The sequence below is a fragment of the Streptomyces sp. NPDC091279 genome (assembly GCF_044757465.1).
In the GTDB taxonomy this organism is placed as follows: Bacteria; Actinomycetota; Actinomycetes; order Streptomycetales; family Streptomycetaceae; genus Streptomyces.
This window is the reverse complement of record NZ_JBIVVA010000009.1, coordinates 113,286-170,167: the sequence shown is the minus strand read 5'-3', so window position 1 is coordinate 170,167 and position 56,882 is coordinate 113,286. Positions and strand designations below refer to the sequence as shown.

51 protein-coding genes and 7 tRNA genes (2 of these 58 cut by a window edge) are annotated in these 56,882 nt (G+C 71.9%); 40 read left to right on the top strand and 18 right to left on the bottom strand.

What is annotated here, in order from left to right:
* Positions 1–665, bottom strand: the 5' portion of a protein-coding gene (locus ACIQOU_RS23425) for a lysophospholipid acyltransferase family protein (protein ID WP_401538747.1). The gene continues 7 nt to the left of window position 1, outside the view; 665 of the gene's 672 nt are visible here — the first part of the coding sequence; the start codon lies at positions 663–665; its stop codon lies beyond the left edge, outside the window.
* Positions 666–1,075: 410 nt separating this feature from the next.
* Here ACIQOU_RS23425 and ACIQOU_RS23420 point away from each other — a divergent pair, with 410 nt between their 5' ends.
* The 3 genes from ACIQOU_RS23420 to ACIQOU_RS23410 all read left to right on the top strand — a co-directional run bounded on the left by ACIQOU_RS23420 (position 1,076) and on the right by ACIQOU_RS23410 (position 3,367).
* Positions 1,076–2,242: a glycerophosphodiester phosphodiesterase gene (locus ACIQOU_RS23420; protein ID WP_401538746.1), complete on the top strand. Its 1,167-nt coding sequence runs from the start codon at positions 1,076–1,078 to the stop codon at positions 2,240–2,242.
* 82 nt (positions 2,243–2,324) lie between these two features.
* A complete protein-coding gene (locus tag ACIQOU_RS23415; protein ID WP_401539016.1) occupies positions 2,325–2,831 on the top strand; it encodes an RNA polymerase sigma factor in 507 nt (168 codons plus the stop codon).
* A 44-nt stretch (positions 2,832–2,875) separates the two neighbouring features.
* Complete coding sequence (locus ACIQOU_RS23410; protein WP_401538745.1) at positions 2,876–3,367, top strand: GNAT family N-acetyltransferase; 492 nt, start codon at positions 2,876–2,878, stop codon at positions 3,365–3,367.
* Positions 3,368–3,389: 22 nt separating this feature from the next.
* Here the strand turns inward: ACIQOU_RS23410 and ACIQOU_RS23405 are convergent, their stop codons facing one another.
* Together ACIQOU_RS23405 and ACIQOU_RS23400 are read right to left on the bottom strand one after the other, a co-directional pair.
* Complete coding sequence (locus ACIQOU_RS23405; RefSeq protein ID WP_401538744.1) at positions 3,390–3,821, bottom strand: hypothetical protein; 432 nt, start codon at positions 3,819–3,821, stop codon at positions 3,390–3,392.
* 1 nt (position 3,822) lies between these two features.
* Positions 3,823–4,182 (bottom strand): hypothetical protein, encoded by a 360-nt coding sequence (locus ACIQOU_RS23400; RefSeq protein ID WP_401538743.1) that lies wholly within the window; start codon positions 4,180–4,182, stop codon positions 3,823–3,825.
* Positions 4,183–4,322: 140 nt separating this feature from the next.
* Here ACIQOU_RS23400 and ACIQOU_RS23395 point away from each other — a divergent pair, with 140 nt between their 5' ends.
* From ACIQOU_RS23395 to ACIQOU_RS23355, 9 genes are all read left to right on the top strand, one after another.
* Positions 4,323–4,973, top strand: coding sequence for an HAD family hydrolase (locus tag ACIQOU_RS23395; RefSeq protein ID WP_401538742.1), 651 nt, complete (start codon positions 4,323–4,325; stop codon positions 4,971–4,973).
* 393 nt (positions 4,974–5,366) lie between these two features.
* Entirely contained in the window at positions 5,367–6,401 is a 1,035-nt protein-coding gene (locus ACIQOU_RS23390; RefSeq protein WP_401538741.1) for a methionine ABC transporter ATP-binding protein, read from the top strand.
* The gene (locus ACIQOU_RS23385; RefSeq protein ID WP_401538740.1) at positions 6,398–7,165 is read left to right on the top strand and encodes a methionine ABC transporter permease; all 768 of its coding nucleotides are present in this window, start codon (positions 6,398–6,400) and stop codon (positions 7,163–7,165) included. The genes ACIQOU_RS23390 and ACIQOU_RS23385 overlap by 4 nt, the downstream gene beginning before the upstream one ends.
* A 105-nt stretch (positions 7,166–7,270) precedes the next feature.
* Positions 7,271–8,098, top strand: coding sequence for a MetQ/NlpA family ABC transporter substrate-binding protein (locus ACIQOU_RS23380; protein WP_401538739.1), 828 nt, complete (start codon positions 7,271–7,273; stop codon positions 8,096–8,098).
* 160 nt (positions 8,099–8,258) lie between these two features.
* Positions 8,259–8,900: a GNAT family N-acetyltransferase gene (locus ACIQOU_RS23375; RefSeq protein WP_401538738.1), complete on the top strand. Its 642-nt coding sequence runs from the start codon at positions 8,259–8,261 to the stop codon at positions 8,898–8,900.
* Between the two features lie 112 nt (positions 8,901–9,012).
* Positions 9,013–10,224: a precorrin-6y C5,15-methyltransferase (decarboxylating) subunit CbiE gene (gene cbiE / locus ACIQOU_RS23370; protein WP_401538737.1), complete on the top strand. Its 1,212-nt coding sequence runs from the start codon at positions 9,013–9,015 to the stop codon at positions 10,222–10,224.
* Between the two features lie 388 nt (positions 10,225–10,612).
* The gene (gene cobT, locus ACIQOU_RS23365) at positions 10,613–14,518 is read left to right on the top strand and encodes a nicotinate-nucleotide--dimethylbenzimidazole phosphoribosyltransferase (RefSeq protein WP_401538736.1); all 3,906 of its coding nucleotides are present in this window, start codon (positions 10,613–10,615) and stop codon (positions 14,516–14,518) included.
* 766 nt (positions 14,519–15,284) lie between these two features.
* Positions 15,285–16,517 (top strand): uroporphyrinogen-III C-methyltransferase, encoded by a 1,233-nt coding sequence (cobA, locus tag ACIQOU_RS23360; protein WP_401538735.1) that lies wholly within the window; start codon positions 15,285–15,287, stop codon positions 16,515–16,517.
* A gap of 82 nt (positions 16,518–16,599) precedes the next feature.
* A complete protein-coding gene (locus ACIQOU_RS23355; RefSeq protein ID WP_401538734.1) occupies positions 16,600–17,418 on the top strand; it encodes a TrmH family RNA methyltransferase in 819 nt (272 codons plus the stop codon).
* Positions 17,419–17,719: 301 nt separating this feature from the next.
* On the opposite strand, the gene ACIQOU_RS23350 is transcribed toward ACIQOU_RS23355, so the two are convergent.
* Positions 17,720–18,088 (bottom strand): MerR family transcriptional regulator, encoded by a 369-nt coding sequence (locus ACIQOU_RS23350; protein WP_401538733.1) that lies wholly within the window; start codon positions 18,086–18,088, stop codon positions 17,720–17,722.
* 219 nt (positions 18,089–18,307) lie between these two features.
* Between ACIQOU_RS23350 and ACIQOU_RS23345 the strand changes: the two genes are divergently transcribed.
* A complete protein-coding gene (locus tag ACIQOU_RS23345) occupies positions 18,308–19,243 on the top strand; it encodes an alpha/beta hydrolase family protein (protein WP_401539014.1) in 936 nt (311 codons plus the stop codon).
* A gap of 280 nt (positions 19,244–19,523) precedes the next feature.
* Here the strand turns inward: ACIQOU_RS23345 and ACIQOU_RS23340 are convergent, their stop codons facing one another.
* Positions 19,524–20,927, bottom strand: coding sequence for a serine/threonine-protein kinase (locus ACIQOU_RS23340; protein ID WP_401539013.1), 1,404 nt, complete (start codon positions 20,925–20,927; stop codon positions 19,524–19,526).
* Between the two features lie 605 nt (positions 20,928–21,532).
* Between ACIQOU_RS23340 and ACIQOU_RS23335 the strand changes: the two genes are divergently transcribed.
* The 3 genes from ACIQOU_RS23335 (at position 21,533) to ACIQOU_RS23325 (ending at position 23,480) form a co-directional block, all read left to right on the top strand.
* Positions 21,533–21,739, top strand: coding sequence for a hypothetical protein (locus ACIQOU_RS23335; RefSeq protein ID WP_401538732.1), 207 nt, complete (start codon positions 21,533–21,535; stop codon positions 21,737–21,739).
* A gap of 421 nt (positions 21,740–22,160) precedes the next feature.
* A complete protein-coding gene (locus ACIQOU_RS23330; RefSeq protein WP_401538731.1) occupies positions 22,161–23,093 on the top strand; it encodes a phosphotransferase enzyme family protein in 933 nt (310 codons plus the stop codon).
* A gap of 81 nt (positions 23,094–23,174) precedes the next feature.
* The gene (locus tag ACIQOU_RS23325; protein ID WP_401538730.1) at positions 23,175–23,480 is read left to right on the top strand and encodes a zf-TFIIB domain-containing protein; all 306 of its coding nucleotides are present in this window, start codon (positions 23,175–23,177) and stop codon (positions 23,478–23,480) included.
* 49 nt (positions 23,481–23,529) lie between these two features.
* Here ACIQOU_RS23325 and ACIQOU_RS23320 read toward each other — a convergent pair.
* The 5 genes from ACIQOU_RS23320 to ACIQOU_RS23300 all read right to left on the bottom strand — a co-directional run bounded on the left by ACIQOU_RS23320 (position 23,530) and on the right by ACIQOU_RS23300 (position 23,989).
* Positions 23,530–23,601 (bottom strand) — tRNA-Val (locus ACIQOU_RS23320).
* A 34-nt stretch (positions 23,602–23,635) separates the two neighbouring features.
* Positions 23,636–23,707, bottom strand: a tRNA-Val gene (locus ACIQOU_RS23315).
* Positions 23,708–23,730: 23 nt separating this feature from the next.
* Positions 23,731–23,802, bottom strand: a tRNA-Val gene (locus ACIQOU_RS23310).
* Between the two features lies 1 nt (position 23,803).
* Positions 23,804–23,877 (bottom strand) — tRNA-Cys (locus ACIQOU_RS23305).
* Positions 23,878–23,916: 39 nt separating this feature from the next.
* Positions 23,917–23,989, bottom strand: a tRNA-Gly gene (locus ACIQOU_RS23300).
* Between the two features lie 179 nt (positions 23,990–24,168).
* Here ACIQOU_RS23300 and ACIQOU_RS23295 point away from each other — a divergent pair.
* Genes ACIQOU_RS23295 through ACIQOU_RS23285 form a run of 3 tightly spaced genes read left to right on the top strand, consistent with a single transcriptional unit; the run spans position 24,169 to position 26,907 of the window.
* Positions 24,169–25,215, top strand: coding sequence for a chorismate-binding protein (locus tag ACIQOU_RS23295; RefSeq protein WP_401538729.1), 1,047 nt, complete (start codon positions 24,169–24,171; stop codon positions 25,213–25,215).
* A complete protein-coding gene (locus ACIQOU_RS23290; RefSeq protein ID WP_401538728.1) occupies positions 25,212–26,033 on the top strand; it encodes an aminotransferase class IV in 822 nt (273 codons plus the stop codon). The genes ACIQOU_RS23295 and ACIQOU_RS23290 overlap by 4 nt, the downstream gene beginning before the upstream one ends.
* Positions 26,034–26,085: 52 nt before the next feature.
* Positions 26,086–26,907 (top strand): GNAT family N-acetyltransferase, encoded by an 822-nt coding sequence (locus tag ACIQOU_RS23285; protein ID WP_401538727.1) that lies wholly within the window; start codon positions 26,086–26,088, stop codon positions 26,905–26,907.
* A gap of 8 nt (positions 26,908–26,915) precedes the next feature.
* On the opposite strand, the gene ACIQOU_RS23280 is transcribed toward ACIQOU_RS23285, so the two are convergent.
* Positions 26,916–27,446, bottom strand: a complete 531-nt coding sequence (locus tag ACIQOU_RS23280; protein WP_401538726.1) for a DsbA family protein — start codon at positions 27,444–27,446, stop codon at positions 26,916–26,918.
* 181 nt (positions 27,447–27,627) lie between these two features.
* Here ACIQOU_RS23280 and ACIQOU_RS23275 point away from each other — a divergent pair, with 181 nt between their 5' ends.
* A complete protein-coding gene (locus ACIQOU_RS23275; protein ID WP_401538725.1) occupies positions 27,628–28,068 on the top strand; it encodes a hypothetical protein in 441 nt (146 codons plus the stop codon).
* Between the two features lie 242 nt (positions 28,069–28,310).
* A complete protein-coding gene (locus ACIQOU_RS23270; RefSeq protein WP_401538724.1) occupies positions 28,311–28,463 on the top strand; it encodes a hypothetical protein in 153 nt (50 codons plus the stop codon).
* A 238-nt stretch (positions 28,464–28,701) separates the two neighbouring features.
* Here ACIQOU_RS23270 and ACIQOU_RS23265 read toward each other — a convergent pair whose 3' ends face one another.
* Together ACIQOU_RS23265 and ACIQOU_RS23260 are read right to left on the bottom strand one after the other, a co-directional pair.
* Positions 28,702–29,262 (bottom strand): CGNR zinc finger domain-containing protein, encoded by a 561-nt coding sequence (locus tag ACIQOU_RS23265; RefSeq protein ID WP_401538723.1) that lies wholly within the window; start codon positions 29,260–29,262, stop codon positions 28,702–28,704.
* A 277-nt stretch (positions 29,263–29,539) separates the two neighbouring features.
* Positions 29,540–29,953 (bottom strand): SsgA family sporulation/cell division regulator, encoded by a 414-nt coding sequence (locus tag ACIQOU_RS23260; RefSeq protein ID WP_004002642.1) that lies wholly within the window; start codon positions 29,951–29,953, stop codon positions 29,540–29,542.
* A gap of 190 nt (positions 29,954–30,143) precedes the next feature.
* On the opposite strand from ACIQOU_RS23260, the gene ACIQOU_RS23255 reads away from it, so the two are divergent.
* The 7 genes from ACIQOU_RS23255 to ACIQOU_RS23225 all read left to right on the top strand — a co-directional run bounded on the left by ACIQOU_RS23255 (position 30,144) and on the right by ACIQOU_RS23225 (position 37,971).
* Positions 30,144–30,614 carry a TIGR02611 family protein gene (locus ACIQOU_RS23255; RefSeq protein ID WP_401538722.1) on the top strand — a complete coding sequence of 157 codons (471 nt, stop codon included), beginning with the start codon at positions 30,144–30,146 and terminating at the stop codon, positions 30,612–30,614.
* A gap of 77 nt (positions 30,615–30,691) precedes the next feature.
* Positions 30,692–30,763: transfer RNA gene (locus ACIQOU_RS23250), tRNA-Val, on the top strand.
* 599 nt (positions 30,764–31,362) lie between these two features.
* Entirely contained in the window at positions 31,363–32,652 is a 1,290-nt protein-coding gene (locus tag ACIQOU_RS23245; RefSeq protein ID WP_401539012.1) for an ABC transporter substrate-binding protein, read from the top strand.
* Positions 32,653–32,663: 11 nt separating this feature from the next.
* Positions 32,664–33,620 carry a carbohydrate ABC transporter permease gene (locus ACIQOU_RS23240; protein ID WP_401538721.1) on the top strand — a complete coding sequence of 319 codons (957 nt, stop codon included), beginning with the start codon at positions 32,664–32,666 and terminating at the stop codon, positions 33,618–33,620.
* Positions 33,617–34,495 (top strand): carbohydrate ABC transporter permease, encoded by an 879-nt coding sequence (locus ACIQOU_RS23235; protein WP_401538720.1) that lies wholly within the window; start codon positions 33,617–33,619, stop codon positions 34,493–34,495. Before ACIQOU_RS23240 ends, ACIQOU_RS23235 begins: the two co-directional genes overlap by 4 nt.
* A 10-nt stretch (positions 34,496–34,505) precedes the next feature.
* The gene (locus tag ACIQOU_RS23230) at positions 34,506–35,096 is read left to right on the top strand and encodes a hypothetical protein (RefSeq protein ID WP_401538719.1); all 591 of its coding nucleotides are present in this window, start codon (positions 34,506–34,508) and stop codon (positions 35,094–35,096) included.
* A gap of 136 nt (positions 35,097–35,232) precedes the next feature.
* Positions 35,233–37,971, top strand: a complete 2,739-nt coding sequence (locus ACIQOU_RS23225; RefSeq protein ID WP_401538718.1) for a Tat pathway signal sequence domain protein — start codon at positions 35,233–35,235, stop codon at positions 37,969–37,971.
* Between the two features lie 22 nt (positions 37,972–37,993).
* On the opposite strand, the gene ACIQOU_RS23220 is transcribed toward ACIQOU_RS23225, so the two are convergent.
* A complete protein-coding gene (locus tag ACIQOU_RS23220) occupies positions 37,994–40,342 on the bottom strand; it encodes an SCO7613 C-terminal domain-containing membrane protein (RefSeq protein WP_401538717.1) in 2,349 nt (782 codons plus the stop codon).
* A 128-nt stretch (positions 40,343–40,470) separates the two neighbouring features.
* Here ACIQOU_RS23220 and ACIQOU_RS23215 point away from each other — a divergent pair, with 128 nt between their 5' ends.
* On the top strand, positions 40,471–40,917 hold the full coding sequence (locus ACIQOU_RS23215; RefSeq protein WP_401538716.1) for an SRPBCC family protein: 447 nt from the start codon (positions 40,471–40,473) through the stop codon (positions 40,915–40,917).
* Between the two features lie 39 nt (positions 40,918–40,956).
* Positions 40,957–41,028, top strand: a tRNA-Val gene (locus ACIQOU_RS23210).
* A 45-nt stretch (positions 41,029–41,073) separates the two neighbouring features.
* Here the strand turns inward: ACIQOU_RS23210 and ACIQOU_RS23205 are convergent.
* Entirely contained in the window at positions 41,074–41,799 is a 726-nt protein-coding gene (locus ACIQOU_RS23205) for a 3'-5' exonuclease (RefSeq protein WP_401538715.1), read from the bottom strand.
* Between the two features lie 387 nt (positions 41,800–42,186).
* Between ACIQOU_RS23205 and thrS the strand changes: the two genes are divergently transcribed.
* On the top strand, positions 42,187–44,163 hold the full coding sequence (gene thrS, locus ACIQOU_RS23200) for a threonine--tRNA ligase (protein ID WP_401538714.1): 1,977 nt from the start codon (positions 42,187–42,189) through the stop codon (positions 44,161–44,163).
* A 99-nt stretch (positions 44,164–44,262) separates the two neighbouring features.
* Here the strand turns inward: thrS and ACIQOU_RS23195 are convergent, their stop codons facing one another.
* On the bottom strand, positions 44,263–44,919 hold the full coding sequence (locus tag ACIQOU_RS23195) for a potassium channel family protein (protein ID WP_401538713.1): 657 nt from the start codon (positions 44,917–44,919) through the stop codon (positions 44,263–44,265).
* Between the two features lie 67 nt (positions 44,920–44,986).
* On the opposite strand from ACIQOU_RS23195, the gene ACIQOU_RS23190 reads away from it, so the two are divergent.
* Positions 44,987–45,550 carry an HIT family protein gene (locus ACIQOU_RS23190; protein WP_401538712.1) on the top strand — a complete coding sequence of 188 codons (564 nt, stop codon included), beginning with the start codon at positions 44,987–44,989 and terminating at the stop codon, positions 45,548–45,550.
* Between the two features lie 301 nt (positions 45,551–45,851).
* Here ACIQOU_RS23190 and ACIQOU_RS23185 read toward each other — a convergent pair whose 3' ends face one another.
* On the bottom strand, positions 45,852–47,513 hold the full coding sequence (locus ACIQOU_RS23185) for a hypothetical protein (protein WP_401538711.1): 1,662 nt from the start codon (positions 47,511–47,513) through the stop codon (positions 45,852–45,854).
* 182 nt (positions 47,514–47,695) lie between these two features.
* Positions 47,696–49,915: an elongation factor G-like protein EF-G2 gene (locus ACIQOU_RS23180; RefSeq protein ID WP_401538710.1), complete on the bottom strand. Its 2,220-nt coding sequence runs from the start codon at positions 49,913–49,915 to the stop codon at positions 47,696–47,698.
* Positions 49,916–50,196: 281 nt separating this feature from the next.
* On the opposite strand from ACIQOU_RS23180, the gene pgsA reads away from it, so the two are divergent.
* The 8 genes from pgsA to ruvC form a co-directional block, all read left to right on the top strand.
* The gene (gene pgsA / locus ACIQOU_RS23175; RefSeq protein ID WP_401538709.1) at positions 50,197–50,859 is read left to right on the top strand and encodes a phosphatidylinositol phosphate synthase; all 663 of its coding nucleotides are present in this window, start codon (positions 50,197–50,199) and stop codon (positions 50,857–50,859) included.
* Complete coding sequence (locus ACIQOU_RS23170) at positions 50,856–51,773, top strand: phosphatidylinositol mannoside acyltransferase (protein WP_401538708.1); 918 nt, start codon at positions 50,856–50,858, stop codon at positions 51,771–51,773. The genes pgsA and ACIQOU_RS23170 overlap by 4 nt, the downstream gene beginning before the upstream one ends.
* Positions 51,770–52,939 (top strand): glycosyltransferase family 4 protein, encoded by a 1,170-nt coding sequence (locus tag ACIQOU_RS23165; RefSeq protein WP_401538707.1) that lies wholly within the window; start codon positions 51,770–51,772, stop codon positions 52,937–52,939. Before ACIQOU_RS23170 ends, ACIQOU_RS23165 begins: the two co-directional genes overlap by 4 nt.
* A 216-nt stretch (positions 52,940–53,155) precedes the next feature.
* Positions 53,156–53,698, top strand: coding sequence for a hypothetical protein (locus ACIQOU_RS23160; RefSeq protein WP_401538706.1), 543 nt, complete (start codon positions 53,156–53,158; stop codon positions 53,696–53,698).
* Positions 53,699–53,846: 148 nt separating this feature from the next.
* Positions 53,847–54,752 carry a pyridoxal 5'-phosphate synthase lyase subunit PdxS gene (pdxS, locus tag ACIQOU_RS23155; RefSeq protein WP_401539010.1) on the top strand — a complete coding sequence of 302 codons (906 nt, stop codon included), beginning with the start codon at positions 53,847–53,849 and terminating at the stop codon, positions 54,750–54,752.
* A 5-nt stretch (positions 54,753–54,757) separates the two neighbouring features.
* Positions 54,758–55,363 (top strand): pyridoxal 5'-phosphate synthase glutaminase subunit PdxT, encoded by a 606-nt coding sequence (pdxT, locus tag ACIQOU_RS23150; RefSeq protein WP_401538705.1) that lies wholly within the window; start codon positions 54,758–54,760, stop codon positions 55,361–55,363.
* 48 nt (positions 55,364–55,411) lie between these two features.
* Positions 55,412–56,164 (top strand): YebC/PmpR family DNA-binding transcriptional regulator, encoded by a 753-nt coding sequence (locus ACIQOU_RS23145; protein ID WP_401538704.1) that lies wholly within the window; start codon positions 55,412–55,414, stop codon positions 56,162–56,164.
* A 201-nt stretch (positions 56,165–56,365) separates the two neighbouring features.
* Positions 56,366–56,882, top strand: the 5' portion of a protein-coding gene (gene ruvC, locus ACIQOU_RS23140) for a crossover junction endodeoxyribonuclease RuvC (protein ID WP_401538703.1). The gene runs 26 nt beyond the window's last position; only the first 517 of its 543 coding nucleotides appear in the window; it begins with the start codon at positions 56,366–56,368; the stop codon falls past the right edge of the window.

Below are 56,882 nucleotides of genomic sequence, written 5' to 3'. Positions count from 1 at the left end.
GCCTTGGCCTTGGTCGCGTACATGTCCACATACTCCTGCCCGGACAGCCGCATGACCTCGGTCATCACCGAGTCCGTCACCGCCCGCAGCACATACCGATCCCGGTCCATCCCCTCGTACCGCGAGAACTCCATCGCCTCACCGAACCGCACAGTGACCCGCCCCGGCCGAGGCCACCCCGCACCCCCCGGCTGCAACTTGTCCGTACCGATCATCGCGAACGGCACGACCGGCGCCCCGGTCATCAGCGTGAGCCGCGCGATCCCCGTCCGCCCCCGGTACAACCGCCCGTCGGGCGAGCGCGTCCCCTCGGGATAGATCCCGAACATCCGCCCCTCCTCCAGGACCCGCCGACCGGTCATCAGCGCGGCGACACCGCCACTGGCCCCGTCCCGGTCGACCGGGATCATGCCGACGCCGGTGAAGAACCAGGCCATCAGGCGGCCCTTGAGCCCCTTGCCGGTGACGTACTCGTCCTTGCCGATGAAGAAGACCTGCCGGTCGCAGACGAGCGGCAGAATCATCGAGTCGATGAACGTGAGGTGGTTGCCGGCGAGGATGACGGGACCGTCCCCCGGGATGCGCTCGGCGCCCTCCACTCGGGTGCGGAACATCAGGCGCATGATCGGTCCGAGCACTGCCTTGATGAGCGCGAAGCGGGACAACGGGACCCTCCGTGGACGGGGAAGTCGAGGACAGTCGAGCAAAGCGGTATGAGTCTGTGCAGGTGAGGACGATACTCGCGGTTCCGGGGGCCGCGCACCTCGGGTTCACCCAGCTCTTACGCGATATTGACGTGGATTTACCTGCGGGAAAGCCGCGCCGCACCCCCGGCGAGGGCGAACGACACCGCCGTTGCCCGGAGTTCCCCGGCGCACGGGTGCCCGTCCTCAGCCGACATCACACATCACCCGGGTGTTCCGGCCGAGGCCTCCCCGGCGTCATGTCCACGACCCTACGATCGGGCGTCATCGTCGAATGCGTCAACGAATACATCGATGAACGCGACGAAGACGAAGAAGACGAAAACGACGAAGACGACGACGGCACAGGCGATGGACACAGGAGGCGCGGGATGGCGACGCAGGGGTCGGACGAGCGGGCGGCGGGCGCGACGGGGCGACGGGCGCTGCTGGGCGCCGGACTGCTGGGCGCGGGCGGAGCCGTCCTGGGCTTCGGCGGCAGCGCGCGGGCGGCCGAGGCACACACCGGCGGCGGCCTGAAGAGCCTGCCCAAGCCGACGATCATCGGCCACCGGGGCGCCAGCGGCTACCGCCCGGAGCACACCTTCGGCTCCTACCAGCTGGCCCTGGACATGGGCGCCGACATCGTCGAGGCGGGCGATTTGGTGCCGACCAAGGACGGCCATCTGGTCTGCCGGCACGAGCCGGAGATCGGGTCCACCACGGACGTCGCCGACCACCCCGAGTTCGCGGGCCGCAAGACCACCAAGTCGCTGGACGGCGTGGCCACCACCGGCTGGTTCACCGAGGACTTCACGCTCGCCGAGCTGAAGACCCTGCGCGCCATCGAGCGCATCCCGGCCAACCGCCCGCACAACACGCTCTACAACGGCCGTTGGGAGATCCCCACCTTCGAAGAGGTCCTGACGTGGCAGGACGAGCAGACCCGCAAGCGCGGCAAGCAGGTGTGGATCTACCCCGAGACCAAGCACCCCACCTACTTCCGCAAGCTCGGCCTCGGCGTCGAGGAGCGGGTCGCCAAGGTGCTCCACAAGCACGGCAAGGACCGACGGGACTCGCCGGTGATCCTCCAGTCGTTCGAGCCGACCGGCGTGCAGCGCCTCAACACCCTCGTCGACAACCCGCTGGTCGTGCTGCTCTCCTCGGCCGACAGCCGCCCCTGGGACTTCGTCGAGTCGGGCGACCCCCGCACCACCGCCGACCTCATCACCCCCAAGGGCCTGCGGGAGATCGCCGGTTACGCCCAGGGCATCGGCCCCACCCTCGACCTCGTCGTTCCGCGCACGGCCGACGGCAGCCTCGACGCGCCGAGCACCCTGGTCAGGGACGCCCACAAGGTCGGCCTGATCCTGCACCCGTACTCGATGCGCAACGAGAACCCGTTCCTGCCCACCGAGTACCGCAAGGGCAGTGCTCCGGACGCCTACGGTGACGCGTTCGGCGCGTTCCAGACCTACTTCGCCACCGGCATCGACGGCCTCTTCACCGACAACACCGACACCGCCCTGCTGGCCCGCGCCGCCTTCGTCAACGGCTGACCCCGCACCCCCGGTGGGGGTGACAACCGTCCGCCCGGGCAACCTCCCGCCCGGGCCGACGGTTGCCCGGGTCATGCCGCGACTGACCCCTGAACTGGTGACCGCCCTGCGCCCGCTGCTCGCCGCCGAGGCCCACGCCGAGGCCGCCGCCACCGGCACCGACCCCGGCGACCTCGAACAGACCGTCTGGCTGCGCCTGGTGGAACACCTCGACGCCGCCGGGTTACCCCGCGACCCGCCCCGCTGGCTGCGCGACACCGCCCACACGGAGGCCCGCCGCACCCGGCACACCACACTCATCGAACGGCCGTACGCCACCGAACCCGTCGCCGACCCCGCCGACGGCCCCGAGCGCCTCGCCCTGGCCGCCGACCACCGGGCCGCCGTCCGGGAGACGGTCCGCCTGCTGCCCGCCCGGTGCGCCCGGCTGCTGGGCGCGCTGCTCTCCCCGGACGACCTCACCTACCGCCAGATCGCGGGCGAGTTGGGTATCTCACAGGGCGCTGTCGGTCCGGAACGTTCCCGATGCCTGGCTTGTCTGCGGCGAATGCTGACGCCGGAGGTTGCGGCGCGGCTGGCGCGGGGATAGGAGTGGGAAGAACCGGCGATCAGGTGAGCGGGAGGCGTGCGCACATGGGCATGAGCGTGATCATCTCGGTGGCGACCGAGCAGGACACCGAGCAGATCTTCAGGCTCCAGTACCTGTGTTTCCAGAGCGAGGCGGCGCTGTACGGCAACTACCGCATCGATCCCCTCGTCCAGAGCCTGGACTCGGTCCGCCAGGAAGTGGCCGCCGACTGCGTCTTCGTCGCCCGGCTCGGCGACGAGGTCGTCGGCTCGGTCCGCGGCCACCTCGACGAGGACGGCTCCGCGGCCATCGGCAAGCTCTGCGTCCACCCCCGGCTGCAAGGCCACGGCATCGGCGCCCGGCTGCTGAGGGTGGCCGAGTCCGCGCTCGCCGAGGAGCGCGGCGCCACCCGCTTCCGCCTCCACACCGGCCACCGCAGCGAGGGCCGCCTCTACCGCCGCGTCGGATACGAGACCGTCGGCACCTCGCTGGGCGCCGACGGCGTTCCGATGATCGTCCTGGAGAAGACCGCGGCCGCGTACGCCACCACGGCCTGACGCCGGGCCCGACCGCAGGGGGTCAGCCCGCGTCCCCCTGCGGCTGCGGTGCGCGCGCGGCGCGCAGCCAGTACAGCGCGGTCAGCGGCAGCAGCACCGGGATGAAGACGTACCCCATGCCGTAGTCCGACCACACCGTCGTGTCCGGGAACGCCGACGGCTCCACGAGCGTCCACGTGCCGACGATCAGCACGCCCGCCAACTCGGCGGCGCAGCAGGCCAGCGCCGCCCTGCGCGCCGTTTCCCCGCCGCGCACCAGCGAGTACGTGATGAACCCGTACACCACACCCGCCACCGCCGACAGCGTGTAGGCGAGCGGTGCCCGGTCGAACTCGGTGGCGATCTGGTACGCCGAACGCGACACCGCGCCGACCACCATCACGCCGTAGAACCACACGAGCAGGATGCCCGGCCCGCCGACCAGGCTCCTCGGCCGTTCCTTCACCGTGCTCACCTCAGCCTCCCCAGATGTCGTAGAGCCGTACTTCCAGCACCGCCAGGACCACGCCGCCCGCCGCCACGGTCGCCGAACCCCATCGGGTGCGCTCCGCCAGCGACATGAGACCGGCCGCCGGGACGCACGCGAAGGCGCCCAGCAGATACGCGACGAAGATCGTCGTGCCCTGCGCCGGTTTCTCGCCCCGGGCCAACTGCACGATCCCGACCACCAGTTGGACGACCGCCAGCAGCGAGACCAGCGCCATCGCGGCGAAATGCCAGTCCTTGGTCGACTGGTCACGGGAGGCGGCCCAACCGCACCAGGCGGCGAGCAGCAGCGCGGCGACGGCGGTCACCACCGTCAGGGCATCAAGCATGCCGCGACCCTATTACGGCCCAAAAGGCCCGCTGTCCCGGGGCCGGTCGCTCAGCCCAGGGTGCCCACCGGTTCTCTGGGGGTTCTCTCGGGGTCTCTCGGGTTCCCTCGGGAAAATCGCGCGCCCGTAGGGTCGAGGGCATGAAGATCCGCGCACACGCCCTCCTGTTCGACAACGACGGCACCCTCGTCTCCTCCCTCGCCTCCGTGGACCGCTGCTGGACCCGCTGGGCGGGGGAGTACGGCATCACCGCCGAGGAGTTCGCCCGGGTCGCGCTGCACGGCCGCCCCGCCGCCGAGATAGCCGCCGACCTGCTGCCCGCCGACGTCGTCCCCGAGGCCGTCGCCCGCATCGAGCAGCTGGAGGTGGCCGACGTGCCCGACGGGGGAGTGGAGCTGCTGCCCGGCACCACCGACCTCCTCGCCGCGCTGCCCGCCGACCGCTGGGCCGTCGTCACCTCGGCCACCCGGCGCCTGGCCGAGGCCCGCCTCGGCGCCGTCGGCATCGTGCCCAAGACGCTCGTCGCCGCCGACGACATCACCCGCGGCAAGCCCGACCCCGAGCCCTACCTGCTCGCGGCCCGGATGCTCGGTGTCGAACCGGCCGACTGCGTCGTCTTCGAGGACGCCCCCGCCGGGCTCCAGGCCGGTCGCGCGGCCGGAATGACCACCGTGGCGTTGGCCACAACCCACCGGCCCGACGAGCTGGACGCCGACCTCGTCGTCACCGATCTGTCGGCCTTGTCCGCCCTGCTCGTCGACGGGTCGGTGGAGATCTCGACGCGCGCCTGACCCCTGTCCGCCGCTGTCCGCGATGTGGACAGCGGCGGTGCTGTCAGGAGCGTCGGTCTGGTTTACTGATCGCATGACCACGACGAGCAGCCGCACCCTTGCGACCGAGGCGACCCTGACGCCCGGTGCTCGTTGTACGGGTCGAATGCGCGCCTTCTAGAGGGCCACACCCCGAGTCTCGTGCCCCGAAACGAGACGCCGTGGCGCGTCCACGCGGCCTCCGCCGGACGCCTGCCGTCCGCGCGCACCCGTTCTCCCCCGGTTCCACCGCCACAGCGAGAACCGTGTCGCGTCCCTGACCGAAACCCCCGCCCCGAGACCCCGGTCCCGTGCGCACGGGGGACCCGCATCGGGCACACCCACGCCCACCCCTCGACAGTGACGGAAACCCCAGTGATCACCACAATGGGCCTGACCAAGGTCTACCGCTCACGCGGCCGAGATGTCACCGCCCTGGACGGCGTCGACCTCCACGTCCGCGAGGGCGAGGTGTTCGGCGTGATCGGCCAGTCCGGCGCCGGCAAGTCCTCGCTCATCCGCTGCGTCAACCTGCTGGAGCGCCCCACCGCCGGCACCGTGACCGTCGACGGCCTCGACCTCACCGCCCTCGCCGGGCGCGGGCCGCGCGCCGGACGCGAACTGCGGCAGGCCCGCAGCTCGATCGGCATGGTCTTCCAGCACTTCAACCTGCTGTCCACCCGGACCGTCCAGGACAACGTCGAACTGCCCCTGGAGATCCTCGGCCGCACCGGCAAGGACCGCTCCCGCAAGGCGCTGGAACTCCTCGACCTGGTCGGCCTCGCCGACAAGGCCGCCGCCTACCCGGCCCAGCTCTCCGGCGGCCAGAAGCAGCGCGTCGGCATCGCCCGCGCCCTGGCCGGCGACCCCAAGGTGCTGCTCTCCGACGAGGCGACCAGCGCCCTCGACCCCGAGACCACCCGCGCCATCCTCCAGCTGCTGCGCGACCTCAACCGCCGGCTGGGCCTGACCGTCCTGCTCATCACCCACGAGATGGACGTCGTCAAGTCGGTCTGCGACTCGGCCGCGCTGATGGAGAACGGGCGGATCGTCGAGTCCGGCACGGTCGGCGAGCTGCTCGCCACCCCGGGCTCCGAACTGGCCGCCGCGCTGTTCCCGGTCGGCGGCGAGGCCACCGGCGACGACCGCACGATCCTCGACGTCACCTTCCAGGGCGAGGCCGCCACCCAGCCGGTCATCTCCCAGCTCTCCCGCACCTACAACATCGACATCTCGATCCTCGGCGCCGCCATCGACACCGTCGGCGGCCTCCAGATCGGCCGGATGCGCATCGAACTCCCCGGCCGCTACGAGGACAACGTGGTGCCGGTCGGCTTCCTGCGCGAACAGGGCCTGCACATCGAGGTCGTGGGCCAGGAGCCCGCACTCCTGAAGGAAGGTGCCAAGTGAGCTGGACTGAGATGCAGCCCCTGCTGTCCCAGGCCTGTTGGGACACCCTCTACATGGTGGGCTGGTCGACCGTCATCGCCGTCGTCGGCGGCCTGCCGCTCGGCGTCCTGCTGGTCCTCACCGACCGGGGCGGACTGCTCCAGAACGTCGTCGCCAACAAGGTCATCGGCCAGATCGTGAACGTCGCCCGGTCGATGCCGTTCATCATCCTGATGGTCGCCCTGATGGGCTTCACCCGGTCCCTCACCGGCACCACCATCGGCCGGGAGGCCGCCATCGTGCCGCTGGCGATCGGCGCCATCCCGTTCTTCGCCCGCCTCGTGGAGACCGCGGTGCGCGAGGTCGACGGCGGACTCGTCGAGGCCGTGCAGTCGATGGGCGGCAACACCTGGACCGTCGTGCGCAAGGTCCTCGTCCCCGAGTCGCTGCCCTCCCTCATCTCCAGCACCACGACCACCATCGTCGCGCTCATCGGCTACTCCGCCATGGCCGGCACGGTCGGCGCCGGAGGCCTCGGCGACATCGCCATCCGCTACGGCTACCAGCGCTTCGAGACCGAGTTGATGTGGATCACCGTCGGCGTGCTGGCCGTCGTCATCTCGCTCATCCAGTTCGCCGGCGACTTCGCGGCCCGCTCCCTGTACCGCCGGGCCGGACAGGCCGGGCCCGCCCCCAGGCTGCGGCTGCTCAAGGCCAAGGCCAGGAGCGAGGGGCCGACGGCGCCGGGCGAGCCCGCTGCCCGGACGTCGAGCGAGACCGTCTGACCGCCCCCACCCGCTTGCCGCAACCCCGGTCGGCCGCGCGCCGACCGCCCGCACTCCCGCACCACCCATCGCGGGGCGCTCCACCTTTAAGGAAAGGCACTTTTCGTGCGTAACACCGTAAAGATCACCACCGCCGTCCTCGCCGCCGGAACCCTCACCTTCGGGCTCTCCGCCTGCGGCTCGGACAAGGACTCCGCCGCCGACTACAGCGGACCGCTGATCGTCGCCGCGAGCCCCACCCCGCACGCCGAGATCCTCGACTACGTCAAGGACCACCTCGCCAAGAAGGCCGGACTCGACCTCCAGGTCAAGGAGTTCACCGACTACATCACGCCCAACACCGCGACCGAGGACGGCTCGGTGGGCGCCAACTACTTCCAGAACAAGCCCTACCTGGACGACTTCAACAAGAAGCGCGGCACCGACATCGTGCCCGTCGTCACCGTCCACCTGGAGCCCCTCGGCCTCTACTCCCACAAGGTGAAGAGCGTCGACGCCCTGAAGAGCGGCGCCACCGTCGCCATCCCCAACGACACCGTCAACGAGGCGCGTTCCCTCAAGCTCCTCGCCGCCAACGGCCTGATCACCCTCAAGGACGGCGTCGGCACCGAGGCGACCCCGCAGGACATCGTGAAGAACCCCAAGAAGCTGACGTTCAAGGAGGTCGAGGCGGCCCAGACCGCACGCTCCCTGGACGACGTGGACGCCGCCGTGATCAACGGCAACTACGCCATCTCCTCCGGCATCAAGCCCGCCAAGGACGCCCTCGTCCTGGAGTCCGCGAAGAACAGCCCCTACGGCAACTTCCTCGCCGTCAAGAAGGGCAACGAGAAGGACCCGCGCGTGAAGAAGCTCGCCAAGCTCCTCACCTCGCCCGAGGTCAAGAAGTTCATCGAGGACAAGTACCAGGGCTCCGTCGTCGCGTCCTTCTGAGCGCCGGACCCGCCCGCACCGCGCGTACACCGCGTATCGCCACGCACGGGGTTCGCTCCCTCACCGGGGGTGGACCCCGTCGTGCGTTTCCCGGCTTTCATGCTGCATGCTGGGCAGTTGCCACACCCCGAAGGTTTTCCCGAAGGTTACGGAGCGGCGTATGACGAACACCTTCCCCACCATCTCCCTCAGCACGGAGCGGTTGGTGCTCCGTCCCCTCGACCTGGGCGACGTCCCCGCCCTCACCGCCATGATGAACGACGAGCAGGTCGCCGCCTGGACCGACGTCCCGCGCCCCTTCACCGAGGACGTCGCCCGGCGCTGGATCATCGAGGACGCGCCCGCCGAACGGAACACCGGACGCGGCCTCGACCTCGCCGTCACCGAGTTCCTCACCGGACGCCTGGTCGGCATCGTGCAGTTGACCAAGACCAGCTGGCGCATCCGCTCCACCGAGATGGCGTACATCATCGCCCACTGGGCACGCGGCGAGGGCTACGCCTTCGAGGCCGCGCTCACCACCGCCCAATGGCTGTTCCGGGAGCAGCGGTTCGAGCGCGTGGAACTGCGCACCGCCGCCGGCAACACCGCCTCCCAGCAGGTCGCCCAGAAGATCGGCTGCATCAGCGAGGGCGTCCTGCGCAACGCCTGCATAGCCCATGTCCGCGCCGACGACGGCACCTGGAGCGACCTGCGCACCGACTACATCGTGTGGAGCCTGCTGCCCGAGGACCTCGCGGGCGTCGGCGAGGAACTGACCGACTCCGGCGGCTACCGCCCCTACTCCTCCGGCTGGAACTGACCATCCCGGCACCTCCCGCACCCCGCACCACCACCGCACCGGGTACCCTCACCAGACCCCTTCGCGGGCCCCCGACCCTGACGACCAGCACCAACCCTGGAGACTGACGACGATGGCCGACCGGGTCACGGTGATCGGCTGGGACGGCTCGCCCCTGACCGCGGCGGCCCGTGCCGCCCTCGGCGCCGCCACGCTCGTCGCCGGTGCCGCCCACCACCTCGCCCTGCCCGAGGTGCCCCCGGCCGCCGAACGCATCCGCCTCGGCAGCGTCGCCCTCGCCGCCCGCCGGATCGCCGGGCACCGCGGCTCCGCCGTCGTCCTCGCCGACGGCGACCCCGGCTTCTTCGGCGTCGTACGCACCCTGCGCGCCCCCGAGTTCGGCCTGGAGATCGAGGTCGTCCCGGCCGTCTCCGCCGTCGCCGCCGCCTTCGCCCGGGCCGGCATGGCCTGGGACGACGCCCAGGTCGTCGTCGCCCACCCGCGCACCCTGCGCCGCGCCGTCAACGTCTGCCGGGCCCACACCAAGGTCGCCGTCCTCACCGCGCCGGGCGCCGGACCCGCCGAACTCGGCCTGCTCCTCGAAGGCGTCCACCGCACCTTCGTCATCTGCGAGGAACTCGGCACCGACCGCGAACGCGTCACCGTCGTCACCTCCGACAAGGCCGCCGACCACACCTGGCGCGATCCCAACGTCGTCATCGCCATCGGCGGACCCGCCACCACCGGCGCCGACGGCGGCTGGTTCGCCGGGCGCGACCCGGCCGCAGGGCCGCGCGGCTGGACCCTGCCCGCCGACGCCCACGACGGCCCCCTCGGCGAGGGCGAGACGGATCTGCTCCGCGCCGCCCAGCTGGCCCGGCTCGGCCCCCGCGTCGGCGACCTGGTGTGGGACATCGGCTGCGGCAGCGGCGCCTTCGCCGTCGACGCCGCCCGCTCCGGCGCCGCCGTCCTCGCCGTCGACCGGCTGCGGGCCGCCTGCGCCCGCACGGACGCCGCCGCACGCCGGCAGGGGGTGCAGCTCCAGATCGTCCAGGGTCTCGCCCCGCACGTCCTGGAGAACCTCCCGGAACCCGACGTCGTCCGGGTCGGCGGCGGGGGAGCGGCCGTCGTCTCCGCCGTCACCGACCGGCGCCCCCGGCGGATCGTCACCCACGCCGCCACCCGGGACGCCGCCGAACTCGTCGGCCGCGATCTCACCGAGCACGGCTACCGCGTCGAATGCGCCCTGATCCAGTCCGTCCAACTCGACACCCGGGCCTGGACGGAGACCGAACGCAGCGTCGCGTTCCTGCTCAGCGGCGTCCTCGCCGAGCGCGAACGCTGACCCCCGTCATGCCCGGCTGATCCTGTTTTCTTCCCTCCCGGTGATCCTGTTGTCGTACCGCTCGCGGTAGGCTGGCGGACTGTCGTACCGCTCTCGGATGCCCGGCACTTCGTCGGACAATGTCCCCAAAGGACGCCCGTTTTGGGGTGAGTGTGGTACGGCAGGACCGGAGGACGCGCAACGTGGCGCAGTCCACAACGGACCGCGGCCGATGAAGCTGACGCGACGGGGAACGACCGGGACAATGCCAGTTAATGGCTTTGTCGTCTTTCCCGGCGAGTCGTTCGTGCCGCCGGGCACGCGCGCTCGTTCTTCAACGGGGGCGATCGGTGCGCCGTCCCCGGTGAGCTGGTCGCAGAAGCACTAACCGATGGGCGAGGGGTTACGCATGACCGACACCGGCCAGGTCCCGGGCGAGGGACTGCCGGAGAACGCAGGCACGGCACCGCAGCCGGGCGTCCCCGCCCATGCCGCGTACGCCTACCTCTCCGAGACCACCGCCGAGGACGAAGACCTGCTGCTCCTGCCGGGCGCGCAGAGCCCGTGGGGCAACGAGGTCGCGCCGCCCGCGCCCGAGCCGGTCGTCGAGGCCGTCCACGAGCCGGGCCCGCACGAGACGGACGGCCGGGACAGCGGCTCCGTCGACCTCGGCGGCGTCCGGCTGCCCGAGCCGCCGCCCGCGTCCCCGAGCCTGGCCGCGGCCCCCACCCGCCGCCCGCTGCACCTCGGCCCGCCGACCCCGGACGCCTCCGCGAGCCCGGTCCGCTCGCTGGCCGACCGCGGCCCCGCCGGAGCACCGGTCCGCCAGCCGCTCACCCCGCCGCCCGCGGGCCCGGAGTACCTCGACACCACCGCCCAGTTGCGCGGCCTGCCCCCGCAGAGCGGCGCCCCCTGGGGTGCCCCGGCGCCGATCCCGGTCATGGTCCCGACCCAGACGGCCACGGCGACCTGGCCGGCCGAAACGGCTGCCCCGGCCCCCGAGCCCGCAGTCCCGGCCCAGGTCGCGCAGCCCACCGGGGCCCACGCGGGCCCACCAGCCCCCGAACACGAGTACGCCCCCGCAACGGCACCGGCTGCCGAGGCCGAGCCCGGGTTCGCCCCGGAGGCCGGTGTGGACGACGAGCAGATCACCCCGGCCGCCCCGGAGGCCGCAGCTCCACCCGAGGCCGCGCAGGCCGAGGTGGCCGACGCCACGCAGGCCGAGGCAACGGAGACTGTCGCGGCGCCGGTCGCGGTGGCGCCGGTGGCTGAGGCCGAGGTCGAGGCGCCGGAGATGGCAGCGCCGGTGACCGAGGTGCCGGAGGCTGAGGTGCCGGTGCCGGTGCCGGTGCCGGTGCCGGTGCCGGTGCCGGACGCGGTCGTGCCGGTACCCGTGCCGGAGGCCGAGGTGCCGGGCACGGTTGCTCAGGCGCCGGTCGCGGTGGCACCGGTGGCTGAGGCTGAGGTGCCGGACGCGGAGGCCGAGGCGCCGGACGCGGTCGTGCCGGTGCTGGCGGCCGAGGTGCCGGGTGTGGCCGAGCCGGTGCCCGGTGCTGAGGTGCCGGATGCCGTTGTGGCGGCGCCTGTTGAGGTGCCGGTGGTGGCCGAGGGTGAGCCCGTGGCCGAGGCCGGGGTGGCTGTGGCGGAGACGCCGGTGGCCGAGGCCGGGGTGCCCGAGGCTCAGGTGCCGGTGGCCGAGGTTGTCGTTGACGCCGGGCCGGTCGCTGGTGACGCCGAGGGTGTTCCGGTGGCCGTCGCGGAGGCGGGACCGGTGCCGGTGGCCGAGCCTGAGCCGCTTGCCGACGTTCAGCCCGTTGCCGAGGCCGAGGCCGAGGGTGTGGCGGTGGCTCCGGTGCCGGACGCCGTCGAGCCGGTGGCCGAGCCCGAGGCGGTCATGGACGTGACGCCCGAGCCCGAGCAGGTCGCTGACGTCGTTGCCCCCGAGGCGGTGGCTCCCGAGGCCGCTCCGCCGGTGCAGCCGGTCGCCGAAGCCGTGGTGCCGGAGGCGCCGGAGCCTGCTGAGCAGGTCACCGAAGCTGCCGTTCCCGAACCGGTGGCTCCCGAACCGGTGGCTCCCGAGCCCGTGGCTCCCGAGGCCGCTGAACTCCCCGAGCTGGAGCCGGAGTTGGAGGCGGAGCCGGAGGTCGTGCCGGTGCTGGAACCGGCCGCCGAACTCGCCGCCCCGGAGGCAGCGCAGGTCCCGGTGCCGACCGCCCCCGAGGCCGAGCCCGTCGTTGATCAGCCGACCGAGCCTGTCGCCGGTGAGCCTGCCGACGTCGCGGCCGAGGCTCTCGTGGCTGAGGCCGCCGTTCCGGCTCCGGTGCCGGAGGCCCAGCCGGAGCCCGTTGCCGCCCCGGCGCCGGTCGCGCCCCAGGGCCCGGTGTCCGTCGCGGCCGTCCCGCTCGCGGAGTTGCCGCAGCCGGTGACTCCGGCCGCCGTCACGGACGTTGCGGCCCAGCCGGAGAGCCACGAGCCCCAGCCGGAAGCCGTGCTGCCCCCGGCGGCAGACGTACCGGACGCGGAGGTTCAGGACCCCGACCCGGCCCCGGAGCCGGAGGCGCAGGTGCGTCGGGTGTCCGCCGGGCCCGCCGCGCCCGCGTACGACGACGCCGAGCGCGCGGCCGTGCTGAAGGTGATGCGGGAGCGGCGGGACATCCGCAACGGCTTCCGGGACGACCCGATCCCGCACGACGTGCTGCTCCGCGTCCTGGAGGCCGCGCACACCGCGCCGTCCGTGGGCCACTCGCAGCCGTGGGACTTCGTCGTCATCCGGTCCGCCGAGACCCGGCGCGGCATGCACGACCTGGCCATGCGCCAGCGCGACGCGTACGCGAAGTCGCTGCCGAAGGGGCGCGCGAAGCAGTTCAAGGAACTGAAGATCGAGGCGATCCTCGACACCCCGGTGAACATCGTCGTCACCGCCGACCCGACCCGGGGCGGCCGGCACACGCTGGGCCGGCACACCCAGCCGCAGATGGCGCCCTACTCCTCCGCGCTCGCCGTCGAGAACCTCTGGCTCGCCGCCCGCGCCGAGGGCCTCGGGGTCGGCTGGGTCAGCTTCTTCGACGAGCGGGAGATGGTCCGCGCGCTGGGCCTGCCCGAACACCTCGACGTCGTCGCGTACTTGTGCGTCGGATACGTCGACGAGTTCCCGGACGAACCCGAGTTGATGCAGGCCGGGTGGGCCAAACGGCGGCCGCTGTCGTGGGTCGTCCACGAGGAGACGTACGGGCGGCGCGCGCTGCCCGGCGAGGACCCCCACGACCTGCTCGCGGAGACCGTCGCCAGCGTCCGCCCGCTGGACGCCAAGGCGCTCGGCGAGGCGTGGGAGCGGCAGAAGCGGATGACGAAGCCGGCCGGCGCGCTCGGCATGCTGGAGATCATCTCCGCGCAGTTGTCGGGACTTTCCCGGCAGTGCCCGCCGCCGATCCCGGAGCCCGCGGCCGTCGCCATCTTCGCCGGTGACCATGGTGTGCACGCCCAGGGCGTCACCCCGTGGCCGCAGGAGGTCACCGGTCAGATGGTGGCCAACTTCCTCGGCGGCGGCGCCGTCTGCAACGCCTTCGCCAGCCAGGTCGGCGCCGAGGTGTGCGTCGTCGACGTCGGTGTCGCGAGCGAACTGCCCGCGACGCCGGGGCTGTTGCCGCGCAAGGTGCGGGCGGGCACGTCCGACATGACGACCGGGCCCGCGATGACCCGCGAGGAGGCCAAGCAGGCCATCGAGGTCGGCATCGAGACCGCCCGCGACCTGGTGGCGGCCGGCAACAAGGCGCTGCTCACCGGTGAGATGGGCATCGCCAACACCACGGCGTCGGCCGCGCTGATCGCCGTCTTCACGGGCGCCGACCCGGCCGAGGTGACCGGGCGCGGCACCGGCGTCAACGACGAGACGCTGGCCCGCAAGACCGAGGTCGTGCGCCGCGCCATCGAACTGCACCAGCCGGACCCCGCCGACCCCATCGGCGTCCTGGCGGCGGTCGGCGGCTTCGAACACGCCGCGATCGTGGGCCTGTTGCTCGGCGGTGCGTCGTTGCGGACCCCGGTGATCCTGGACGGCGTCAGCGCCGGCGCCGCCGCGCTGGTGGCCCGCGCGATCGCCCCCGAGGTCCTCGCGGCCTGCATCGCCGGGCACCGCAGCGCGGAGCCCGGCCATGTCGCCGCCCTCAACAAGCTCGGCCTGCGCCCCCTGGTCGACCTCGACCTCCGCCTCGGCGAAGGCACCGGCGCCCTCCTGGCCCTCCCCCTGGTCCAGAGCACAGCACGGGCCATGCACGAGGTAGCCACCTTCGACTCAGCAGGCGTAACGGAAAAATAACCCCGCCAGGCAAGGGGCCCGCCGACCACATCGCCGGGCCCTCCGCCGTCCCCACGTTCAGGCAACCCCGAGAACGAAGTCCGCCTGACTGGTGGGCAGTTGCTCCAGGGTCGAGGAGAGGCCAGCCGCGTTCGGACGAACCCAAGAGGCAAGCCCGAGCGCCCGGCGGCCAGTCACCCCACAGCCCGACGGCACCCCATCCCCCTGGGGCCCAGGCCGGGTCCCCCTCCCACCACCCCGCCCCCCCACCCACCCAGGGGCGCGGGGAACTGCGCGCCAAGCCACAACAAACCCGCACCCACCCCCCACCGGTACCCCCACCCCCTGGGGTCCAGGCCGGGGGTCCCCCTCCCACCAACCCGCCCCTCACCCACCCAGGGGCGCGGGGAACTGCGCGCCAAGCCACAACAAACCCACACCCACCGTCCACCCGCACCCCCACCCCCCTGGGGCCCAGGCCGGGTCCCCCTCCCACCACCCCGCCCCTCACCCACCCAGGGGCGCGGGGAACTGCGCGCCAAGCCACAACAAACCCGCACCCACCCCACACCCACACCCCCCACCCCCTGATTCCACCCTCCCAGCGCCCCCACCCGCCGTAGGCGACACCGCCCCGGCCGCCCAGGCCCAGCCCACCCGCCGTAGGCGACACCGCCCCGTCGGGCAAGAGACCACGCCCCGCCACCCAAGCGGCACCCCCCACCCCCCTGCCCGTAAAATCTGCACGTCAGGGCCACCGTCCGCCGCACCAGGGAGCCGCACCCTCATGGCCGAACACCCCGCCTACCCCGTAGGCCTCCGCCTCACCGGCCGCAGGGTCGTCGTCCTCGGCGCAGGACAGGTAGCCCAGCGCCGCCTCCCCGCACTCATCGCCGCGGGCGCGGACATCGTCGTCGTCTCCCCGCAGGCGACCCCGTCGGTCGAGGCGATGGCGGACACCGGCGAGATCACCTGGCACCGCCGCCCCTACGCCGACGGCGACCTCGCGGACGCCTGGTACGCGTTGATCGCCACCAGCGACCCCGCCGCCAACACCGAGGCCTCCGCGGAAGCGGACCGGCACCGGGTGTGGTGCGTACGCTCCGACGACGCCGACGCGGCGACCGCGTGGACACCGGCCACCGGACACAGCGCGGGCGTCACCGTCGCCGTTCTCACCAGCGACGCGCGCGGCCGGGACCCCCGGCACACCGCGGCGATCCGGGACGCGGTCGTCGAGGGCCTGCGCGACGGCACCCTGGTCGCCCCGCACCACCGCACCCGCGCCCCCGGCGTCGCCCTGGTCGGCGGCGGCCCCGGCGACCCGGACCTGATCACCGTGCGCGGCCGGCGCCTGCTCGCCGAGGCCGATGTCGTCATCGCCGACCGGCTCGGCCCGCGCGACCTCCTCGCCGAACTCCCGCCGCACGTCGAGGTGATCGACGCGGCGAAGATCCCGTACGGCCGCTTCATGGCGCAGGAGGCCATCAACAACGCCCTGATCGAGCACGCGAAACAGGGCAAGTCGGTCGTACGGCTCAAGGGCGGCGACCCCTACGTGTTCGGCCGGGGCATGGAGGAGGTGCGGGCGCTGGCCGAGGCGGGCATCCCGTGCACGGTGGTCCCCGGCATCTCCAGTTCGATCTCGGTGCCGGGCGCGGCCGGTATCCCCGTCACGCATCGGGGCGTCGCCCATGAGTTCACGGTGGTGAGCGGGCATGTCGCCCCGGACGACGCGCGTTCGCTGGTGGACTGGCCGGCGCTGGCGCGGCTGACCGGCACGCTCGTGATCCTGATGGGCGTCGACAAGATCGGCCAGATCGCCGAGACCCTCGTCGCGCACGGCAAGTCGCCGGACACGCCGGTGGCGTTGGTGCAGGAGGGCACCACGGCGGCCCAGCGCCGGGTGAACGCGACGCTGGCGACGGTCGCCGAGACCGTCCGCGCCGAGGACGTGAGGCCGCCCGCCGTCATCGTCGTCGGCGAGGTCGTCACGGTGGGCCCCGACCCGCTGGCGTGATCCCGACCACCTCGCGTAACCCCGGGTAACCCACCCACTCCCAGCCGTTGGCACCGCACCCAGGACAAGGCAGTATCACCCTGTGGCCGATCTCATCACCGTCGACAACCCCGACGACCCCCGCCTGCGCGACTACACGGGCCTGACCGACGTCGAACTGCGCCGCCGCCGCGAACCCGCCGAGGGCCTGTTCATCGCCGAGGGCGAGAAGGTCATCCGGCGGGCCAGGGACGCCGGTTACGAGATGCGCTCGATGCTGCTGTCGGCGAAGTGGGTCGACGTCATGCGCGACGTCATCGACGAACTCCCCGCCCCCGTCTACGCGGTGAGCCCCGAACTCGCCGAACAGGTCACCGGCTACCACGTCCACCGCGGCGCCCTCGCCTCGATGCAGCGCAAGCCGTTGCCGACCCCGTCCGACCTGCTGCGCACCGCTCGCCGGGTGGTCGTCATGGAGTCGGTCAACGACCACACCAACATCGGCGCCATCTTCCGTTCCGCCGCCGCCCTCGGCATGGACGCGGTCCTGCTCTCCCCGGACTGCGCCGACCCGCTGTACCGGCGCAGCGTCAAGGTGTCGATGGGCGCGGTGTTCTCGGTGCCGTACGCGCGCCTGGACAGCTGGCCCAAGAGTCTGGAGTCGGTCCGCGAGGCGGGCTTCTCGCTCCTCGCGCTCACCCCGGACGAGAAGGCGACGAGCCTCGACGAGGCCGCCCCGCACCGCATGGAACGCGTCGCCCTGATGCTCGGCGCCGAGGGCGACGGCCTCTCCACCCGCGCCCTGGTCGCCGCCGACGAATGGGTCCGCATCCCGATGTCCCACGGCGTCGACTCCCTCAACGTCGGCGCCGCAGCCGCCGTAGCCTTCTACGCGGTGACCACAGGCCGCCCGGAGTCCTGACCCGCCGCTCCAGCGGACCGCGAGCCCCACCCGACCATCGTGCGTGTGCCGCGTCTCTTCTCCGTGCCGACGAGGGAGAAGGCAGCGTGGCAGCCGAGGGCATGCTCCCCGACGGGCTCGGCTCGCGCTTCCGACCGCCTCCGCCGGGGCGTGCAGAGCTACGCCGACGGGCGGGAACGAAGCACCAGCGGTCCCGCGCCCGCCAGATAGCCGAGCCGACTACCCGTAGGTGAGGCCACGCGCCCCTCCCCGACCCCCGCCCGCTGGATCACCCCACCCCCGGATCACCCCACCCCGTCGCTCACCGTCGGCACCGCTCGCCCGTGCGCCAGTTAGCCGTGGCGGCGGCGATGACGGTGCCCAGTCTGTCCCGGGCGTTCATCAGATCGCTGATCCGGCTGTCGATGCGCTCCTGTTCCGCCGAGAGCCGTTCGAGCAGTTCCGGCGTGGCCTCGTCGTCCACGACACAGGGCAGCAGGTCCGCGATCGACTTGCTGGGCAGCCCGGCGGCGTACAGCTGCTGGATCAGCTGGACCCGGTCCACCGCGCTGTCCGGGTACTGCCGTTGGCCGCTGGGGCTGCGGTGCGAGGTGAGCAGGTGCTGTTCCTCGTAGTAGCGCAGCGCCCGGACGCTGACGCCTGTCCTCGCGGCGAGTTCGCCGATACGCATCGTGTCTCCCCGATATGAGCCGGGCCACATTCCTTGCCTCTGACGTCAACGTCAGGTTCTAGCGTAGCCCGTGACGGCCGACCCCTCCGCTGAGGCGACGAGGGAACCCCCGTGACCAGCCAGTTCACCAGCATTCCCCTCGGAAACGCGAAGGAAGCCCCGCCCATGACCGCATCAGACGCGACGCCCAAGCCCACGGCCGCACCCCCACCCACCGACATGGCCGCCCCTTACCCTTCCCCTTCCCCTGCCCCCGTCCCCGTCGTCTCGGTGAAGCCACTCGTCCTGGACGTGCCCGGTCGTGGTGAAGCCCTGCGGGTGAGGATCTCCGCGCCGATGACCGGGAGCGACCTGCCGGTCATCGTCTTCTCGCACGGTTTCGGGTCGTCCTCGGACGGTTACGGCCCGCTCGTCGATTTCTGGGCCGCTCACGGTTTCGTGGTGATCCAGCCCACCCATCTCGACTCCAGGACCGTGGGCCTCGCCCCGAACGATCCCCGCACACCACGGATCTGGCGCCTCCGCGTCCAGGACGTACAACGCGTCCTGGACCGGCTCGACCTGCTGGAGGCCGCCGTTCCCGGTCTCGGCGGGCGCGTGGACCACAGCCGTATCGCCGCGGCCGGACACTCCTTCGGCGGCCAGACGGCGGGCACCCTGCTCGGCCTGCGCGTCCACGATCCGGTGACCGGGAACGCGGACGACATGTCCGACCCGCGGATCAAGGCGGGCGTGCTGCTCGCCACGGCCGGCCGGGGAGGCGACGACCTGACCCCCTTCGCGGCCGAGAACCTTCCGTGGCTGAAGGGCCCGGACTTCGCCCACATGACCACGCCGACCCTCGTGATCGCGGGCGACCGGGACGACCTGGGGATGTCCGTCAGGGGCCCGGAGTGGCTCACCGACCCGTACCACCTGAGCCCGGGGCGCAAGAGCCTGCTCACCCTGTTCGACGCGGAGCACTCCCTCGGCGGAATCGCCGGGTACGACGTCCGGGAGACGACGGACGAGAACCCCGAACGCGTGGCCCTGATCCAACGGATCAGCTTGGCCTACCTCCGCCACGCCCTCGACATCGAGCACACCGACTGGACGGCTGCACGCAAGACCCTGTCGGAGAGCCCCACCCCCATGGGCCGGATCGACTCCAAATAACGCCCCGAGAAGCGAACAGCACCGAGGCGATTCCGCACCGCGTGGCACACGAAGAACCTCAACTGCACGACGTTCCCCACGAGTTGCCCCCACTGGCGCAAGCCCGCCTGCCAAGGAACCGGCAGGACAGCGAAGACCCCGGCGCACCCACCGCCGCCGCACGAACCGAAACCGCAGCCACGCACCCCAGAAGGGGGGACGAACAGAACGACACTGATGCCGATGCCGATGCCGATGCCGATGCCGATGCCGATGCCCGTGACCAGGTCGGCGGGAGGCTCTACTCGGGCACCTGTACCTCGACGCCCCCGCGCTGCCCGTCCCGTACGAGCGGAACGCCACCCGCCCCCGGATCGACCCGCTGGTTCTGCACGACGTCCTTGTCGTCAGGGCCGAGTCCACGCGACGGACCCTGACAGCCCTGCGCGAGGGCGATGCAGAGGGTGACCAGCAGCGTGACGACGACGAACACGAACAGGCGCTGACGCAGCAGCCGCGGATTGGCGGGCCGCAGTCCCGACCCGGTGGGCCGAGGCCCCGGCCGCCCGGAACCACCGCGCGGCACCGGCCGACTCCCGGACCGACCGGCCTGCGTCGACCGTCCCCCGGCGGGCCGCGTCGCACCGCCGCCCCGGGGGACACCGTTGCCGTGCGAGGGCGCCGGGCCCCGGGACGGAGTGCCACCGCGGACCGGTCCGGTGCCGCGCGGTGCGGGCGTGGTGCCGCGCGGCGGGGGAGTGCCCGGTGGACGTCGTTGAACGCGTTGCGGCTCCGGATAGGTGTCGGCCAGCGGCCCACGCGGGGCGCGGTCCGCGTCCCCGGCACGCGGCGCGGGCGGTCGCGCGTCGGCGAGCCCCTGCGCCTCGCGGGCGGCGATCTCCTTGAGCCGCAAGGAGAGTTGGAGGGTGCTCGGCCTGTCCTCCGGGTCCTTCGCCAGACAGGCCCGCACCAACGGGGCCAGCGCGTCGGGAACGCCGTGCAGTTGGGGTTCCTCGTGCACCACGCGGTACAGCATGACCTCGGAACTGCCGTGCCCGAAGGGGGAGTCGCCGGTCGCCGAGTACGCGAGAGTCGCGCCGAGCGAGAAGACGTCCGTGGCCGGCGTGACGGCGACCCCGCGCACCTGCTCGGGCGCGAGGAACCCGGGGGAGCCGACGGCGGTGCCGACATGCGTGAGGGTGGAGGCGCCGGTCGCCCAGGCGATGCCGAAGTCGATGATCCGCGGCCCCTTGGGGGACAGCAGGATGTTGGACGGCTTGAGATCCCGGTGCACGACACCGGCCTCGTGCACGGCGACGAGCCCCTCGGACAGCGCGGCGCCCACCGAGGCGACGTCGACGGCGAGCATCGGACCCTCGTCGGCGACCCGGTCGTGCAGCGAGGGTCCCGGCACGTACTGGGTGGCGAACCACGGCCGTTCGGCGTCGAGATCGGCGGCCACCAGCCGCGCGGTGCACCCGCCACGAATCCGCCGGGCCGCCGAGACCTCCCGCGCGAACCGCGAACGGAACTCCTGGTCCTCCGCCAGATCGGGCCGGATCACCTTCAGCGCGACCCGCTGCCCCTTCTTGTCGGAGCCCAGGTACACCACGCCCATCCCGCCCGCGCCGAGCCGTCGGTGAAGCCTGAACGAGCCGACGACACGCGGGTCCTCGCGCCTCAGGCGCATCATCGCCATGTTCATCCCCGCTGCCCGGTCCGTGTGACGTGCCACAGCTTACGTTTCCACAGCCGCCCGCGCGCAGGAGCCGCGCCCTCCGTTCCGATCGATTGTCAGTGCAGAACGGGCCCGTTCGAAGCCCGGTCAGGAAACCGCCGGACAACGGGAGTTCGCCCCCGCGCAACCACCAACCTCCTTTCCGGCAAGGGGGATTGGGGACGGAACGGGCGAGGCCGAGGAGACGATCAAGGACCCCGGCACCTTGTCTTGGACAGCGGGCCCGGAGCCGACCGGGACGGTCTGTCCGGCGATAGGTGGAGACGGCACGGAAGTGAGTGATGTCACCCGGAACGCCCCCGGGGAGCGCACGGCGCGTTCCACGGTGACCTGAGCGCCGCGCGCGCCCCTTCCGGGAAGACCCTGAGACCTGGGCCGCCGTCTCCACCCAGGGGAGTACGCACCGGACGCCGGCTCATCCTCCGGGAGGCCCGGCAATAGGTACGACGGCATGACGTCGCCGACGCCCCCGACGCCTAGATTTGAGGTCAAGCGGCGGGTGCAGCACTCGTCCCCCGAGGTCAGCCACTCGCCGCTTGCCAACGACAACTGAGACGGTCAGGAGAGGGACCATGGCCCTGACGGCACCGCGGACCCGCGTCCGCATCCAGGAACGCAAGGCGCACCACGCCTTCCGCCCGCGCCGACAGGGCCGTCGCCACCCGGTGGTGGCGACCCTGATGGCCCTTCCCTTGGCGGCCCTGCTCCTCCTCGTCTTCGACGGGTGGGAGACGGTGGCCACACAGGCGTCGTCCGTGGGTGTGATGCTGGGGCGCTGAGCGGCGACCCCAGGCCCGGAAGAGCGGTCCGGGCGGGGACATCCGGCCTTGAAACCCCGTGGGGACGGGGGTACGGCGGACGGCAAAAATGCCGGCGCAGCTGGGGAGCTGCGCCGGCATTGCTTTACCCCCACCCAACGCGCCTCACTAGCCCCCCAAGAAACCGCACAACAGCCACAACCCAAACCCCAACGGCCCCCCCAGGGGCGCGAGGAACCGCGCGCCAAGCCCCCACCGGCCCGCAAGTCAAACCTCAACGGCCACCCCCTCCAGGGGCGCGGGGAACTGCGCGCCAAGCCCCCACCGGCCGCAAGCCAAAACTCAACCCTGCCCCCCAGGGGCGCGGGGAACTGCGCGACCAGCCCCCACCGGCCGCAAGCCAAAACCAAATCTCACCCCCCGCCAGCCCAGGAGCAGCGATTTGCCCGCCACCCCCCTGCCAACCCACCTCAGCACCCACGCACGGAGCGCGGCGCACGCAAACCACCCCCACTGCCCCTGCGAAGCAACCACCCTCGCCGACCGCCCCGACGCCACCGTCGTCCGCCACGGCGCCACCGTCGCCAAGGCCCACGCCCCCGGCACCACCCTGTCCGACCTGTCGCCCCGCGTAGCCGTCGCCGCCCGCCTCACCGGCATCCTCCTGCCGCCGCTCACCCCGGAACCCGGCATCCTCGACGGCCGCCCGGTCACGTTCTGGCCCTACGGCACCCCCGTCGACCCGGACGACCCCGACGCGGCCCCCTGGGAAGCCGCAGCCACCCTCCTCGCCCACCTGCACCGCACCCCACCCCCGCTCACCCTGCCCGCGATGCGCGGACCGGCGAAGGCCGCCCGGGCGCTCGCCGCACTCGACGCCATCCCGCACCCGGCGACCCCGCACCTGCTGCGGGCCTGGGCCGCCCTGCCCGCGTGGGCCCGCGCCGAGGCCCCGCAGCCGGACCGCACCACCCTCTGCCACGGCGACCTCCACCTCGGCCAACTCGTCCGCCACCCCGCCCCCGACGGGCCGTGGCTCCTCATCGACGTCGACGACCTGGGCACCGGCGTCCCGGCCTGGGACCTCGCACGCCCGGCGGCCTGGTACGCGTGCGGACTGCTGGCGCCGGAGGAGTGGGCCCGTTTCCTGTCCGCCTACCGGGAGGCCGGCGGCCCGGCCGTGCCCGCGACCGGCGACCCCTGGCCCGCCCTGGACATCCCGGCCCGCGCCCTGACCGTGCAGACCGCCGCCCGCTCGATCGTCAAGGCACATGCGCGCAGCCGTCCGTTGGACGAGGTCGAGCTGTCCGTGATCGACGCTTGTGTCCGAATGGCCTCCACCGCGCCGGAGTTGACCCAAGATCACGCCGAGTAGGGTGCAACCGGCCGGGTTCGGACGGAGTCTGTCCCGGTGTCACGTTCACAGAGGATTGACCGGCGAGGAGTTGAGCCGACGATGCAGTGTCCCAAGTGTCATGCGCCCATGCACACCTACAACCGCAACGGCGTCCAGATCGAGCAGTGCAGCGGCTGCCGCGGCATCTTCCTGGACTACGGGGAGCTGGAGGCGCTGACCCGGGTGGAGTCCCAGTGGTCGCAGCCCGCCCCGCCGCCCCCGGGCCCGCAGGGCTACCCCGCCCCGGCCGCCCCCGCCTGGGGCGCCCCGCAGGGCGGCCACGGCGGTCACTACGGAGGCCACCACAGCGGTCACGGCGGCCATCACCGGCACAAGAGCTTCGGCCACATGCTGTTCTCCAGCTGAGCCGGGGCACGAAGAAGCCCCCGGCCGCAGGGCCGGGGGCTTCGGTGTGTGGACGATACTGGGATTGAACCAGTGACCTCTTCCGTGTCAGGGAAGCGCTCTCCCGCTGAGCTAATCGTCCTCGGGACCACGATCCGAAGATCGCGGGATCTGCGTGCGCGATACTGGGATTGAACCAGTGACCTCTTCCGTGTCAGGGAAGCGCTCTCCCGCTGAGCTAATCGCGCGGGTCGAAGCCTCAAGGCTCCAGTGGACGATACTGGGATTGAACCAGTGACCTCTTCCGTGTCAGGGAAGCGCTCTCCCGCTGAGCTAATCGTCCTTGGAGGTGGAGACGGGATTTGAACCCGTGTAGACGGCTTTGCAGGCCGTTGCCTCGCCTCTCGGCCACTCCACCAGGAGCGTAGGGGTTCGGGAAGATCCCCCACTTCCTGCGAGCGGACGACCAGGTTCGAACTGGCGACCTCAACCTTGGCAAGGTTGCGCTCTACCAACTGAGCTACGTCCGCTTGTCGTTTCCGTTCAGCTTGCGCGTCGCGGCGACGTGTTGAACTCTAGCGGATTCCGGGGCCAGCACAAAAACGCGTTTGCGCAGCGTGCTGCGGTGCGCTCGGTCGCGTGTGTGGTCAGGGCCTCCTCGGGGTCACGGCGATGTGACCTGTCGGACACCCGTCCTAGACTCGATGACGTGTCCGACCTGTCTGCTCTCGCCCGCTTCGGTGACCGCCTCGCCACCGGCCTCGTCGACGTCACGAACGACCCCGAGGCCCTGGAGTCCACCGGGTTCTGGGCCGTCGCCCTGGACTTCGAGGGCGGTGTGACCTGCGCCCGCTTCGCCGACGTGCGCGAGACGCCGGTGCCCGCCCCGGTGCCGGGCGCCTGGCACGGGCCCGCGGTGGGGGAGTGGACGACGTCCCTGGACCGGGCCGCGTACACCGGCGCCGTACGCCGCGTCCGGGAGCAGATAGCGGCGGGCGACGTCTATCAGGCCAACCTCTGCCGGGTGCTCACCGCGCCCGTGCCCGCCGACGCCGACGTGGACGCCCTGACCGCCCTGCTGGCCCGCGGCAACCCGGCCCCGTACGCCGGGACGATCCGGCTGCCGGAGCACGGCGTGGAGATCGCGACCGCCTCCCCGGAGCTGTTCCTGCGCCGGTCCGGGCGGACCGTCGAGTCGGGGCCGATCAAGGGCACCGCGCCGACCGGGGCGGAGCTGCTGGACAAGGACCACGCCGAGAACGTGATGATCGTCGACCTGGTCCGCAACGACCTCGGCCAGGTCTGCGCCACCGGCAGCGTGACCGTGCCCGACCTGTGCGTCGTCGAGAAACACCCCGGCCTCGTCCACCTGGTCTCCACGGTCCGGGGCACCCTGCGCGAGGACGCGGGCTGGCCGGAGCTGCTCGCCGCCGCGTTCCCGCCCGGCTCGGTCACCGGCGCCCCCAAGTCGAGCGCCCTGCGCGTCATCGACGCCCTGGAGACCGCGCCCCGCGGCCCCTACTGCGGCGGCGTCGGCTGGGTCGACGCCGACCGGGGCACCGCCGAACTCGCCGTCGGCATCCGCACGTTCTGGATCGACCGGGCCGCCGGAGTGCTGCGGTTCGGCACCGGCGCCGGCATCACCTGGGGCTCGGACCCGGAGGGGGAGTGGCGGGAGACCGAGCTGAAGGCGGCCCGCCTGCTCGCGGTAGCGTCGGGGGCGTACGAGGAGAGCGGAGAAGGGCGCACGACGTGAAGATATGGCTCGACGGCGGCTTGCGGGAGACCGACGCCGCCCGCATCTCGGTCTTCGACCACGGACTGACCGTGGGCGACGGCATCTTCGAGACGGTCAAGACGGTCGACGGGAAGCCGTTCGCCCTCACCCGCCACCTCGACCGGCTGACCCGCTCCGCGCGGGGCCTCGGCCTGCCCGACCCCGACCACGACGAGGTGCGCCGCGCCTGCGCCGCCGTTCTCAACGCCGATCCGGTGCCGCTGGGCCGGCTGCGCATCACCTACACCGGTGGCCTCGGCCCGCTCGGCTCCGACCGGGGCGAGGCGGGCCCGACGCTGCTCGTCGCCCTCGGCGAGAGCGGCCGCCGCCCCGACAGCACCGCCGTGATCACCGTCCCCTGGACGCGCAACGAACGCGGCGCGCTGGCCGGCCTGAAGACCACCTCGTACGCCGAGAACGTCGTCGCGCTCGCCCGCGCCCGTGAACTCGGCGCCTCCGAGGCCCTGTTCGCCAACACCGTCGGCCAACTCTGCGAAGGCACCGGCTCGAACGTCTTCGTCGTCCTCGACGGCGAGATCCACACCCCGCCGCTGGCCTCCGGCTGCCTCGCCGGCATCACCCGCGCCCTGACCGTCGAGTGGACCGGCGCGCACGAGAGCGACCTCCCGCTGGACGTCCTGGAACGGGCCGACGAGGTCTTCCTCACCTCCAGCCTGCGCGACGTCCAGGCCGTGCACCGCGTCGACGACCGTCAACTCCCCGGCGCCCCGGGCCCGGTGACCGCCAAGGCGATGCGCCTCTTCGACGAGCACGCCGGCGCCGACCTCGATCCGTGACCGCCGCGAAAACCGGCTGACTCGGCCCGCGACGGCGGGTAGAACTCCCCTGATGACCACCACCCTGCGGCCGACCGAGCCGCTCCAGCACGCCGCCGACGGGACCCGCTCCCGCCACTACCAGGTGTGCGTGAACAGCCGCCCCGTCGGCACCCTCCACCTCGGCACCTCACCGGCCCTGGGCGACTCCGTGGCCCGCGTCCTGGACCTGCGCGTCGACGAGCGGGACCGCCGACGCGGCCGGGGGACGGTGGCCGCGCTCGCCGCGGAGGAGGTGGCGCGCGGCTGGGGCTGCCGGGTGATCGAGATCGCCGTCCCGGCCGACGCGGGGGCGGCCCTGCGGCTCGTCGAGGCGCTCGGCTACCTGCCCCGCAACCGAGGCATGCACAAACACCTCCCCGACACCCCGCCCGTCCTGCCGGAGGGCAGCCGGGGCCGCCCGATGACCGACGCCGAGTGGCGGGCGCACTTCGGGCCCGAACACTGGGAGGCGTACACCCGCAGCTGGACCGGCCGGGGCGTCCCCGAGGCCGCCGCCCGCGCGAAGGTACGACGCGACCGGGAGGCGGCCCCAGGCTTCGGCGCGAAGAACGTGCGGTTCAGCGTGCTCGAACACCAGGGCACCCGCGTCGGCACCCTCTACCTGGGCCTGCGCGAACAGGAGGCGTTCGTCTACGACGTCCAGGTCGACCCGGCCCACCGGGGCCACGGCCACGGCCGCACCCTCATGCTCCTCGCCGAGCGCCAGGCCATCGAGGCGGCCCACCGCACCCTCGCCCTGAACGTCTTCGCCGGCAACACCCCGGCCGAACGCCTCTACACGTCCCTCGGCTACGAGCACACCGTGTGCGTCCTCCAGAAACCCCTGCTCTAGAACGACGTTCAGGCGCCCGTCGGGGCCAGCAGCCGGTCGGCGATCTCCTCGATCCGCTCGCGCAGGCCGGCCTGGCTCTTGCCGCCGTCCAGACGTTCGTCGCCGATCACATAGGTGGGGGTGCCGGTGACGCCGATCGCCTTGCCCTCGGCCTGGTCGGCGTCGACGATCAGGATGTGCCGGCCGTCGATCAACGCGGTGTCGAACTCCTCGGCGTCCAGGCCGAGTTCACCGGCGACCCGGACCAGGAACGGTTCGCCCTCGCGGTCCAGCTCCTCGACCCGGCCGAGCACCGCCTCGATGTACTCCCAGCCCTTGCCCTGCTCCACCGCCTCCTCGACGGCCTGGGCGGCGGCGAAGGAGTGCTGGTGCTTCTCCAGCGGGAAGTGCCGCAGCCGCACCTCCAGCCGGTCCCCGTAGCGGGCCCGCAGCGCGCGCACGTCCGCCAGGGCGCTCCGGCAGTCGGGGCACTGGAGCTCGCACCAGAGATCGAGCACGGCGGCGGGGGAGGAGGGCGCGGCGGGGGCGGATTCGTTCATGCGCCCAGTCTTCCAGCTCTCCCGGGGGAGGAGCGCATCGGGCGGTGACCGGCACCTGGGGAGGAGTCGACCCCGAGATCTCCCTGATCTCTGGCCCGGACCATGGCCCGGCGGGGGTCGGGCGGTGCAGGATGGAAGGGACGAAGTGCCATGGCCCGACCGAGCCCGCCTGGAGGACCGGATGATCGCCGAGACAGTCTGTTCCGCCGTGTCCGTGGCAGGCCTCGGTATCGCCGTGGTCACCGCCTTCCGCAAGCGCTTCCTGGCGGCGACCCACATCGCCGCCTACGCGCTGGTCCCGATCGGCCTGGTGATGACCGGCGCCGTGGGCTGGCTGGCGCACACCGCCTTCAGCCCGACGGCCTGGGCGGGCTTCTGCGTGCTCGGCGGCGCCTGGCTGCTGTTCGCGACGACCCGCGCGGTGGAACGACGCCGGGGCACCACCCGCAAGCAGCGCAAGGAGGCCAGGGCCGCCGCACAGCGCGGTGACGCCGTCGCCCCGGCCGCCTCGGCCCCCTCCCTCGGCACCGGTACCCGCCCGGCGAACACCCCTCAAGCCGGAGCCAAGCCGACGGACGACTTCAGCGACATCGAGGCCATCCTCAAGAAGCACGGCATATGAAGAAGCAGGGGATATGAGCGAAGCCCGGGACCTGGACGACGCCGGGACCTGGACGACGCCGGGACCTGAAGGAAGCCCGCCGGATGACCTGTGCACGCCGAGCGAAACGACACAGTCGGTCGACGGGACGCGCCCAAGCGATCACGACCTGATCCGGAGATCACGGAATTCGGCGAACACCCGCTCATTCCGGGCGTGTTGGGCGCAGAGGCCCCCTGATCTGCGCCATCATCACCGGCGAGATGCTGGACACGACACCGAGCGATGCCGCGCCGCCGAAGGACGAGCCCCGCGGATGCCTCTTCGCCCTATCCCAGCCACCGCTGATGATCTTCCTTGCGGTGATCGGGAGTCTGCTGCTCATGGCCGCGTTGCACGACCTGCTGCTGCTGTGAGCCACACCCGTGCCCCCCGACGCCACCCGTCGGGGCCCACGCCGTCCCAGCACCGTTCCGGCCCCACGACGACACCCAGGCCCGCCGACCCCGCCGACCCAGCGGCATCCCAGGACGCCGGTCGCGTACGTCTCAGGCCGACGCCGGAACGGCCGCGTGCGCCTCGCAGCGCCGGATGCGTCGGACTCGCCGGATGCGTCGGCCGCGTTGTCCGCGCTGGCCGCGTTGGCCAGGGGGCTCAGCCCGTGGCTTCCTTGCGGCGGGCCCGGTAGGCGGCCACGTGCAGGCGGTTTCCGCAGGTTCGGCTGTCGCAGTAACGGCGTGAACGGTTGCGCGACAGGTCGACGAACGCGCGCCGGCAGTCGGGCGCCTCGCACCGCCGCAGCCGTTCCTGCTCCCCGGCGACCACGAAGAACGCCAGCGCCATCCCGCAGTCGGCGGCCAGGTGGTCGGCGACCGAGGCGCCGGGGGCGAAGTAGTGGACGTGCCAGTCGTAGCCGTCGTGGTCGGTCAGCCGGGGGGTGGTACCGGCGGCGGCGACCAGTTCGTTGATCAGCGCGGCCGCGGCCCGGGCGTCCGGTGCCTCGAAGACCGACGCGAACAGCCCACGGACCGCCCGCACCGCCGACAGGTCCGACTCCGACAGGGACCCGACATCGCTGATGTCGTGCGTTCCGACGAACCCGGCGAGGGCCGGGACGTCCCGCAGCCCGTCCGGGGCCGCGGCGTCCTCCGGCACGGTGTTCACCAGATCGACCACGGTGTCGAGGGCACACCGGGTGTCGTGGGTGATCAGCACGTTCAGCTCCCTGGCCTGGGGGTCGGGCCCGTGCCCGCCGATGCTGGCCGATGGTAGTGGAGCCGCCCGGACCCTGACCGGTCCCCTCCGCCTCCGTGCTCACCGACCGTGACTCCCCTGCCCCGCCGACCGCCGGTCATGCCCCACGCAACGTGACGCACCGACGCCGCCCCGCGACGAATCGCGGCGGCGGCGCCGGTGCGTATGTGATGCGTTGGTCAGGGCCCGAGCCGTCACCCCGAGTCGACGGCGCCGGGCGGCTTGGTGGGACTTCGGCCTAGCTCTCCGCCAGGATGTGGGACAGCTCCTGGTCGAGATCGAAGTGGCGATGCTCCGTGCCGGGCGGCACGGCGGCGTCGGTCCGCTTCAGGAAGGACTCCAGGGCTCGCGCCGGGGCCTCCAGGAGGGCTTCGCCCTCCGGGGAGCTCAGAGCGATGCACACGACGCCCTGACCGTGACTGCGCGACGGCCAGACCCGGACGTCGCCGGTGCCCGTCGGGCGGTGCAGACCTTCGGCGAGGAGATCGCGGGCGAACACCCATTCGACCGTTTCCTCGGCTCCGGTGTGGAAGGTGGCGTGCACGGCGTAGGGGTCGGCCGTGTCGTACCGCAGGCCTGCGGGGACAGGCAGGGAGGACTCGCTCGACACAACGAGGCGCAGGTGCAGCTCGCAGCTGACCGTGGTGTTCATAAGCGCCAGGCCTTTCGCTCAGTGTGCGCTCGGGGATTCGCACGTCGGCGAAATCGACATGCCACCTACGGTGCCGATGTAAACCCCTCTGCGTGTTTTGCGTGCCTTTACGTAACTCTTCCGGCCGAGGACGCCTTCGCGCGGTACGCCCATTCCGGTGACTGGTTTCCGTCGGGTAAAGTCGGGCTGTATGAATACGGGGAGTGACGGGCGCGGCGAGGCCGTCGTGGCATCGGACCGGACGGACGCGGATGGCACCGAGGGCACCGGAGCCGACGACGAGCGGCGGGGGCTGGGCTCGAAGGCGCCGGAGTTCGTCAAGGCGCGGCGCGCGCTGCATGTGAGCTGGCAGGTCGGCGTCTTCCTGGTCGGCCTGGCGGTGGTGGCGGCCGGCGTGACGATGCTGGTGCTGCCGGGCCCCGGCTGGGTCGTGATCTTCGGCGGTATGGCGATCTGGGCGACCGAGTTCGTCTGGGCTCAGCTGGTGCTGCGCTGGACCAAGCGCAAGGTCACCGAGGCGGCGCAGAAGGCCCTCGATCCCAAGGTCCGCCGCCGCAACATCACCCTGACCGCGATCGGGCTGGTGATCGTGTCCGTCCTGGTCGGCGTCTACCTGTGGAAGTTCGGTTTCGAGATGCCCTGGAAGATCAGGAACCAGTGATCCACGCGGGGGCGCGGTGACTGGTCCACGCCGGTCACAGGCACCCCCTGACATGGGGTAATCTTCTTCCTGCGTCCGGGCGATTAGCTCAGTGGGAGAGCGCTTCGTTCACACCGAAGAGGTCACTGGTTCGAACCCAGTATCGCCCACCCGGACACGTCGGCTCCTCCGCTTCACGGCGGAGGGGCCGACGTCGTTTCGGCGCCCGGAGGGTCAAGGTTTCTGCCCCAGGAGGGCCGAGGTTGACGGTCGTCGAGGGCCGCCGTGGCCCCGGGAAGGCCTCGCTGTCGCAGGGGAGCGCGGCTCCGGGAGACCTCGCCGTCGCGGGGGAGCCGTCGCCGACGCGCTGTCAGGGCGGGCGCGGGCGGCGGTCGTCTCCCTCTCGCCGGAGGGCGGAACGCCCCGCCGCCCCGGGCGCGGTCACCCCGGCGAGTTCGACCACGCGTGACGACCGGCCCGCCGAACCCCTCCCCAACTCCCCCTGTTCCACGCGACTTTCGGCCTGAGAGCATCGCTGCCCCACCCGTACCATCGCGTTCGGCATTCCGACCACGCGCCTCTCACCTGCACTGTCCTGACGCCCGTTGTCCGGTAGGGGGCGCTCTGGCTGTCAACCCGCTCAGCCGTTTCATAAGAAATTCTTGTCCGAATCATTGACGCATCTCCGGCCCCTCCGTACCTTGTGCCAGCAAGCGCTTACTTGAAACGATTCATGCACGTCACGAACGACGCCGGGGAGGGCCCGACCGTGGGGACCAGCAGGAATGTGGAGAGGCGTACGATCCTGAAGGCGGCCGGGGCCTCCGCCGCCGTGGCGGGGCTGGCCGCGACCGCCGGGTGCGGGGGGAGCGGGGGCACGTCCGCCGACGGGAATGTGACGATCCGTTACTCGTGGTGGGGCGCCGACGACCGGGCCAAGAGGATCAATCGGTCCATCGCGCTCTTCGAGAAGAAGTATTCGAAGATCAAGGTGAAGACCGACTTCCAGGACTACCAAGCGTTCTGGGAGAAGTTCCAGACGCAGGCCGCCGGAGGAAATCCGCCGGACGTTTTCCAGAATGCCGTCGGGTTTCTCCGGAAGTATGACCAGAGAGGCGTTCTTCTCGACCTCAAGCCACAGATCGACGCGGGGAATCTGAGCCTCGATCACTTCCGGGCCGGTGTCACCCAGGTGGGCCAGGTCGGCGGTAAGCAACTCGGAATCCCCGTCGGTTCCAACACCATGGCGCTCGTCATCGACACCGAGGTCTTCCGGAAAGCCGGCGTCGAGCCGGTGCAGGGCTGGACCTGGGACGAGTACTTCAAGGCCCTCCAGACGATCCACGACAAGACCAAGGTGCCCGGCGACACCGGCTACTTCGGCATCATGTACCTGTACGACCTCTACCTCCGCCAGAACGGCAAGGCCTTCTACACCGACGACGGACTCGGCTTCGACCGGGCCGACCTGACGGAGTGGTGGACGGACGGCTACCGCCGGGTCAGGGCCGGTCTCGTCACCGACCCGAAGAAGGTGGCCCAGATCGCGCCCAAGTCGGCACTCTCCTCGGGCGACGGCGCCTCGGAGTTCGTCTGGGACAACTTCTCGGTCCGCTACAGCGCCGAGGGCGACAGCACCTACGGGCTGGCCCCGATCCCCACCACCGACGGCAAGCAGACCGGCCAGTACCTCGCCTCCCTGATGCTCAGCGCCTCCGCGCGCACCGCGCACCCCAAGGAGGTCGCCCAGTTCATCGACTTCATGGCCCACGACCCCGAGGTCGGCACGATCATGGGCTACGACCGGGGCATCCTCGCCAGCACCGAACAGTACGAGGCCTACAAGCCCACCGACGAGGTGAGCAAGGGGATCGCCCGCTACGAGGAGGACACCGCCGAGGCGGGCGTCCTCGGGAAGATCACCCCGCACCCGTCCGGCGCCGACGTCACCGAGGCCGCCTTCCTGCGCATCGCGGGGGACATGTCCCAGGGCAAGACCACGGTCTCCGACGCGGTGAAGCAGTTCTTCTCCGAGTCCGAGACCGCGTTCTCCGGGTGAGGGGCGCCGCCGTGACGCTCGTTGAGAAGTCCCCGTCGCCCGCCACCGCGCGGCGTGCCCCGGCCGCCCGCCCGAGACCGCGCCGGGGTCGCCGGGAGAACCTGGCCGGCTACCTCTTCATGTCGCCGTGGATCGCGGGCTTCCTGCTGCTGACCGCGGGGCCCATGGTCGCCTCGCTCTACTTCGCCTTCACCGACTACAACCTCTTCAGCTCGCCACGGTGGATCGGGCTCGGCAACTTCACGCGGATGCTCGACGACCCCCGTTGGCAGAAGTCGGTCGAGGTGACGGCCAGGTACGTCGTCATCGGCACCCCGCTGAAACTGCTGCTCGGCCTCGGGGTCGCCCTGCTGCTCGCGCAGAGCCGACGCGGACAGGCGTTCTACCGGGCCGCGTTCTACGCGCCCTCGCTGATCGGCGCCAGCGTCTCCGTCGGCTTCGTCTGGCGCGCGCTCTTCTCCGACGACGCGATCGTGGACCGTACGCAGTCCCTCTTCGGGTTCGATGCCGGGGGCTGGGTCGGCGACCCGGACCGGGTCCTCTACAGCCTGGTCGCCCTCACGGTCTGGCAGTTCGGGGCGCCCATGGTGATCTTCCTCGCCGGGCTCAAGCAGGTGCCCCGAGAGCTGTACGAGGCGGCCGAGATGGACGGGGCGGGTGCGCTGCGCCGGTTCTGGAGCATCACCCTGCCGATGATCTCCCCCGTCCTCTTCTTCAACGTGCTCCTGGAGACCATCCACTCGTTCCAGATCTTCGGCTCCGCCTACGTCGTCTCCAACACGTCCTGCGGGCCGGCCGACGCCACCCTCGTCTACACCTGCTACCTGTACCAACAGGGCTTCAAGAACGCCCAGATGGGCTTCGCGTCGGCGATGGCCTGGATGCTGCTGCTCGCGGTCGCGCTGGTGACCGCCGTTCTCTTCTGGTCACAGAAGAAGTGGGTGCACTACGAGGAGGCCGCCCGATGAGCGCCACCACCGGCATCGTCCGCGAGGCGAACGGCCCGGTCCGCCGCCGCACCGGGTCCCTGGCTTGGCACGGGGGCGCGCTGCTCGTGCTGGCCGTCGTCCTGTACCCGGTGATCTGGGTCCTCGGGGCGTCGTTCAAACCCAGCCGGGACATCATCGGCAGCCTCCAACTGCTGCCCACCCGGCCCATCCTGGACAACTTCCGGGGCCTCGCCGACGGCATCGCCGACATCCCGATCTCGACGTTCTTCCAGAACTCCCTGTTCTACGCGCTCGGTTCGGTCGTCGGCATCCTGGTCTCCTGCTCGCTGACGGCGTACGCGTTCGCCAAGATCCGCTTCGCGGGCCGGAATCTGCTGTTCTCGCTGATGATCGGGACGCTCCTGCTGCCCTACCACGTGCTGCTCATCCCGCAGTACGTGATGTTCCAGAAGCTGGAGCTGATCAACACCTATGTCCCGCTGCTGATCGGCAAGTACCTGGCGACGGAGGCGTTCTTCGTCTTCCTGATGGTGCAGTTCATGCGCAATCTGCCCCGGGAGCTGGACGAGGCCGCGCGCCTCGACGGCTGCGGGCATCTGCGAACCTACTGGTCGATCGTGCTGCCGCTGTGCCGGCCGGCGCTCATCACCAGCGCCATCTTCACCTTCATCAACGCCTGGAACGACTTCATGGGCCCGTTGATCTATCTCAACGAGCCGGGTAAATACACCGTTTCGCTGGGCATGATGATGTTCCGCGACCAGGAAGGCGTCGCCAACTACGGGGGGATGATCGCGATGTCGCTGGTCGCCCTGGTGCCCGTGCTGCTGTTCTTCCTGGCCTTCCAGCGCTACTTGATCGACGGCATGGCCACCTCCGGACTGAAGGGCTGAGGGGATCACCATGGTCCAGGCACGGGCGCGGGTGCGCGGGGAGTCGGTCCTCGCCGAACGGTTCGCCCTGTTCGCGGAGTGTCTGCTCACCGGTGTGTGGATCGCCGTCGCCTCGCTCGGGGTGCTCACCTGGCCGGCCGCCCTCGCCGCCGGGACCCGGCATCTGCGGCGCCGGGCGGCTCATCGGGCGGGCGGCGCACGGGAGTTCACCGCCGACGTCCGGGAGGCCGTGCGCGGTGGGTGGGCCGTCGGGCTCGCCGGGTGGGCCGCCCTGGGGCTCGCCTGGTTCGACGTGCGGGCGGTGCGGGCCGGGCTGCCCGGCGGGCCGCTGATCGGCGCCGTGGTGCTGGTCGCGCTGCTCGGGTTCGCGGTGGCCGTGCTGCGCGCGGCGGCCCGGTGGACGCCGGACGCCCGCTGGCGGACGCTGCTCGCGGCGGCCGGCCGGCGGACCGTTCTCGACCCGGCCGGATCTCTCCTGCTGGTCGCCGGGCTCGCCGTGGTCGGCTGTTCCGGCTGGTTCGTCGCCCCGCTGGCGATCCCGGTGCTCGGGGCCGTCGCGGCGGCCGCCGTCGCCGTCGAGGAGCGCCACCGCCCCTGTTGACCTGCGGATCTTCCCAGGTCGGAGCCCTCTTGCCGGGTTCGCCGCCCTCGGTGTCGGACCTCGCCGTGTCATGCCCCTGACCTCTTTGTCGGGGCGCCTCTCCTGCCCCACCCCCGCCCGGAAAGGCTGAATCCTCATGTCCCCGATCCCTCGCAGATCCCTGCTCAAGGCGGCGGCCGTCGCCGGAGCCGCCACCCAGTTCAGCTGGGCCCTCGGCGCCCAGGACGCCCAGGCCGCTCCGGTGTCCCCGGCGGCCGACGCCGATCCCGTCACCCTGGACTGGCTGGAGGACGGCGGTCTCGGCGCCGCGCCCGGCTCCACCGTCGGCGTCCCCTGGCCCCGGGGCGTCCACAGGGCCGACCAGACCTTCGCGCTCACCGACGCCACCGGCACCGCCGTTCCCGTGCAGTCCTGGCCGCTCGCCTACTGGCCCGACGGCACCCTCAAGTGGACGGCGCACGCGGTGAGTTCGGGCGACGGCAAGCTCACCCTGACCGCAGGGGAGGCCGCCGCCCCCGCCAAGAAGGTCACCGTCGACCGGAGCGGCGGCGTCATCACCGTGTCGACCGGCGTCATCACCGCGAAGCTCGGCACGTCCGGCGCCACCCTCGTGAAGTCCGTGACCCGGGGCAACACCGAGATCGCCAGGAACGGGCGGCTCGTCCTGCTGCGCCAGCCCGAGATCGAGGACGGCGACCAGGGCACCGTGAGGTACGAACGGTTCGACAGCGCCATCGACAAGGTCACCGTCGAACAGGAAGGCCCGGTCCGCGCCGTCGTCCGCATCGACGGCAAACACCGCAAGGGCGGCCGGAGTTGGCTGCCGTTCTCGCTCCGCTTCAATTTCTACGCCGGCGCCGACTCGTTCCGTCTGGTGCACACGATCACCTTCGACGGGACGCAGGAGCCCGGCAAGGCGAGCGGCGACTTCATCCGTGGTCTCGGCGTCCGCTTCGCCGTGCCGATGCGTGACGCGGCCTACGACCGGCACATCCGCGTCGGCGGCGAGGGCACCGGCCTGCTCAGGGAGGCCGTCAAGGGCATCACCGGGCTGCGCCGCGACCCCGGCGCCGCCGTACAGGCCGCCCAGTACGCCGGCGAGAAGCTGCCCGACCCCGCCACCTGGGACCAGCGCGTCACCAGCCGGCTCCAGTACATCCCGGAGTGGGGCGACTACACCCTCTCCCAGCTCTCCGCCGACGGCTTCACCCTGCGCAAGCGCACCACCAAGGGCCACGGCTGGATCGGCGCGGGCGGCGGCCGACGGGCCTCCGGGTTCGGGTACGTCGGCGGGGCGAGCGGCGGACTCTCCTTCGGACTGCGGGACTTCTGGGAGAAGTACCCGGCGCAGCTCGACATCCGCGACGCCCACACCGACGAGGCCGAGGTCACCGTCTGGCTCTGGTCGCCCGAGGCCCAGCCCATGGACCTGCGCTTCTACCACGACGGCATGGGCCAGGACACCTTCCCCGAACAGCTCGAAGGCCTCAACATCACCTACGAGGACTACGAGCCCGAGTTCGGCACCCCCTACGGCATCGCCCGCACCTCCGAACTCCTCTTCTGGGCCAACGAGTCCACCCCCTCGGCGGAGCAGCTCGCCCAACAGGTCGACGCCGTACGGGTGTTGCCGCAGCTCGCCGCCCCGCCCAGGCAGCTCATCAAGGCCAAGGTGTTCGGGCCCGGCCTCTACTCCGAGCCGGACCGCTCCACCCCGGCCAAGGCGAAGATCGAGGACCACCTCGACTTCCTCTTCACCTACTACAAGGACCAGGTGGAGCAACGCCGTTGGTACGGCTTCTGGGACTACGGCGACATCATGCACACCTACGACGCGGCCCGTCACCAGTGGCGCTACGACATCGGCGGCTACGCCTGGGACAACTCCGAACTCTCACCCGACCTCTGGCTCTGGTTCGCCTACCTGCGCTCGGGCCGCGCCGACATCTTCCGCTTCGCCGAGGCCATGACCCGGCACACCGGCGAGGTCGACGTCTACCACCTCGGCCAATGGGCGGGCCTCGGCACCCGGCACGGCGTGCAGCACTACGCCGACAGCGCCAAGCAGCAGCGCATCGCCAACACCACCTACCGCCGCTACTACTACTTCCTCACCGGCGACGAACGCGTCGGCGACCTCATGCACGCCAACGTCGACTCCGACGAGACGTTCCTCGTCCTCGACCCCATCCGCAAGATCCGCACCGAGCCCTACACACCCGACCGGCACGCCCTGTCGGTCGGCTTCGGCACCGACTGGAGCGGCCTGGTCTCGGCGTGGCTGACCGAGTGGGAGCGCAAGGGCCCCCAGTGGGAGAAGGCCAAGGCCCGCGTCCTGTCCACCATGGAGACCATCGCCGCCCAGCCCAACGGCTTCGTCCAGGGCAGCGGCCTCTACGACCTCGACACCGGGAAGTTCGCGATCGCCGCGCAGCCGGTGGTGTCGGTGTCCCACCTGTCCGCCGTGTTCGGCCTCAACGAACTCTGCGCCGAACTCATCGACCTGGTCGACATGCCGAAGTTCAACGAGGCCTACCTCGACTACTGCCGCTACTTCAACGCCACCAAGGCGCAACAGGCCGCCCGCTACGGCTCCGACTTCGGCACCCTGCTGCTCTTCCAGGGCCACTCCCGCCTCGACGCCTACGCCGCCGTCCAGACCGGCGACCCGGCACTCGCCCAGCGGGCCTGGGCGAAGTTCTACAGCTCCGACGGCTACGCGGAGTCCTCGCCGTGGAAGACGGAGCGGCTGACCGGCCCCGCCGCCCTCGTCGCGGGCAGCGAGGCGACCTGGGTGTCCTCCAACGACACCGCGCTCTACGGCCTCGCCGCCATCGAGAACCTCGCCCTGCTCGGCGACAAGATGCCCTCCTAGCACGCCAGTCGACCCACCCCGCCTAACCCATCCGCCCCAGTGCCTCCCGTACCCGCCGGACGTCCCGCAGCCGCCGTTCATAGGTCGCACCGACGCCGAGCAGCACCGCCCCGGCGAGCGCGGGAGGCACCCAACGCGGCACCGCCCCCGCCAACTGCACCAGATACGGGGCGAGTTCATGCAACGCGACCAGCACCAGCACCGCCCCACCGAGCACCAACGGCGCCCGCAGCCGATGCCGGGCACCCAGCAACGTCAGCACCAGCGCCGCCGCACCCAGCAGCAACGGGCGTGTCCCGTGGACGTCGGACCAGGTCGCGGCCAGGCTCGGCAGCAAGGTCACGGCGAGCCCGGCGCCGTACGCCGTCCACGAGGTCACCCGCGTGTCCCGACGTCGGCGCACCGCCCCGGCCAGCAGCGCCGCCACCGACACCGGGAGCGTGTACGCCTCCGGCGCCGTCACCTCCCACGCCGCCAGCCGCACCCACGCGGCCAGCACGAACAGGCCGGTCGCCGGGTATCCCGCCGGGCGCCGGTCGCCCCGGGCCGCCGTGGCCGCCGTCACCGCTCCGCACAGGCCGAGGACCAGGGCCAGCAGCGCCGGATCGGTCGCGGCCAGGCCCACCGCGAGCAGCCCCGCCGCCACCCCGGCCGCCTCCACCGGGACGGTCACCTCGGAGCCGTTGCCGAGCCGGGCGGCGAGCAGCGCGGCGGCCGTCGCGACGACCAGCACCAGCAACGCCGTGCGCGCGGGCGCCCAACCGGCGGCGCCGCCCACCGCGACGGCGAGCGCGGCCGCGTACCCGAGGGCGGCCGGTGCCAGGAACGCCGCCCGGCCCGCGAACCGGGCCCCGCCCGCGCACAGCAGCACCAGCGCGGCCAGTACGACGAGGGTCGCCGTCTGCGTCGCGAGCGCCGAGAGGGCCAGCAGGACGGAGGTGACGAGCGCGAGGACGAGCGGAAGAAGCCGCGCACGGGACGCCGGGAGCAGCGCCGTCACGGTGAGGAACTGGACCAGGAGGGCGGCAGGGTAAGGGAGTTCGAGGAGCGCCGGGAGAGTGAGGACGGCCGCCCAGACCAGGCCCAGGGCGCCGCCCCGCGCTCGCCCGCGCCAGTCCGGGTCCCGCACGGCCGACGCGAGAACGGCGGCCACCGCGACCAGCACCACCGGTGCCGTCCAGGAATGCGCAGGCCAGAACCCGCCCCCGGTCACCGCCGCCCGCGCGTCCGACGGCGCCCCCGACCACACCCGGCCCACCCACGCGACCGGACCCACCAGAGCCACGGCGACGACCGGGGCGACCGAGACCAGGGCCAGGGCCTGGACAGTGGCCGACGCTCCGGCCAGCCCCCGCCGCATGGGCAACGGGAGTTGGGTGCGCACGGCCCCCAACAGGCCTACCGCGCACGCCAGATGGAGCGGCACCGTCCAGCCCGCGGGCAACAGCACCCGGGGGAGTGCGCCCAGCGCGGCCACCAGCAGCAGGCCACCGACCACGGCGTGCGCGACGGCGTGCTCCGGGCGCGCGAGCCGCCGGGCGACGGCCAGCACCAGCGCCGCCAGGAGGACCAGCAGCACCGTGACCCGCACGGCGGCACCCGGCCCGGCCGCGCCCACCCACAGCAGGCCGCCCACCAGAGCGGCCCACCCGCCCATCCCGTACGCCCCGACCAGCGCCACCACCCGCACCGGCCCCGCGCCCCACCGCGACGCCACGAGGGTGTCCGCAGCCGCCGACACCACCAGCACGGACGCCACCGCGGTCAACCCCGCGTCCAGCGCCACCGCCCCGAGCAGCAGCGGGAGTTGGGCCACCGCCAGGGCCCCGGGCAACGGCAGCCGCAGCGCCGGCCGACCCGGCAACGCGCCCAGCGCCCAGCCGTACCCCGCCCACACCGACGCCAGCACCGCCGCCGCGACCGCCGCGTACCCCGTGCCGTCGACCCCGCTCCACGCCACCTCGTACAGCGCGTACGCGTCCAGCACCGTGAGCGCCAGCCCGAGCCCCGCCACCGCCTCCGCCGTCGCCCCGAGCCCCCGTCGCAGCAGCGGCACCGGCGCCGCCAGCACCGCGAGCGTCACCGCGCCCAGCACCACGGACCGCCCGGCGATGCCCAACCGCCCCCAGCCGACCAGCGTGAACGCCATCGCCGCGAGCGCCAGCAACACCCCGCCGAGCACCAGCAGCACGTTCTGCACCCGGGGCGCGCTGGTCTCGGGACGCGTCGGGGGCGGCGTCGGCGGCGGCCGGTGCAGGGCGGCGAGCAGCCAGGCACGGCGCGCCAGCAACTGGGCCCGGCGCGCGTCCAGTTGCCACAGCTCTGCGTCGAGCAGCCGCAACTCCTCGGCCGGGGGCGGAAGATGTGTCATGCCCTGGAGTGTCGCCGGGACCCCGCCGCCCGGCATGAGCGCCGGTACTCACCCCGTACTCAGATGCCGGGCAACGCCCCCGCACCCAGATGCCGGGCAACGCCCCCGCCGACGGGCACACTCACCGCATGGACTGGTCCCACTACCGCTTCCACAGCCGCTGGCAGCTGACCGCGCCCCCGGCCACCGTCTACCGGGTCCTCGAACGCGCCGAGGAATACCCGAACTGGTGGCCGCAGGTACGCCAGGTACGCCGGATCGACGACACCGGCGGGGTCGTCCGCATCCGCGCCCTCGTCCCCTACACCCTGACCTTCACCGCCCGCGAGACCCGCCACGACCCCGACGCCGGGGTCCTGGAGATCGCCATGACCGGCGACCTCGACGGCTGGGCCCGCTGGACCCTCACCGCGCAGGGCACCGGCACCCTCGCCCGCTACGACCAGGAGGTCGACGTCCGCAAGCCGCTGCTCCGGCTGCTCGCGCTGCCCGGCCGGCCGGTGTTCCGCGCCAACCACCGGCTGATGATGCGCGCCGGACACCGCGGACTTCGCGCCCAGCTGCGAACGGTTTGAAGGAATCCCGCCGGGCCCTGTATTGTTCGGTGCGTTCCCGGGCGATTAGCTCAGTGGGAGAGCGCTTCGTTCACACCGAAGAGGTCACTGGTTCGAACCCAGTATCGCCCACCGGGAGAAAGCCGGTCCGTCCCCGACGGACCGGCTTTTCGCCGTTCACGCCGCCGCCGGCCACTCCGGCCGCAACGGCCACGCCGGATCGATCGCCTCCGGCGAACCACCGCGCGCGAACCACGCCTGCATCCCGCGCGCCTGCGCCGCGTGCCACGTCTCCTGCAACGTGTGCAACTCCGCGGGCGACAGCCGCTCAAGCCGCGTCGCGAACCGCCGCCCCAGCGCCCGCACCACCTCCAGTGCCGCCAGCGCGTCCGCACCCGCGTCGTGCGCGCCCTCCAACGGCACCTCGTAGTGCGCGCACAGATCCGTCAACGTCCGACGGCCCTTGCGGTAGCGGTCCAAGTGCTTGTCCAGCACCCGCGGATCGAGCACCCGCAGCGGCGTCGCCTCGAACCACCGCTCCAGCGACGACGCCCGGTGCCGACGCAACTCCCGGTCGAGCAGCGTCAGATCGAACGGCGCGTTCATCACCACCAACGGCCGCCGCAGCGCCGCCTGTTCGGCCAGCGTGGCCACGATCTCGTACACCACGGGGGCCGGCCAACGGCCGTTGCGCTGAAGGTGTTCGTCCGTCAGCCCATGCACCGCCGTCGCCGCCTCCGGCACCGGCACACCCGGGCTGACCAGCCAACGGGACACCCGGGGCCGGGTTCCCGGAGCGTCCTGCACCACCACGGCCGCCGAGACGATCCGGTCGGACTCGGCGTCCACCCCCGTGGTCTCCGTGTCGAAGGCCGCGAGCGGCCCCTCGTACCAGCACGTCATGCCCACCCAACTCCTCGTCCACCCACGGAAGCTGACGTCCCGTCTTCTGCCACTTTGGTGATACCCGGGCCGTTTGCGCCGTACGCCGCGACATCACAACAGCGGTACGGGTCTTTGCAGTTCAGCGGCGCGTTACGGGGAAACCTTTGGGGCGCACGGCTGTTGGCCGGGGCGAGCGGTCGGCCCGAGGGGGGAGGGGCGCAGCCCGGCCACACCGGACACCGTCGCCCAGGCCTCCCGACCGGCGCCCACGGACAACCCCGCAAGGAGTGACCGATCGGCCACACCCGGTAACGTTTCGCGGTGGGTGGGCCCGGGTCGGTACGATCCCCTCCTGTGCGCGCTCCGGGTATGGCGCCGCAGCCCCCCTTCAGTCAGGAGAGACCGGTGTCAGACGTCCGTGTGATCATCCAACGCGATTCCGAGCGGGACGAGCGCGTGGTGACGACGGGCACCACGGCCGCCGACCTCTTCGCCGGAGAGCGCTCGATCATCGCCGCCCGCGTGGCCGGCGAGCTGAAGGACCTGACCTACCCGGTCCAGGACGGCGAGACCGTCGAGCCCGTGGAGATCACCTCCGAGGACGGCCTCAACATCCTGCGCCACTCCACCGCGCACGTCATGGCACAGGCCGTGCAGGAGCTGTTCCCCGATGCCAAGCTGGGCATCGGCCCGCCGGTCAAGGACGGCTTCTACTACGACTTCGACGTCGAGAAGCCCTTCACGCCGGAGGACCTCAAGGCCGTTGAGAAGAAGATGCAGGAGATCCAGAAGCGCGGGCAGAAGTTCGCCCGCCGGGTCGTCACCGACGAGTCCGCCCGCGAGGAACTCGCCCACGAGCCCTACAAGTTGGAGCTGATCGGCCTCAAGGGCTCGGCCTCCTCCGACGACGGCGCCGACGTCGAGGTCGGCGCCGGTGAGCTGACCATGTACGACAACCTGGACGCCAAGACCGGCGACCTGTGCTGGACGGACCTCTGCCGGGGCCCGCACCTGCCCTCCACCCGCCTCATCCCGGCGTTCAAGCTGATGCGCAACGCCGCCGCCTACTGGCGCGGCAGCGAGAAGAACCCGATGCTCCAGCGCATCTACGGCACCGCGTGGCCGTCCAAGGACGAGCTGAAGGCGTACCTCGACTTCCTCACCGAGGCCGAGAAGCGCGACCACCGCAAGCTCGGCAGCGAACTCGACCTGTTCTCCATCCCCGAGCAGATCGGCTCGGGCCTCGCCGTCTTCCACCCCAAGGGCGGCATCATCCGCCGCGTGATGGAGGACTACTCGCGCCGCCGCCACGAGGAGGAGGGCTACGAGTTCGTCTACACCCCGCACGCGACGAAGGGGAAGCTCTTCGAGACGTCCGGGCACCTGGACTGGTACGCCGACGGCATGTACCCGCCCATGCAGCTCGACGAGGGCGTGGACTACTACCTCAAGCCTATGAACTGCCCGATGCACAACCTGATCTTCGACGCGCGCGGCCGGTCCTACCGCGAACTGCCCCTGCGGCTCTTCGAGTTCGGCACCGTCTACCGCTACGAGAAGTCGGGCGTCGTGCACGGCCTCACCCGCGCGCGTGGCTTCACGCAGGACGACGCGCACATCTACTGCACCAAGGAGCAGATGGCGGAGGAGCTGGACAAGACCCTCACCTTCGTCCTGAACCTGCTGCGCGACTACGGCCTCACGGACTTCTACCTGGAGCTGTCCACCAAGGACCCGGAGAAGTTCGTCGGCTCGGACGAGGTCTGGGAAGAGGCCACCGAGACGCTGCGCCAGGTCGCCGAGAAGCAGGGTCTGCCCCTGGTCCCGGACCCGGGCGGCGCCGCCTTCTACGGCCCGAAGATCTCCGTCCAGACCCGCGACGCCATCGGCCGGACCTGGCAGATGTCCACCGTCCAGCTCGACTTCAACCTGCCCGAGCGCTTCGACCTGGAGTACACCGGCCCCGACGGCTCCAAGCAGCGCCCGGTCATGATCCACCGCGCCCTGTTCGGCTCCATCGAACGCTTCTTCGCGGTGCTCCTTGAGCATTACGCGGGCGCCTTCCCGGCCTGGCTGGCCCCGGTCCAGGCGGTCGGCATCCCGATCGGTGACGGCCACGTCGAGTACCTCCAGACATTCGCCGCCGAGGCGAAGAAGAAGGGCCTGCGCGTCGAGGTCGACTCGTCCTCGGACCGGATGCAGAAGAAAATCAGGAACGCTCAGCGGCAGCGGGTTCCGTTCATGATCATCGTCGGTGACGAGGACATGAGCGCGGGCACGGTGTCGTTCCGCTACCGCGACGGTTCGCAGGAGAACGGCATCCCGCGTGACGAGGCGCTGGCCAAGCTCGTCGACGTGGTGGAGAGCCGAGTCCAGGTCTAGTCCGTCCCCGCCGGTGCGGGGATGGTCCGATGCGGAACGCACGGAAACAGAAGGTGTCTTTCTGGGCCCCGCCGCAGCGGGGTTCGGCCCCCGGAGGTGTCACACCCCCGGGGGCCTTTCGTCGCCCTCGCGGGAGAACACCTGGAGCAGCCAGGACGAGAACGACCCCGTCACCGCGCCCAGCAGCGCCAGACCGCACGCCATCATGCCGACCGCGATCAGCCGCCCGCCCGGCGTCACCGGGGAGATGTCCCCGTAGCCGACGGTGGCGAACGTCGCGCACGTCCACCAGGCCGCGTCCCCGAACGTCACCATCGTCGCGTCCGGCGCCCCCCGTTCCTGCTGGTACACCGCGAGCGCCCCGGTGAACCCGAGCAGCGCGGTGCTGAGCCCGGCGTACACCATCACGCGCGCGTGCAGCGCGAGCCGGGGCCGACCGTGCCGCCGTTGCACGGCCTCGTACAGCTTCACCACCCGCAGCGGCCGCAGCAACGGCAGCACCAGCACCAGCGTGTCCAGCCAGCGCGTCCGCACGAACCGCAGCCGCTGCCCGCTCAGCCGCCACCGCACCGCGTAGTCGGCGCCGAACAGCACCCACGCGCCGAGCATCACCGCGAGGCACCCGTCCTGCCCGCCCGGCGACAGCCCGACGGCCAGCACCCGCACCGCGTACGCGGCGAGGAAGGCCAGCGACGCGAAGGCCAGGGGAAACTCCACGCGCTGCTCCCAGCGGGCCGTGCGGCCGTGATCGTCCACCGCCCCAGCTTGACCCGCGCGTCTTTTCCCCCAACCCCGGCGACACGATCCGAACGGGCGACGCCATATGCTGCTCAGCATGACGAGTGAGCCGGAGCAGCAGCTGGGAGTGGGGACACAGGACGCGTTCCAGCGCCTGTGGACGCCCCACCGGATGGCCTACATCCAGGGTGAGAACAAGCCGACCGGCCCCGGTGCCGAGGACGGCTGTCCCTTCTGCGCGATCCCGGCCAAGTCCGACGAGGACGGCCTGATCATCCGCCGCGGACAGCACGTCTACGCCGTCCTCAACCTCTACCCGTACAACGGCGGCCACCTCATGGTCGTGCCCTACCGTCACGTCGCCGACTACACGGACCTCACGGACCCGGAGACGGCGGAACTGGCGGCCCTCACCAAGCAGGCGATGACGGCGCTGCGCACGGCGTCGGGGGCCCACGGCTTCAACATCGGCATGAACCAGGGCGCCGTCGCCGGAGCGGGCATCGCGGCCCACCTCCACCAGCACATCGTCCCCCGCTGGGGCGGCGACACCAACTTCATGCCGGTGGTCGGCCACACCAGGGTCCTTCCCCAACTCCTCGCGGACACACGCAAGATGCTGGCGGAGGCGTGGCCGACGGCGGTCTGAGGACCTACGCGCAGACGACCGCCGACCGGGCGCCAACCAGCCCGTCCGGGGGCGCCCCCCTCCGGGGGAGCTTGAGGACGAGGCCATCCAGGCCGAAAGGGGGGTCTGGGGGCAGGGCCCCCAGATCTCTTGGCCGCCATGGCAGCGCAGGCCGAGATCATGCAGCCCGTCTGGGGGCACCCCCCTCCGGGGGAGCTTGAGGGCGAGGCCCGTTCAGGGCCGAAGCGGGGGCGTGGGGGCGGTAGCCCCCAGAGGCGCGCCCCCGCTCACCCGCACGTGACGCCGCCCCACCGCCGGAGGCTCACGCGTCGTACGTGTCCGCCTTACGCGGCGAAGCGTCCTGCACAGCCCCACTGAGCGCCGACGACCGCGAGTCGAACTTCTCCGTGTTGACCCGGTGATCCTTCAGCACCTGCATCGTGGCGTGGTGCACCCGCCGCAGCACCGGCGTAGCCGCCCGCAGCACGTCGTCGCTCATGAAGCGGTTGCCCCACGGCTGGTCGGCCCAGGCGTGCCGCAGCCCGAACGGCTCGGGCAGCCCCAGTGATCCGCCCAGCCAGTTCAGCACCGGCGGGTACCAGCCGATCGCCGCGCGCGCGGCGAGCCGGACGACCTCGTCGGCGGTGACCAGCGGCAGCTTCACCGTCCGGGTCTCCCAGAACCGCACCGTCTTGGCGACCTGCTTGCTCGGGGCCGCCGGCTTGCCGAGGAACAGGCCGTTGACCGGGCCGAGGGCGTGACCGGTGACCTCGACGCGCAGGGTCTCCTTGAGGACGGTGACCGTGGTCATCATGGTGATGATCAACTGGCCGCCCCACAGCGTCCATTGGACCCCGAGGTAGTGCCGGTCACCGCTGTCGAACTGCTGGTGGTTGCAGATGTTCTCCAGTGCCTTGGGCTTGACCTGGTACGCCTCGACGTCCGGTCCCTCGGGCCGGGAGACACCGCCCGCCCCGGCCGGGATCGGGGTGGCGACCCAGTCCCGCACGGAGGGCGCGGGGAAGCCGCCGGTCTTCAGGCTCTGGCGGGGGAGCAGCTTCAGTTCGTCGTGGATCGCGCGGGCCACCGTCCAGCTGCGGAACTCGTGGATGGCCTGGGTCGGGTCGGCCGGCGTCAGCTCCTCGGCGAGGTGCCAGGCGCCCCAGCGGGTGCCCATGCCGAGGATGCCCTTGTGACCGGCGTAGAAGACGGAGTTGGACTGCTGCTCGGCGCTCAACCTGGCCAGGGACTGGCGCAGTTGCTCGGCGGCGGTCTGGTCGGGGTGGGTCGGCACGGCCTCGGGGACCTTCGCGCCGATGCTGCTGCCGGACAGCAGGCTGTCCCACCGGGCGCGCAGATCCTGCGCGGTGCTCTCGCAGATCCGCTTGGCCAGGAACCAGCCGACGACGGGGGCGACGATCGCGGCCCGCGCGTACCAGGCGCCGATGCCGGTGAACGGCATCTTCAGGAGGAACAGCACGGCCAGCGCGCCGACCGCGACGAGCAGCACGGTGGCCATGCCGGAGACCCGCTTGTTGTCCTGCTTGGCCATGGTGGCCCGTATCTGGAAGACCGCCAGCCACACCAGCAGGCCCGGCAGGAAGAGCACGCCGCACAGCAGCATGATCGCGGTGAGCTTCTTGTCGCGTTCACTGCGGATGCGGTTGGCCGCGAGGCAGTGCTCGACGATGACCTGGGGCTCGGTGCCGAAGGACTGGATGACGGGCTTGCGGCCGACGCCCAGCATGCGGTTGACGACCGCCTGGGAGAACGCCTCACCGAGGTTGGGGCGGAAGATCTTCGCCCACGGGCGGCCGGTGTTGACCGTCGACTGGTGCCATTCGTTGTCGGCCTTCTTGATGTCCTCCATCGGGCTGTCCCGATAGGCGGCCGAGGCCAGCGCGAGCGTCGCCATCTGCCCCTCGCCCGCCGTCAGAGGCACTTGCGGACCGAAGAAGTCCGGGTAGTTGCCGTCCACGGTCATTCCCGCCCCCACTCGCCTCCGGACACCGCTTCTGCGGTTTTCCCGACTTCCTTGCTCCGCACACCTGTTGATCAGGTCATCGTGGTGACAGCGCGACAACGTGATCAGGACATCAGCGTATCCGTCGGCACCGACATCCGGAGGCGGACGGCCGAAGCCGTCCGCCGAGCGGAGGGAACCGGTCAGCCGCCGCCGGGTGTCTCCTCGCGGATTCGGGCGGCGACCTGGGCCGGCATCGGCTCGTGCCGGGCGTACGCGCGGCGGAACCGGGCGGTGCCGTGCGAGAGGGAGCGCAGGTCGACGGCGTACCGGCCGATCTCGATCTCGGGCACCTCGGCCCGTACCGATGTCCGTCCCCCGTCGGCCTGTTCGGTGCCGAGCACCCGGCCGCGCCGGCCCGACAGGTCGCTCATGACGGTGCCGACGTAGTCGTCGCCGACCAGCACGGTCACCTCGGCGACCGGCTCCAGCAGATGGATGCGGGCGTCGGCGGCGGCCTCCCGCAGGGCGAGCGCGCCGGCCGTCTGGAAAGCGGCGTCGGAGGAGTCCACCGCGTGCGCCTTGCCGTCGAGGAGGGTGACGCGGACGTCGATGAGCGGGTACCCGGCGGCGACTCCCTTGGCGGCCTGGGCCCGGACGCCCTTCTCGACGGACGGGATGAACTGCCGGGGCACCGCGCCGCCGACGACCTTGTCGACGAACTCGATGCCCGAGCCGCCCGGCAGCGGCTCCACCTCGATCTCGCAGATCGCGTACTGGCCGTGCCCGCCGGACTGTTTGACGTGCCGCCCGCGCCCGGCCGACCGCTCGGCGAACGTCTCCCGCAGGGGCACCCGGTGCGCGACGACGTCGACCTGGACGCCGTAGCGGCTGCGCAGCCGTTCCAGTGCCACGTCCGCGTGGGCCTCGCCGAGGCACCACAGGACGATCTGGTGGGTGTCGGGGTTCTGTTCGAGGCGCAGGGTCGGGTCCTCGGCGGCCAGTCGGCCGAGCCCCTGCGAGAGCTTGTCCTCGTCGGCCTTGCTGTGGGCCTGGACGGCGAGCGGCAGCAGCGGGTCCGGCATCTCCCAGGGCTCCATGAGGAGCGGGTCGTCGGGGGCGGAGAGGGTGTCGCCGGTCTCGGCGTGGCTCAGCTTCGCCACGCACGCGAGGTCGCCCGCGACGCACCGGGTGAGCGGGTGCTGCTGTGCGCCGAAGGGCGAGGAGAGGGCGCCGACGCGCTCGTCGGCCTCGTGCGGGGCGCGGGGCTCGTGGCCGGGACCGTGCGCGTGGTCGGCGAGGCCATGGCCACAGACGTGGACGGTGTCGTCGGGGTGCAGGGTGCCCGAGAAGACCCGGACCAGACTGATCCGGCCGACGTAGGGGTCGGACGCCGTCCTGACGACCTCGGCGACCAGCGGCCCGTCCGGGTCGCTCGCGTCCAGCACGCGCGCGGTGCCGTCGCGCGCGGTCACCTTCGGGGCCGTGCGCTCCAGCGGGGTGGGGAAGCCCCGGGTGATCAGGTCGAGAAGCTCGACCGTGCCGAGGCCCTGGCGGGCGGTGCCGGGGGCGGGGGCGGCGGCGAGGACGGGGAAGAAGGCGGCGCGGGCGACGGCCCGTTCCAGGTCGTCGACGAGTGTCTTGACGTCGATCTCCTCGCCGCCCAGGTAGCGGTCCATGAGGGTCTCGTCCTCGCTCTCGGCGATGATCCCCTCGATCAGCCGGTTGCGGGCCTCCTCGATGCCGGGCAGCCGTCCGGGGTCCGGGTCGGACTCCTGGCGCTCGCCGGACGCGTAGTCGAACAGTTTTCGGGACAGCAGCCCGGTCAGGCCGGTCACGGGCGCGTGCCCGTCGGGTCCCGGGGCGCCGCGCAGCGGCAGGTACAGCGGGAGAACGGCGTCGGGGTCGTCGCCCCCGAAGGCCTCGGCGCAGACGCGGGTGGTCTCCTCGAAGTCGGCCCGCGCGGCCTCCAGGTGCGTGACGACGATCGCCCGTGGCAGCCCCGCGGCGGCGCACTCCTCCCACGCCAGCCGTGTCGAGCCGTCCACGCCGTCGGCTGCCGAGACGACGAAGAGGGCCGCGTCCGCCGCCCGCAGACCGGCCCGCAGCTCCCCGACGAAGTCGGCGTATCCGGGGGTGTCCAGGAGGTTGATCTTGATGCCGTCCCAGGTGAGGGGGGTCAGGGAGAGCTGTACCGAACGGTGCTGGCGGTGTTCGATCTCGTCGTGGTCGGAGACGGTGGAGCCGTCCTCCACGCGCCCCGCGCGGTTCACCGCCCCCGTGCTCAGCGCGAGGGCCTCCACCAGCGTGGTCTTGCCCGATCCGCAGGGGCCGACCAGCACCGCGTTCCTCACGGACGCGGGGTGGTCGGCCGCCGTGGCCCTGCCGGCGGCTCCGGGGTGTGCGTGTGTCTTGTCGCCCATGGTCCTGCCTCCCGTGCGGGGTGAGGTCACTGTGGGCGCGGGGCGGCGGACCGGGTGCGGGGCGGCTCCGACGACGCCCGCGGTCCTTCGAGCTTTCCACTCCCGTCATGTCGCGTCCATACGAGAGACGGGATCGGACCCCGGGCCGTATGCGCGACCATCCGCCGGATCTCCGCACAAGGGGTGCGGGTGCCCGACCGTCGCACACGCACGCGCGTGGCTACGATGGGCCAGCCGGCGGCCACAGAGGGCCGCGCGGCCCACCGACCGTCGGGAAGGCCATGCTGAACAAGTACGCGCGTGCATTTTTTACGCGTGTCCTCACACCGTTCGCCGCATTTCTCATCCGCAGAGGAGTCAGCCCCGACACGGTCACGCTGATCGGCACCGCGGGTGTGATGGCGGGCGCACTGGTCTTCTACCCCCAGGGCGAGCTGTTCTGGGGCACGATCGTGATCACCCTGTTCGTCTTCTCCGACCTCGTCGACGGGAACATGGCCCGTCAGCTGGGCCGTTCCAGCCGCTGGGGCGCCTTCCTCGACTCCACGCTCGACCGGGTGGCCGACGGCGCGATCTTCGGCGGGTTCGCCCTCTGGTACGCGGACGGGGGCGACGACATCGTCCTGTGCGCCGTCTCGATCTTCTGCCTCGCCAGCGGCCAGGTGGTGTCGTACACCAAGGCGCGCGGCGAGTCGATCGGCCTGCCGGTCGCCGTCAACGGCCTGGTCGAGCGCGCCGAGCGGCTGGTGATCTCGCTGGTCGCGGCCGGTCTCGCGGGCCTGCACACGTTCGGCGTGCCGGGCATCCAGTACCTGCTGCCCATCGCCCTGTGGATCGTCGCCGTGGGCAGCCTCGTCACGTTGATCCAGCGGGTGGTCACCGTGCGCCGTGAGTCGGCGGAGGCGGAGGCCGCGGCCGCGCAGGACAGCGAGGCCGCCCAGTGAGCGTCCAGGACCGGCTCACCGACGCGCTCTACGGGCTCGGCTGGAGCGCCGTCAAGAAGCTCCCCGAACCCGTCGCCGTCCGCCTCGGCCGGACCATCGCCGACGTCGCCTGGAAGCGGCGCGGCAAGGGCGTGCGCCGGCTGGAGAGCAACTACGCGCGCGTGGTGCCCGACGCGAGCCCCGAGCGGCTCGCCGAGCTGTCCCGCGCGGGCATGCGTTCCTACCTGCGCTACTGGATGGAGTCGTTCCGGTTGCCCGCCTGGAGCGAGGAGCGCATCCGCGACGGCTTCACCCTCAAGGACTCCCACCTCCTGACCGACAGCATCGCCGCGGGCCGGGGCGTCGTCCTGGCCCTGCCGCACATGGCCAACTGGGACCTGGCCGGCGCCTGGGTCACCACGGACCAGAAGATCCCGTTCACCACGGTGGCCGAACGCCTGAAGCCGGAGTCCCTGTACGACCGTTTCGTCGCCTACCGCGAGGGCCTCGGCATGGAGGTCCTGCCGCACAGCGGCGGCTCCGCGTTCGGCACCCTGGCGCGACGGCTGCGGGACGGCGGCCTGGTCTGCCTGGTCGCCGAACGTGACCTGTCGGCGTCCGGCGTCGAGGTCACGTTCTTCGGTGAGCGGACCCGCATCCCGGCGGGGCCCGCCCTGCTCGCCCAGCAGACCGGCGCCCTGCTGATGCCCGTCACCCTCTGGTACGACGACTCGCCCGTCATGCGCGGCCGCGTCCATCCCGCGATCGAGGTCCCCGCGTCAGGCACCCGGACCGAGAAGACGTCTGTCATGGCACAGGCGCTGGCCGATGCCTTCGCCTCGGGAATCGCCGACCATCCGGAGGACTGGCACATGCTCCAGCGTTTGTGGCTCGCCGACCTGGAACCCCGCCCGTCGACGGGGGAGCCCTCGTGAGGATCGGCATCGTCTGCCCGTACTCCTGGGACGTGCCGGGCGGCGTCCAGTTCCACATCCGCGACCTCGCCGCCTACTTCATCGCGCAGGGCCACGAGGTCTCCGTCCTCGCGCCGGCCGACGACGACACCCCGCTGCCGCCGTACGTCGTCTCCGCGGGCCGCGCGGTCCCGGTCCCGTACAACGGCTCGGTCGCCCGCCTCAACTTCGGCTTCCTGAGCGCCGCCCGGGTCCGCCGCTGGCTGCACGACGGCCACTTCGACGTCATCCACATCCACGAGCCGACCTCGCCGTCGCTGGGCCTGCTGGCCTGCTGGGCGGCCCAGGGCCCGATCGTGGCGACGTTCCACACCTCCAACCCGCGCTCCCGGGCGATGATCGCCGCCTACTCCATCCTCCAGGCGGCCCTGGAGAAGATCAGCGCCCGCATCGCCGTGAGCGAGTACGCCCGCCGCACCCTCGTCGAACACCTGGGCGGCGACGCGGTCGTCATCCCCAACGGCGTCGACGTCGACTTCTTCGCCCGCGCCGAGCCCCGCCCCGAATGGCAGGACGACACCATCGGCTTCATCGGCCGCATCGACGAACCCCGCAAGGGCCTCCCGGTCCTCATGCGCGCCCTCCCGCAGATCCTCGCCGCCCGCCCCGAGACCCGCCTCCTGGTGGCAGGCCGAGGCGACGAGGAGGAGGCGGTGGAGAGCCTTCCCCCCGAACTCCGCTCCCGCGTCGAGTTCCTCGGCATGATCAGCGACGAGGACAAGGCCCGCCTGCTGCGCAGCGTCGACCTGTACATCGCCCCCAACACCGGCGGCGAGAGCTTCGGCATCATCCTCGTCGAGGCCATGTCGGCAGGCGCCCCGGTCCTCGCCTCCGACCTCGATGCCTTCGCCCAGGTCCTCGACCAGGGCGCGGCCGGCGAACTCTTCACCAACGAGGACGCCCCCGCCCTCGCCACCGCCGCCCTCCGCCTCCTGGCCGACCCCACCCGCCGCACCGAACTCCGCGACCGAGGCAGCGCCCACGTCCGCCGCTTCGACTGGTCGACGGTCGGCGAGGACATCCTCTCCGTCTACGAAACGGTGACAGCGGGCGCGGCAGCGGTAGCAACGGCCGACGACGACCGGGGAACGGGGCTGAGGGCGCGACTGGGACTGGCGAGGGACTGAGAGGGGCCCTTCCCCGAGCCCCTCCCGCCCCACCCGAACGTGGAAGTGCCGGTCCGCATCAATCAGCCCGTCCGGCGTTTGAGACGAGGCCTGTTCAGGCCGAAGCGGGGGCCTGGGGGCGGCAGCCCCCAGACGGGAGGGCAGCCCCGGCACCCCTGCCGACTCCCGCACCCCTGGTGCCCACCTCCGCACCGGCGTGCGTCATAGGCTGCGCGGGTGACACCGACCCTGATCTGGATTCTCGTCGCCCTCGCGGCGATCGGCCTCTACCTGAGCTGGACCGCCGGCCGCCTGGACCGCCTCCACACCCGGATCGACGCCGCCCGAGCCGCCCTGGACGCCCAACTGCTGCGCCGCGCCTCCGTGGCCCAGGAACTGGCGACCTCCGGCGTCCTGGACCCGGCCGCGTCCATCGTCCTGTACGAGGCGGCGCACGGCGCGAGGCAGGCGGAGGAGGAGCAACGGGAGTTCGCGGAGAGCGAGTTGAGCCAGGCGCTGCGCGCGGTGTTCGCGGAGCCGCAGCAGGTGGAGGCGGTCCGCGAGGTGCCCGGGGGAGACGCGGCGACCCATGAGCTGGCGGAGGCGGTACGCCGGGTCCCGATGGCCCGCCGCTTCCACAACGACACCGTCGGCGCGGCCCGCCGACTGCGCGAGCACCGCAAGGTCCGCTGGTTCCGGCTGGCCGGACACGCGCCGTTCCCGATGGCCTTCGAGATGGACGACGAACCGCCGACGGCACTGGTGGAACGGGTCGCCTGACCACCCCGGCGCACGAGGACGCCGTTCGCCCCCGGTGTCCCGAAAACGATCCACCGGCCCCTCATTGGCCCTTGCTGTGGCCTGCTTCCCTCGCGTTGTCTCGGAGATGCACCAGCACCCTTTGTCCCGAGCGAGGTCACCCGTGTCCATCACCCCCTCCGAGAACCAGGCCCCCGAGACCGGCACCGCGCGCGTGAAGCGCGGCATGGCCGAGCAGCTCAAGGGCGGCGTCATCATGGACGTCGTCACCCCGGAGCAGGCGAAGATCGCCGAGGACGCGGGTGCCGTCGCCGTCATGGCGCTGGAGCGGGTCCCGGCCGACATCCGCAAGGACGGCGGCGTGGCCCGGATGTCCGACCCGGACATGATCGAGGGCATCATCGGCGCCGTCTCCATCCCGGTGATGGCGAAGTCCCGCATCGGCCACTTCGTGGAGGCGCAGGTCCTCCAGTCCCTCGGCGTCGACTACATCGACGAGTCCGAGGTGCTCACCCCGGCCGACGAGGTCAACCACTCGGACAAGTGGTCGTTCACGACGCCGTTCGTGTGCGGGGCCACCAACCTGGGTGAGGCGCTGCGCCGGATCGCCGAGGGCGCCGCGATGATCCGCTCCAAGGGCGAGGCCGGCACCGGCAACGTCGTCGAGGCCGTCCGCCACCTGCGGCAGATCAAGAACGAGATCGCCCGGCTGCGCGGCTACGACCAGCACGAGCTGTATGCCGCCGCCAAGGAGCTGCGCGCCCCCTACGAGCTGGTCAAGGAGGTCGCCGACCTGGGCAGGCTGCCCGTCGTGCTGTTCTCCGCCGGTGGCGTCGCCACCCCGGCCGACGCCGCCCTGATGCGCCAGCTCGGCGCCGAGGGCGTCTTCGTCGGCTCCGGCATCTTCAAGTCGGGCGACCCGGCCAAGCGCGCCGCCGCCATCGTGAAGGCGACCACCTTCTTCGACGACCCGAAGATCATCGCGGACGCCTCCCGCGACCTCGGCGAGGCCATGGTCGGCATCAACTGCGACACCCTCCCCGAGGGCGAGCGCTACGCCAACCGCGGCTGGTGACCGACGTGAGCACCCCTGTCATCGGCGTCCTGGCCCTCCAGGGCGACGTACGGGAGCACCTCGTCGCCCTGGCCTCCGCCGACGCGCTGGCCAGGCCGGTACGGCGCCCCGAGGAGCTGGCGGAGATCGACGGCCTGGTGATCCCGGGCGGCGAGTCCACCACTATCTCCAAGCTGGCCGTCCTGTTCGGCGTGATGGAGCCGTTGCGCGCACGCGTGCGTGCCGGGCTGCCCGTCTACGGCACCTGCGCCGGGATGATCATGCTGGCCGACAAGATCCTGGACCCGCGCTCGGGCCAGGAGACCGTCGGCGGCATCGACATGATCGTGCGCCGCAACGCCTTCGGGCGCCAGAACGAGTCCTTCGAGGCCACGGTCGACGTCCGGGGCGTCCCGGGCGATCCGGTGGAGGGCGTCTTCATCCGCGCGCCCTGGGTCGAGTCCGTGGGCGGCGAGGTCGAGGTGCTCGCCGAGCACGACGGTCACATCGTCGCGGTCCGGCAGGGCGACGTGCTCGCCACGTCGTTCCATCCGGAACTGACCGGCGACCACCGGGTGCACGCGCTCTTTGTCGACATGGTGCGCGCGAGGGCGGCGGCGCGGGCCTTGTAGGATCTCTGGCGTTCAGGCAGAGATGGGTTACGCGAAGGAGACAGGCAGATGTCCGGCCACTCTAAATGGGCCACGACGAAGCACAAGAAGGCCGTGATCGACGCCAAACGCGGCAAGCTCTTCGCGAAGCTGATCAAGAACATCGAGGTCGCCGCGCGGATGGGCGGGGTTGACCTCGAAGGCAACCCCACGCTGTACGACGCCGTTCAGAAGGCCAAGAAGCAGTCGGTCCCGAACAAGAACATCGACTCCGCGGTCAAGCGGGGCGGCGGTCTCGAAGCCGGTGGCGCCGACTACGAGACGATCATGTACGAGGGCTACGGTCCGAACGGCGTCGCGGTGCTCATCGAGTGCCTCACCGACAACCGCAACCGCGCCGCCTCCGACGTGCGCGTCGCCATGACCCGCAACGGCGGCAGCATGGCCGACCCCGGCTCGGTGTCGTACCTCTTCCACCGCAAGGGCGTCGTCATCGTCCCCAAGGGCAAGCTGACCGAGGACGACGTCCTCGGCGCCGTTCTGGACGCGGGCGCGGAGGAAGTGAACGACCTCGGCGAGTCCTTCGAGGTGCTCAGCGAGGCCACCGACATGGTCGCCGTCCGCACCGCCCTCCAGGACGCCGGGATCGACTACGACTCGGCCGAGGCCAACTTCGTCCCGACCATGCAGGTCGAGCTGGACGAAGAGGGCGCCCGGAAGATCTTCAAGCTGATCGACGCGCTGGAGGACAGCGACGACGTGCAGAACGTCTTCGCCAACTTCGACGTCAGCGACGAGGTCATGGAGAAGGTCGACGCGTAACGCTGCCGCGAACCCAACGGGCCGACGGGACACACCCGTCGGCCCGTCGCCATGTGCGCCGTTGTCAGTGGCAGCGGATAGCCTGGCCGACGTCAAAGATCACCGCTCACGGGCCCCAGCCACACATGGAGGAACCCCGACGGTGCTCGGCCAGATCCGCGAGAGCGGCGGCGGTTCAGCCGCCAAAGGGGAGGGGGAGCGGTGCGGGTACTCGGAGTTGACCCCGGGCTGACCCGGTGCGGCGTGGGCGTCGTCGAGGGAGTCGCCGGGCGGCCGCTCACCTTGATCGGCGTGGGCGTCGTCCGGACCCCCGCCGACGCCGAGCTGGGCCACCGGCTCGTCGCCATCGAACAGGGCATCGAGCAGTGGCTCGACGAACACCGGCCCGAACACGTCGCCGTGGAGCGGGTGTTCAGCCAGCACAACGTCAGCACCGTGATGGGCACCGCCCAGGCCAGCGCCGTCGCCATGCTGTGCGCCGCCCGCCGCGGCATCCCCGTCGCCCTGCACACCCCCAGCGAGGTCAAGGCCGCCGTCACCGGCAGCGGCCGGGCCGACAAAGCCCAGGTCGGCGCCATGGTCACCCGGCTGCTGAGGCTCGACGCACCCCCCAAGCCCGCCGACGCCGCCGACGCCCTGGCCCTCGCCATCTGCCACATCTGGCGCGCCCCCGCACAGAACCGCCTCCAGCGGGCGGTCGCCCAGCACACCGCCCAGG

Bases quoted from the DNA above. Each gene is read 5' to 3' on its own strand.
- ACIQOU_RS23420 (WP_401538746.1), top strand. From the start codon at position 1,076: ATGGCGACGCAGGGGTCGGACGAGCGGGCGGCGGGCGCGACGGGGCGA.
- ACIQOU_RS23410 (WP_401538745.1), top strand. From the start codon at position 2,876: ATGGGCATGAGCGTGATCATCTCGGTGGCGACCGAGCAGGACACCGAG.
- ACIQOU_RS23400 (WP_401538743.1), bottom strand. From the start codon at position 4,182: ATGCTTGATGCCCTGACGGTGGTGACCGCCGTCGCCGCGCTGCTGCTC.
- ACIQOU_RS23395 (WP_401538742.1), top strand. From the start codon at position 4,323: ATGAAGATCCGCGCACACGCCCTCCTGTTCGACAACGACGGCACCCTC.
- ACIQOU_RS23375 (WP_401538738.1), top strand. From the start codon at position 8,259: ATGACGAACACCTTCCCCACCATCTCCCTCAGCACGGAGCGGTTGGTG.
- cbiE (WP_401538737.1), top strand. From the start codon at position 9,013: ATGGCCGACCGGGTCACGGTGATCGGCTGGGACGGCTCGCCCCTGACC.
- cobT (WP_401538736.1), top strand. From the start codon at position 10,613: ATGACCGACACCGGCCAGGTCCCGGGCGAGGGACTGCCGGAGAACGCA.
- cobA (WP_401538735.1), top strand. From the start codon at position 15,285: ATGGCCGAACACCCCGCCTACCCCGTAGGCCTCCGCCTCACCGGCCGC.
- ACIQOU_RS23350 (WP_401538733.1), bottom strand. From the start codon at position 18,088: ATGCGTATCGGCGAACTCGCCGCGAGGACAGGCGTCAGCGTCCGGGCG.
- ACIQOU_RS23345 (WP_401539014.1), top strand. From the start codon at position 18,308: ATGGCCGCCCCTTACCCTTCCCCTTCCCCTGCCCCCGTCCCCGTCGTC.
- ACIQOU_RS23340 (WP_401539013.1), bottom strand. From the start codon at position 20,927: ATGAACATGGCGATGATGCGCCTGAGGCGCGAGGACCCGCGTGTCGTC.
- ACIQOU_RS23335 (WP_401538732.1), top strand. From the start codon at position 21,533: ATGGCCCTGACGGCACCGCGGACCCGCGTCCGCATCCAGGAACGCAAG.
- ACIQOU_RS23325 (WP_401538730.1), top strand. From the start codon at position 23,175: ATGCAGTGTCCCAAGTGTCATGCGCCCATGCACACCTACAACCGCAAC.
- ACIQOU_RS23285 (WP_401538727.1), top strand. From the start codon at position 26,086: ATGACCACCACCCTGCGGCCGACCGAGCCGCTCCAGCACGCCGCCGAC.
- ACIQOU_RS23280 (WP_401538726.1), bottom strand. From the start codon at position 27,446: ATGAACGAATCCGCCCCCGCCGCGCCCTCCTCCCCCGCCGCCGTGCTC.
- ACIQOU_RS23275 (WP_401538725.1), top strand. From the start codon at position 27,628: ATGATCGCCGAGACAGTCTGTTCCGCCGTGTCCGTGGCAGGCCTCGGT.
- ACIQOU_RS23270 (WP_401538724.1), top strand. From the start codon at position 28,311: ATGCTGGACACGACACCGAGCGATGCCGCGCCGCCGAAGGACGAGCCC.
- ACIQOU_RS23260 (WP_004002642.1), bottom strand. From the start codon at position 29,953: ATGAACACCACGGTCAGCTGCGAGCTGCACCTGCGCCTCGTTGTGTCG.
- ACIQOU_RS23255 (WP_401538722.1), top strand. From the start codon at position 30,144: ATGAATACGGGGAGTGACGGGCGCGGCGAGGCCGTCGTGGCATCGGAC.
- ACIQOU_RS23235 (WP_401538720.1), top strand. From the start codon at position 33,617: ATGAGCGCCACCACCGGCATCGTCCGCGAGGCGAACGGCCCGGTCCGC.
- ACIQOU_RS23230 (WP_401538719.1), top strand. From the start codon at position 34,506: ATGGTCCAGGCACGGGCGCGGGTGCGCGGGGAGTCGGTCCTCGCCGAA.
- ACIQOU_RS23225 (WP_401538718.1), top strand. From the start codon at position 35,233: ATGTCCCCGATCCCTCGCAGATCCCTGCTCAAGGCGGCGGCCGTCGCC.
- ACIQOU_RS23220 (WP_401538717.1), bottom strand. From the start codon at position 40,342: ATGACACATCTTCCGCCCCCGGCCGAGGAGTTGCGGCTGCTCGACGCA.
- ACIQOU_RS23215 (WP_401538716.1), top strand. From the start codon at position 40,471: ATGGACTGGTCCCACTACCGCTTCCACAGCCGCTGGCAGCTGACCGCG.
- ACIQOU_RS23205 (WP_401538715.1), bottom strand. From the start codon at position 41,799: ATGACGTGCTGGTACGAGGGGCCGCTCGCGGCCTTCGACACGGAGACC.
- ACIQOU_RS23190 (WP_401538712.1), top strand. From the start codon at position 44,987: ATGCTGCTCAGCATGACGAGTGAGCCGGAGCAGCAGCTGGGAGTGGGG.
- ACIQOU_RS23185 (WP_401538711.1), bottom strand. From the start codon at position 47,513: ATGACCGTGGACGGCAACTACCCGGACTTCTTCGGTCCGCAAGTGCCT.
- ACIQOU_RS23180 (WP_401538710.1), bottom strand. From the start codon at position 49,915: ATGGGCGACAAGACACACGCACACCCCGGAGCCGCCGGCAGGGCCACG.
- pgsA (WP_401538709.1), top strand. From the start codon at position 50,197: ATGCTGAACAAGTACGCGCGTGCATTTTTTACGCGTGTCCTCACACCG.
- ACIQOU_RS23145 (WP_401538704.1), top strand. From the start codon at position 55,412: ATGTCCGGCCACTCTAAATGGGCCACGACGAAGCACAAGAAGGCCGTG.